The organism is Marinobacter manganoxydans MnI7-9 (assembly GCF_000235625.1).
GTDB lineage: Bacteria > Pseudomonadota > Gammaproteobacteria > Pseudomonadales > Oleiphilaceae > Marinobacter > Marinobacter manganoxydans.
The window spans coordinates 56,500-108,056 of the sequence record NZ_AGTR01000023.1 but is presented as its reverse complement, the minus strand read 5'-3'; the positions used below and the strand labels follow the sequence as shown (position 1 = coordinate 108,056).

At 57.5% G+C, this 51,557-nt stretch carries 44 protein-coding genes and 1 tRNA gene (1 of these 45 running past the window's edge); 27 read left to right on the top strand and 18 right to left on the bottom strand.

Annotated features, from left to right (window positions below; all coding sequences use genetic code 11):
* Positions 1 to 347 precede the first annotated feature (347 nt).
* Genes purT through KYE_RS06090 form a run of 4 tightly spaced genes read right to left on the bottom strand, consistent with a single transcriptional unit; the run spans position 348 to position 2,865 of the window.
* Positions 348 to 1,538 (bottom strand): formate-dependent phosphoribosylglycinamide formyltransferase, encoded by a 1,191-nt coding sequence (gene purT / locus KYE_RS06105; RefSeq protein WP_008171482.1) that lies wholly within the window; start codon positions 1,536 to 1,538, stop codon positions 348 to 350.
* An 18-nt stretch (positions 1,539 to 1,556) separates the two neighbouring features.
* Entirely contained in the window at positions 1,557 to 1,745 is a 189-nt protein-coding gene (locus KYE_RS06100) for a DUF1289 domain-containing protein (RefSeq protein WP_008171481.1), read from the bottom strand.
* Positions 1,742 to 2,275 (bottom strand): gamma carbonic anhydrase family protein, encoded by a 534-nt coding sequence (locus tag KYE_RS06095; protein WP_008171478.1) that lies wholly within the window; start codon positions 2,273 to 2,275, stop codon positions 1,742 to 1,744. Before KYE_RS06095 ends, KYE_RS06100 begins: the two co-directional genes overlap by 4 nt.
* Before the next feature lie 2 nt (positions 2,276 to 2,277).
* A complete protein-coding gene (locus KYE_RS06090; protein ID WP_008171474.1) occupies positions 2,278 to 2,865 on the bottom strand; it encodes an NUDIX hydrolase in 588 nt (195 codons plus the stop codon).
* A 97-nt stretch (positions 2,866 to 2,962) separates the two neighbouring features.
* Here KYE_RS06090 and KYE_RS06085 point away from each other — a divergent pair, with 97 nt between their 5' ends.
* Complete coding sequence (locus KYE_RS06085) at positions 2,963 to 3,514, top strand: NUDIX hydrolase (protein ID WP_008171471.1); 552 nt, start codon at positions 2,963 to 2,965, stop codon at positions 3,512 to 3,514.
* A gap of 9 nt (positions 3,515 to 3,523) precedes the next feature.
* Here the strand turns inward: KYE_RS06085 and KYE_RS06080 are convergent, their stop codons facing one another.
* Positions 3,524 to 3,835 (bottom strand): YqfO family protein, encoded by a 312-nt coding sequence (locus KYE_RS06080; protein ID WP_008171470.1) that lies wholly within the window; start codon positions 3,833 to 3,835, stop codon positions 3,524 to 3,526.
* On the opposite strand from KYE_RS06080, the gene KYE_RS21890 reads away from it, so the two are divergent.
* Positions 3,828 to 4,202: a hypothetical protein gene (locus KYE_RS21890; RefSeq protein WP_141201893.1), complete on the top strand. Its 375-nt coding sequence runs from the start codon at positions 3,828 to 3,830 to the stop codon at positions 4,200 to 4,202. The genes KYE_RS06080 and KYE_RS21890 overlap by 8 nt on opposite strands.
* 49 nt (positions 4,203 to 4,251) lie before the next feature.
* Here the strand turns inward: KYE_RS21890 and purL are convergent, their stop codons facing one another.
* A complete protein-coding gene (gene purL, locus KYE_RS06075) occupies positions 4,252 to 8,157 on the bottom strand; it encodes a phosphoribosylformylglycinamidine synthase (protein ID WP_008171469.1) in 3,906 nt (1,301 codons plus the stop codon).
* Between the two features lie 274 nt (positions 8,158 to 8,431).
* Between purL and mltF the strand changes: the two genes are divergently transcribed.
* Positions 8,432 to 9,952 carry a membrane-bound lytic murein transglycosylase MltF gene (mltF, locus tag KYE_RS06070; protein ID WP_008171468.1) on the top strand — a complete coding sequence of 507 codons (1,521 nt, stop codon included), beginning with the start codon at positions 8,432 to 8,434 and terminating at the stop codon, positions 9,950 to 9,952.
* Positions 9,953 to 9,971: 19 nt separating this feature from the next.
* Here the strand turns inward: mltF and KYE_RS06065 are convergent, their stop codons facing one another.
* Entirely contained in the window at positions 9,972 to 10,442 is a 471-nt protein-coding gene (locus KYE_RS06065) for a regulatory protein RecX (protein WP_008171467.1), read from the bottom strand.
* Positions 10,443 to 10,620: 178 nt separating this feature from the next.
* Between KYE_RS06065 and KYE_RS06060 the strand changes: the two genes are divergently transcribed.
* Complete coding sequence (locus tag KYE_RS06060; protein ID WP_008171466.1) at positions 10,621 to 13,086, top strand: DUF349 domain-containing protein; 2,466 nt, start codon at positions 10,621 to 10,623, stop codon at positions 13,084 to 13,086.
* 13 nt (positions 13,087 to 13,099) lie between these two features.
* On the opposite strand, the gene KYE_RS06055 is transcribed toward KYE_RS06060, so the two are convergent.
* A complete protein-coding gene (locus KYE_RS06055) occupies positions 13,100 to 13,363 on the bottom strand; it encodes a late competence development ComFB family protein (RefSeq protein ID WP_008171465.1) in 264 nt (87 codons plus the stop codon).
* 188 nt (positions 13,364 to 13,551) lie between these two features.
* On the opposite strand from KYE_RS06055, the gene KYE_RS06050 reads away from it, so the two are divergent.
* From KYE_RS06050 to KYE_RS06035, 4 genes are all read left to right on the top strand, one after another.
* Positions 13,552 to 14,760: an acetyl-CoA C-acetyltransferase gene (locus KYE_RS06050; protein ID WP_008171464.1), complete on the top strand. Its 1,209-nt coding sequence runs from the start codon at positions 13,552 to 13,554 to the stop codon at positions 14,758 to 14,760.
* A 29-nt stretch (positions 14,761 to 14,789) separates the two neighbouring features.
* Complete coding sequence (locus KYE_RS06045) at positions 14,790 to 16,940, top strand: 3-hydroxyacyl-CoA dehydrogenase NAD-binding domain-containing protein (protein ID WP_008171463.1); 2,151 nt, start codon at positions 14,790 to 14,792, stop codon at positions 16,938 to 16,940.
* A gap of 248 nt (positions 16,941 to 17,188) precedes the next feature.
* Positions 17,189 to 19,372 (top strand): carboxy terminal-processing peptidase, encoded by a 2,184-nt coding sequence (locus KYE_RS06040; protein WP_008171462.1) that lies wholly within the window; start codon positions 17,189 to 17,191, stop codon positions 19,370 to 19,372.
* A gap of 19 nt (positions 19,373 to 19,391) precedes the next feature.
* The gene (locus KYE_RS06035) at positions 19,392 to 20,192 is read left to right on the top strand and encodes a helix-turn-helix domain-containing protein (protein WP_039881881.1); all 801 of its coding nucleotides are present in this window, start codon (positions 19,392 to 19,394) and stop codon (positions 20,190 to 20,192) included.
* On the opposite strand, the gene mtnA is transcribed toward KYE_RS06035, so the two are convergent.
* Positions 20,181 to 21,245 (bottom strand): S-methyl-5-thioribose-1-phosphate isomerase, encoded by a 1,065-nt coding sequence (mtnA, locus tag KYE_RS06030; RefSeq protein ID WP_008171458.1) that lies wholly within the window; start codon positions 21,243 to 21,245, stop codon positions 20,181 to 20,183. The two genes, KYE_RS06035 and mtnA, sit on opposite strands and share 12 nt — an antisense overlap.
* A 112-nt stretch (positions 21,246 to 21,357) precedes the next feature.
* Here mtnA and KYE_RS06025 point away from each other — a divergent pair, with 112 nt between their 5' ends.
* The 8 genes from KYE_RS06025 to rdgC are packed head-to-tail and all read left to right on the top strand — an operon-like array spanning position 21,358 to position 27,102.
* Positions 21,358 to 22,695, top strand: coding sequence for a TRZ/ATZ family hydrolase (locus KYE_RS06025; protein WP_008171456.1), 1,338 nt, complete (start codon positions 21,358 to 21,360; stop codon positions 22,693 to 22,695).
* Positions 22,696 to 22,730: 35 nt separating this feature from the next.
* Positions 22,731 to 23,447, top strand: coding sequence for a bifunctional 2-polyprenyl-6-hydroxyphenol methylase/3-demethylubiquinol 3-O-methyltransferase UbiG (gene ubiG, locus KYE_RS06020; RefSeq protein ID WP_008171454.1), 717 nt, complete (start codon positions 22,731 to 22,733; stop codon positions 23,445 to 23,447).
* Positions 23,437 to 24,108 (top strand): phosphoglycolate phosphatase, encoded by a 672-nt coding sequence (gene gph, locus KYE_RS06015; RefSeq protein ID WP_008171452.1) that lies wholly within the window; start codon positions 23,437 to 23,439, stop codon positions 24,106 to 24,108. The genes ubiG and gph overlap by 11 nt, the downstream gene beginning before the upstream one ends.
* 57 nt (positions 24,109 to 24,165) lie before the next feature.
* Positions 24,166 to 24,915, top strand: coding sequence for a YciK family oxidoreductase (locus KYE_RS06010; protein WP_008171450.1), 750 nt, complete (start codon positions 24,166 to 24,168; stop codon positions 24,913 to 24,915).
* Positions 24,915 to 25,148 (top strand): glutaredoxin family protein, encoded by a 234-nt coding sequence (locus KYE_RS06005; RefSeq protein ID WP_008171448.1) that lies wholly within the window; start codon positions 24,915 to 24,917, stop codon positions 25,146 to 25,148. The genes KYE_RS06010 and KYE_RS06005 overlap by 1 nt, the downstream gene beginning before the upstream one ends.
* Before the next feature lie 12 nt (positions 25,149 to 25,160).
* The gene (yaaA, locus tag KYE_RS06000) at positions 25,161 to 25,931 is read left to right on the top strand and encodes a peroxide stress protein YaaA (RefSeq protein ID WP_008171447.1); all 771 of its coding nucleotides are present in this window, start codon (positions 25,161 to 25,163) and stop codon (positions 25,929 to 25,931) included.
* 24 nt (positions 25,932 to 25,955) lie between these two features.
* Positions 25,956 to 26,156, top strand: coding sequence for a DUF2788 domain-containing protein (locus tag KYE_RS05995; protein WP_008171445.1), 201 nt, complete (start codon positions 25,956 to 25,958; stop codon positions 26,154 to 26,156).
* Between the two features lie 19 nt (positions 26,157 to 26,175).
* The gene (rdgC, locus tag KYE_RS05990; protein ID WP_008171444.1) at positions 26,176 to 27,102 is read left to right on the top strand and encodes a recombination-associated protein RdgC; all 927 of its coding nucleotides are present in this window, start codon (positions 26,176 to 26,178) and stop codon (positions 27,100 to 27,102) included.
* Between the two features lie 56 nt (positions 27,103 to 27,158).
* On the opposite strand, the gene KYE_RS05985 is transcribed toward rdgC, so the two are convergent.
* Positions 27,159 to 29,903 (bottom strand): GNAT family N-acetyltransferase, encoded by a 2,745-nt coding sequence (locus tag KYE_RS05985; protein ID WP_008171442.1) that lies wholly within the window; start codon positions 29,901 to 29,903, stop codon positions 27,159 to 27,161.
* Between the two features lie 208 nt (positions 29,904 to 30,111).
* Here KYE_RS05985 and KYE_RS05980 point away from each other — a divergent pair, with 208 nt between their 5' ends.
* On the top strand, positions 30,112 to 31,038 hold the full coding sequence (locus KYE_RS05980; protein ID WP_008171440.1) for a histone deacetylase family protein: 927 nt from the start codon (positions 30,112 to 30,114) through the stop codon (positions 31,036 to 31,038).
* Between the two features lie 6 nt (positions 31,039 to 31,044).
* On the opposite strand, the gene KYE_RS05975 is transcribed toward KYE_RS05980, so the two are convergent.
* The gene (locus tag KYE_RS05975; protein WP_008171438.1) at positions 31,045 to 31,962 is read right to left on the bottom strand and encodes a flagellar protein MotY; all 918 of its coding nucleotides are present in this window, start codon (positions 31,960 to 31,962) and stop codon (positions 31,045 to 31,047) included.
* Positions 31,963 to 32,145: 183 nt separating this feature from the next.
* Here KYE_RS05975 and pyrC point away from each other — a divergent pair, with 183 nt between their 5' ends.
* Together pyrC and rnt are read left to right on the top strand one after the other, a co-directional pair.
* The gene (pyrC, locus tag KYE_RS05970) at positions 32,146 to 33,177 is read left to right on the top strand and encodes a dihydroorotase (protein ID WP_008171436.1); all 1,032 of its coding nucleotides are present in this window, start codon (positions 32,146 to 32,148) and stop codon (positions 33,175 to 33,177) included.
* A 44-nt stretch (positions 33,178 to 33,221) separates the two neighbouring features.
* On the top strand, positions 33,222 to 33,878 hold the full coding sequence (gene rnt / locus KYE_RS05965) for a ribonuclease T (protein ID WP_075267700.1): 657 nt from the start codon (positions 33,222 to 33,224) through the stop codon (positions 33,876 to 33,878).
* Positions 33,879 to 33,952: 74 nt separating this feature from the next.
* On the opposite strand, the gene KYE_RS05960 is transcribed toward rnt, so the two are convergent.
* Positions 33,953 to 36,199 carry a methyl-accepting chemotaxis protein gene (locus tag KYE_RS05960; RefSeq protein ID WP_008171433.1) on the bottom strand — a complete coding sequence of 749 codons (2,247 nt, stop codon included), beginning with the start codon at positions 36,197 to 36,199 and terminating at the stop codon, positions 33,953 to 33,955.
* A gap of 161 nt (positions 36,200 to 36,360) precedes the next feature.
* On the bottom strand, positions 36,361 to 38,346 hold the full coding sequence (locus KYE_RS05955) for an SDR family oxidoreductase (protein WP_008171430.1): 1,986 nt from the start codon (positions 38,344 to 38,346) through the stop codon (positions 36,361 to 36,363).
* Positions 38,347 to 38,731: 385 nt separating this feature from the next.
* Between KYE_RS05955 and KYE_RS05950 the strand changes: the two genes are divergently transcribed.
* Together KYE_RS05950 and KYE_RS05945 are read left to right on the top strand one after the other, a co-directional pair.
* On the top strand, positions 38,732 to 39,031 hold the full coding sequence (locus tag KYE_RS05950; RefSeq protein ID WP_008171428.1) for a hypothetical protein: 300 nt from the start codon (positions 38,732 to 38,734) through the stop codon (positions 39,029 to 39,031).
* Positions 39,032 to 39,095: 64 nt separating this feature from the next.
* Positions 39,096 to 41,918 (top strand): insulinase family protein, encoded by a 2,823-nt coding sequence (locus KYE_RS05945; RefSeq protein WP_008171425.1) that lies wholly within the window; start codon positions 39,096 to 39,098, stop codon positions 41,916 to 41,918.
* Positions 41,919 to 41,923: 5 nt separating this feature from the next.
* Here the strand turns inward: KYE_RS05945 and KYE_RS05940 are convergent, their stop codons facing one another.
* Entirely contained in the window at positions 41,924 to 42,556 is a 633-nt protein-coding gene (locus tag KYE_RS05940; protein WP_008171422.1) for a TIGR04282 family arsenosugar biosynthesis glycosyltransferase, read from the bottom strand.
* Positions 42,543 to 43,250, bottom strand: a complete 708-nt coding sequence (locus KYE_RS05935; RefSeq protein ID WP_008171420.1) for a TIGR04283 family arsenosugar biosynthesis glycosyltransferase — start codon at positions 43,248 to 43,250, stop codon at positions 42,543 to 42,545. The genes KYE_RS05940 and KYE_RS05935 overlap by 14 nt, the downstream gene beginning before the upstream one ends.
* 87 nt (positions 43,251 to 43,337) lie before the next feature.
* Here KYE_RS05935 and KYE_RS05930 point away from each other — a divergent pair.
* The 4 genes from KYE_RS05930 to KYE_RS05915 all read left to right on the top strand — a co-directional run bounded on the left by KYE_RS05930 (position 43,338) and on the right by KYE_RS05915 (position 45,539).
* Positions 43,338 to 43,414, top strand: a tRNA-Arg gene (locus tag KYE_RS05930).
* A gap of 90 nt (positions 43,415 to 43,504) precedes the next feature.
* Positions 43,505 to 44,179 carry a spermidine synthase gene (locus KYE_RS05925; protein ID WP_008171418.1) on the top strand — a complete coding sequence of 225 codons (675 nt, stop codon included), beginning with the start codon at positions 43,505 to 43,507 and terminating at the stop codon, positions 44,177 to 44,179.
* Between the two features lie 97 nt (positions 44,180 to 44,276).
* The gene (locus KYE_RS05920; protein WP_050898265.1) at positions 44,277 to 44,855 is read left to right on the top strand and encodes a DUF3365 domain-containing protein; all 579 of its coding nucleotides are present in this window, start codon (positions 44,277 to 44,279) and stop codon (positions 44,853 to 44,855) included.
* A gap of 36 nt (positions 44,856 to 44,891) precedes the next feature.
* Positions 44,892 to 45,539, top strand: a complete 648-nt coding sequence (locus KYE_RS05915) for an MBL fold metallo-hydrolase (protein ID WP_008171415.1) — start codon at positions 44,892 to 44,894, stop codon at positions 45,537 to 45,539.
* A gap of 27 nt (positions 45,540 to 45,566) precedes the next feature.
* Here the strand turns inward: KYE_RS05915 and KYE_RS05910 are convergent, their stop codons facing one another.
* The gene (locus tag KYE_RS05910) at positions 45,567 to 47,192 is read right to left on the bottom strand and encodes a methyl-accepting chemotaxis protein (RefSeq protein WP_008171413.1); all 1,626 of its coding nucleotides are present in this window, start codon (positions 47,190 to 47,192) and stop codon (positions 45,567 to 45,569) included.
* A 284-nt stretch (positions 47,193 to 47,476) separates the two neighbouring features.
* Here KYE_RS05910 and KYE_RS05905 point away from each other — a divergent pair, with 284 nt between their 5' ends.
* Positions 47,477 to 48,142, top strand: coding sequence for a hypothetical protein (locus KYE_RS05905; RefSeq protein WP_008171411.1), 666 nt, complete (start codon positions 47,477 to 47,479; stop codon positions 48,140 to 48,142).
* A 21-nt stretch (positions 48,143 to 48,163) separates the two neighbouring features.
* Here the strand turns inward: KYE_RS05905 and KYE_RS05900 are convergent, their stop codons facing one another.
* Entirely contained in the window at positions 48,164 to 48,787 is a 624-nt protein-coding gene (locus KYE_RS05900; protein ID WP_008171409.1) for an L-threonylcarbamoyladenylate synthase, read from the bottom strand.
* The gene (locus KYE_RS05895) at positions 48,784 to 49,140 is read right to left on the bottom strand and encodes a BolA family protein (RefSeq protein WP_008171407.1); all 357 of its coding nucleotides are present in this window, start codon (positions 49,138 to 49,140) and stop codon (positions 48,784 to 48,786) included. The genes KYE_RS05900 and KYE_RS05895 overlap by 4 nt, the downstream gene beginning before the upstream one ends.
* 277 nt (positions 49,141 to 49,417) lie before the next feature.
* Between KYE_RS05895 and KYE_RS05890 the strand changes: the two genes are divergently transcribed.
* Positions 49,418 to 51,557, top strand: the 5' portion of a protein-coding gene (locus KYE_RS05890; RefSeq protein WP_039881886.1) for a DNA topoisomerase 3. 44 nt of this gene lie beyond the right edge of the window; 2,140 of the gene's 2,184 nt are visible here — the first part of the coding sequence; its start codon is at positions 49,418 to 49,420; the stop codon falls past the right edge of the window.

Genomic DNA, 51,557 nt, shown 5'->3' with positions numbered 1-51,557 from the left:
CGTATTCTACATCGTAACGCCGCCTTGTCAACCGTTTATTTTTCGATGTTTTCCGTCTCCGGAAAGCGCCGAAAAATGACCCGGCTTACTGCTTGTTTCGAGGCGCGCATTCTACAGTGAATCGCTTGCCTGTCAACTGCTTTCTGAAGAATTTTGAAACTCATTTTCTTTAGCGCTTTCAAACAGTTATCTTTCGATTTCTGAGCCGCCTCAGCGGTGCTCCCCTCGAAAGAGATGCGCATTTTACAGACCTGCCTGAAGGTGTCAACGGTTCGTTCCGAATTTTTTCGGAAATCGTCATCAAACCTTCATAAGCCTGGCTGATCAGAGCCAGGCCTGGGTGAACCTCACAGTTCAACGGTAATCGAATTTGCCGAGTCGCGAGCTTTCTTGCGCGCTTCATCCACCGTTGCGCCCTTCGCCAGGGCAACGCCCATTCGACGGCGCCCCTTCAACTCGGGCTTGCCGAACAAACGCAATTGAGTATCCGGCTCGGAAAGCGCTGTCTCAAGACCGGAATACGATACGGACGCCGAATCGCCCTCAGGAAGAATCACGGCTGATGCCGAGGGACCAGTCTGCCGTATCGCGGGAATGGGCAAACCCAGAATGGCTCGGGCATGCAGAGCAAATTCGGACAGGTCCTGTGAGACCAACGTAACCAGGCCAGTATCGTGCGGACGCGGCGAAACCTCGGAGAACCAGACATTGTCTTCCTTAACAAACAGCTCCACACCGTAGATGCCATAGCCACCGAGGTTTTCGACCACAGCGCGGGCAACTTCGGCCGAACGCTCGTAGGCCAGCGGGGCCATTGGCTGTGGTTGCCAGGATTCCCGATAGTCTCCATCTTCCTGCCTGTGCCCGATGGGCTCACAAAAAGATACGCCATCACGGTGCTTGACGGTGAGCAGGGTAATCTCATAGTCAAAGTCCACAAAGCCTTCGACAATCACCCTTCCCTTACCGGCACGCCCGCCAGACTGGGCATATTCCCAGGCCGCTTCAATATCATCCTCGGTCTTGACGGTACTCTGCCCCTTGCCCGACGAGCTCATGACCGGCTTTACCACAAGTGGCAGGCCTATTTCGTTCACGGCGGCAAGGTATTCTTCCCGGGTACCCGCAAAGCGGTAGGGTGAGGTAGGCAGCCCGAGCTCTTCAGCCGCGAGCCTCCGGATTCCTTCACGGTTCATGGTGAGGTTCACCGCTCTGGCGGTGGGGATGACGCGATAGCCTTCCTCTTCGAGCTTTACCAACTCCGGCGTGGCAATCGCTTCAATCTCCGGAACAATCAGATCCGGCTTTTCCTGTTCGATAACACTGCGCAGGCTGGCGCCGTCCAGCATGTCGATGACATGGCTCCGATGCGCCACCTGCATGGCAGGCGCATCCGCATATCTGTCGACAGCGATCACTTCGACGCCATAGCGCTGAAGTTCAATGACAACTTCCTTGCCAAGCTCACCGGATCCACAAAACAAAACCCTGAAGGCATTACCTTTAAGGGGAGTACCAATTCGAACTGAGTCAGTCATGATTTACCAACACCTATGTTAGCCGTGAATCAGGGAACCTTTTTCGCGCTCCGCCACTTTCCGGAGCACCTCGCGCCGTTCGTCGTCATCCATCCTGGTCCAGAGGGTGATCTCATCCCCACTTCGATGGCAGCCCACACAGATGTCATTTTCATCAAGCGCGCAGATGCTTACGCAGGGCGATCGAACCTTGTCAGCAACACTCATTTTTTCGGCTCGCAGGGCTTGAGCTCATCGGCGTAGCGGGCAGCATTCTGAACATAGTGCTGCGCACTCATTTCCAGCATCTTCTTCTGGCTATCGTTGAGCTCCCGCTTGATCTTGCCCGGCGAACCGACAACCATGGAGCCGTCAGGCACCTCCATTCCTTCGGGAATGAGAGCATTGGCGCCAATCAGGCAGTGCTTGCCAATCTTTGCTCCGTTCAGAACCACAGCATTTATGCCAATTAAAGAGTAATCACCAATCTCGCACCCATGGAGCATTACCTTGTGACCAACCGTTACACCCTTACCCAGAGTAAGAGGCATACCCGGGTCTGTATGCAGTACCGAACCGTCCTGAACATTTGTTTCAGGCCCAATGGTGATCCACTCGTTGTCACCACGTAGAACGGCATTGAACCAGACGCTGGCCTTATCCATCAGCCGGACACGGCCTATCACCGACGCGTTCTCGGCCACAAAGTGACCCTCACCTTCCAGTTCCGGCGTTCGGTCATTCAACTGGTAAAACATTCTCAGCCTCCTTCAGGCGGTTCAAGCAGATCGATTCCGGCATCGTACACAGCGTTCAGGAAGTCAACCAGAACCACTGCCGACAGGCCCCAGATCTCGTAGCGTTCCCAACGGTAGCAGGGTACGTAAAACGTATGGTTCAGGAAATCCAGAGCATCTGTGCGCTCCCGCCTGTCTTCCAGAAAAAACGATAGAGGCACGCGGAATACACTTTCGATTTCATGGGGGTTTGGCTCCAAAGGATGATCTCCGGGAATCACACCAACGTAAGGTGTAACTAGAATTCCGTAGCGGGACATCACCTGACTGAGCGGCGCAATTAGTTGTACTTGATCCGGCGGCAATCCGATCTCTTCATGGGTTTCACGTAACGCCGTTGCTGCCAGAGACGGATCTTCCGAATCCCTTTTGCCGCCGGGATAGGCGACCTGCCCGCGATGGGTGCTCAGATTCTCGGACCTGAGAGTAAAGATCATCTCCGGGTTTTTCAGATCGTCGGTTACCGGAACCAGTATGCCTGCCTCAGGATAATCCAGGGCCAACTGGCGCGGTGCATAGCCGGCCAGGCGCTCGGCAAGTAAATCACGCAATGTTCATCTCCACGGTACATCCGGAGGTTGGATGAGACAGAGGCAGCCGGGATCGTTAAACTGACTACCAAACCAATTTAAGTATACGGGGAAAATCATGAAGTACTGCAGCACATGCGGCCATCCGGTTGAACAACGCATCCCCGAAGGCGATAACCGTCACCGCTATGTCTGTGTCAGCTGCGATACCATACATTACCAGAACCCACGCATTGTCGCCGGCACGGTGCCCGTGTGGGAGGGCCAGATACTGCTGTGTCGCCGCGCTATCGAACCTCGCTATGGTTACTGGACGCTGCCTGCGGGTTTCATGGAGAACGCCGAAACCACCATCGAGGCCGCAGAGCGGGAAACGATGGAAGAGGCGCTTGCAGAGGTTAACATTGAAGGCCTCTATTCCATCATCGACGTCCCGCACATCAATCAGGTTCACATGTTCTACCGGGCCACACTGAAAGACGGTCAGTTTGGTGCAGGTGAGGAGTCCCTCGAATCCAGACTGTTCGGCCTGGACGAGATTCCCTGGGAAGAAATCTCGTTCCCGACCGTCAAGCGAACCCTGGAACTTTTCCTGTCTGACTACAGCCGCGAATCCTTCGGGGTTCACGTGAGTGATATCCGCCACCCCATGGCGAAAGACCGCAAGTAGCGCGGGCGACTACAATTCCTCCATTCGATAGATTTCGTAAGCGGGCTCCTCGTATGGGTGGGCCTGCTTGAGTGCCGCGAGAGCATCCTTTATCAGCTCGTCGGCGCAAACCAGCTCAACCTTGTATTCATCCACCGCTTCAATCTCCCCGGCATGACCGAGAAACGGATCGCTTCCTTCAAGCGGACGAAACTGCCCTCTTCCAAGACATTGCCAGGCACAGGAATCGTAATCACCGATTCGACCGGCGCCGGCATCGAACAATGCCTGTTTGGTTTTTTCGACGTGAGTCTCCGGAGCGAAATAACACATCTTGTACATCGAAAAACCTCCTTCAGGTCGGATATTTTTTGTACAGATTAATAGCTTAGATACTTACCCACAGAATCTGTGGATAACTCTGGGGAAAGTTTTTGGGAACACGCCCTCAAACCCCGTAATCACTGCACTTCCGTTAAATTGGCGACAAAATCACCTGATTCATTTATTCTATATTTTTCAATTGGTTATGACTTTTGAGCAAAAGTTGAACCAAATTCCCGCTCTTTGTGCACAGAACAAACAGGGAGGCACCAGCAATGTGCATAAAAATACTGAGTCAAGGGGATTTTTGCCATTTTTGCCGATTTTTTCCCTTGAAAAACGCCCAAAAAAAGGGCGCAAAACAAAAAAGCCGGCTTTGGAATAAACACTCATGTTGAGCGCACCCAAAACCGGCTTGTCACTGGAACGGAAAATCAGCCGAACCAGCGTCTCGCATTTCGGAACATGCGAATCCAGGAACCATCTTCCTGCCATTCTGAGGGGCGCCAGGAATGCTGGACAGCCCTGAACACTCGCTCGGGATGCGGCATCATGATGGTGACCCTGCCATCGCGCGTCGTCACACCAGTAATACCGGCTTCGGATCCATTCGGGTTGTAGGGATAGCGTACGGTCGCCTGCCCCCGATTATCCACATAGCGCAGCGCCACCAACTCGTTCTCGGAGAGAGCTTCTGCCGAGGTGCCGCTGGCAAACTCAACCCTGCCCTCGCCGTGAGCAACGGCAATCGGCATACGGGAACCGGCCATGCCATCCATGAACGCCGACGGTGACGGCATCACCTCAGCCATAACCAGGCGCGCCTCAAACTGCTCGGACTGGTTGCGTACGAAACGTGGCCAGCCCTCACTTCCCGGAATCAGTTCGTGAAGATTGGAGAGCATCTGACAGCCATTGCACACACCCAGCGCCAGCGTGTCCTGGCGATTAAAGAACGCCGCAAACTGGTCCCTGACGCGATCGCTGAACAGAATCGACTTGGCCCAACCCTCGCCAGCGCCCAGAACGTCACCGTAGGAGAAACCGCCACAGGCAACCAGGCTGTTAAAGCCTTCCAGCGTAACCCGGCCGGAGAGCAGATCGCTCATATGCACGTCGACAGAATCGAAGCCGGCACGGTCGAATGCGGCTGCCATCTCAACCTGACCATTGACACCCTGCTCCCGCAGAACCGCAACTTTTGGACGGGCTCCCTTGTTGATATAAGGGGCAGCCACGTCGTCGTTGATGTCGTAAGAGAGTTCGGCGTGGAGACCGGGATCCTCTGCGTCAAGCAGGTTATCGAATTCTTCACGAGCGCAATCGGCGTTATCCCGGAGCGACTGAACACGGTAACTGGTCTCGGACCACAGGCGCTGGAGCTCCACCCGGGATTCATCCACCACAGTGCTACCTTCGAAGGTCAGGCGAAGGTTGTCAGTATCATTCGGGCTACCGATAACACTGATGTAATCCCCAAGACCCGCGGCAGAGAACTGCTGCAGGACAAAACCGGTGTCTTCCCTGCGTACCTGGATGACGGCACCCAGCTCTTCATTAAAAAGTTCCCGGGCAAACTGACTGCGATCCTCGGCGAGGCCATCCAGCTTGATATCAACCCCACAGTGGCCGGCGAAACACATTTCAGCAAGGGTGACGAACAGGCCGCCGTCTGAACGATCGTGATAGGCCAGGAGCTTACCGTCGCTGTTCAGACCCTGAATAACCGCAAAGAAAGCCTTGATGTCCTCCGGGTCATCCAGATCCGGTGCAACTGCACCGACCTGACGGTAAACCTGAGCCAGAGCGGAGCCCCCGAGGCGGTTCTGGCCAGCAGCAAGATCCACGAGGATCAGATCTGTCTCGCCAGCATCCTTGACCAGCTGTGGAGTCAGCGTCCTGGCAACATCAATAACCGGTGCAAAACCACTGACAATCAATGAAAGCGGTGCAGTCACGCTTTTCTGTTCGCCGCTGTCTTCTTCCCACATGGTCTTCATGGACATGGAGTCCTTGCCGACGGGGATCGTGATTCCAAGCTCCGGGCACAATTCCATGCCTACGGCGCGAACGGTCTCGTAGAGATTCTCATCTTCACCCGGGTGGCCAGCAGCGGCCATCCAGTTTGCAGAGAGCCGGATATCGGACAACTTGCCGATCGGCGCTGCCGCCATATTGGTAATCACTTCACCGACGGCCATGCGACCGGACGCGGGCGCATCGATCGTGGCGACCGGCGTGCGCTCGCCCATGGCCATTGCTTCACCGGTGCGAACATCGAAGGAGGTGGCCGTCACAGCCACATCAGCGACCGGAACCTGCCAGGGCCCAACCATCTGATCCCGAGCAACCAGGCCGGTAATGGTCCGGTCGCCAATGGTGATCAAAAAGCTCTTGGAGCCAACAGACGGCAGACGCAGAACGCGGCGAATGGCATCATCCAGATCGATTTTGGTGGAGTCGAAAATGGGCTTCGTAAACGAAGCGCGGCTGACACTCCGATGCATGCGTGGCGGTTTGCCGAACAGCACTTCCATCGGCAGATCAACCGGCTTGTCGTCGAAGTAGGAATCGCCCAGTTCCAAATGATGAGCTTCTGTCGCCTCGCCTATCACTGCATAGGGGCAGCGCTCGCGGCGGCACAGGGCGTCAAATTGCTCCAGGTTTTCCGGAGCCACTGCCATCACATACCGTTCCTGGGATTCGTTACACCAGATTTCCAGCGGAGACATTCCCGGCTCGTCACTGGGAATGTCGCGAAGCTCGAATTTACCGCCGCGACCGCCATCTTTGACAAGCTCAGGCATAGCGTTGGACAGACCACCGGCGCCCACATCATGGATGAACGCGATAGGGTTCCTGTCGCCCATCTGCCAGCAGCGGTCGATAACTTCCTGGCACCGACGCTCCATCTCGGGGTTGTCCCGCTGCACTGACGCAAAGTCCAGATTTTCGTTACTGGAGCCCGAGTCCATGGACGAAGCCGCGCCACCGCCCAGACCGATCAGCATGGAGGGCCCGCCCAACACGATGAGTTTCGCGCCCACCGGGATATTGCCCTTTTCAACATGCTCCTCACGAATGTTGCCAAGGCCACCGGCAATCATGATCGGCTTGTGGTAACCGCGGACTTCTTCGCCGGCGGCTCCGGGCACTTTTTCTTCAAAGGTCCGGAAGTAACCCGCCAGGTTGGGGCGTCCGAATTCGTTATTGAATGCCGCACCACCAATAGGCCCTTCAATCATGATGTCGAGCGGTGAAGCAATGCGTTCAGGTTTGCCGTAGTTGATTTCCCATGGCTGAGGATCATCTGGCAGATTCAGGTTGGAGACTGTGAAACCAGTCAGACCCGCCTTGGGCTTGGAACCCCGGCCAGTAGCACCTTCGTCGCGAATTTCGCCGCCGGAGCCCGTGGCGGCGCCGGCGGCAGGAGCAATCGCCGTCGGGTGGTTGTGCGTTTCCACCTTCATCAGAATATGAATGTCTTCTTCGTTATATCCGTAGACACCCGTCTCGGGATCCGGGAAGAAGCGGCCACCACGACTACCCCGAATAACCGAGGCATTGTCCTTGTAGGCGGATAGCACGCCCTCGCTGTTCATTTCAAAGGTATTCCGGATCATGGCGAACAGGGATTTTTCCTGACCCTCGCCGTCAATATCCCAGGACGCGTTGAATATCTTGTGGCGACAATGCTCGGAGTTCGCCTGGGCGAACATCATGAGTTCCACGTCAGTCGGATCCCGCTCAAGATCCGTGAAGGACTTAACCAGGTAGTCAATTTCATCTTCGGCAAGCGCCAGCCCCAGGCGCGAGTTGGCTTCCACCAGGGCATCGCGGCCACCAGCGAGAACTGGCACCCTTCCCAGGAGCCGAGGCTCTTCATGGCTGAACAACAGCTCTGCGCCGCCCATCTCATGAAATACTTTCTGGGTCATGCGGTCATGCAGCAGCGCTGCGATTTTCTCGCGTTGTTCCAGGCCAAGCTTGCGCCCCGAACGAATGTAATAGGCCGTGCCCCGCTCAATCCGATGTATCTGCCGAAGGCCACAGTTTCGGGCGATGTCCGTTGCCTTGCTGGACCAGGGCGAGAGCGTGCCGGGGCGAGGCACAACCAGGAAAAGCACGCCGTCAGGCTCTTCCACCGGCACACTCGGGCCATAGGTCAGGAGCCGGTCCAGAATAGCTTGCTCCGCGTCCGAGAGGTCTGCCTCCAGGTCAACAAAGTGCATGAACTCAGCATAAACATGCTCGATTTCAGGCACGATATCCTGAATTCGGGAATGCAATTTGCGGGAGCGGAATGGCGAGAGCGCGGGAGCGCCGCGAAGTTCAAGCATGATATCAACCTGTATCGCGCGAAACGGGGAAGTCTAGGTGCAATTTGAAAGGCCGACATGATACTCGAAAGCGGGGTCAGGATACAGCGCTTGAGGCGTTAATCCCGGGCTGTACAATTAACATTGTTTTGCACATTAATTAACCAGCTTTATTGACCAGGCCTCCGACACCAAGGATCATTGACGTGTGGAAAGGAATTCCACGCTCAGGATAGACAAGGTTGCGTGGCTTTATGCGACGCTACAACCAGATGATCCAGCCGTGACGGAGTCCATGGACTTGCCAAAGATATTTGCTGCTTTCAAAAGCGCATCCGCCGGGATTGTTTTCTTCCTCGGCACTGCCCTGATACTGACCGGATGCTCACAGCCCAGCACTCTCCAGGAAATCCGTGATGAGGGGGTGCTGCATGTGATCACCCGGACGGCGCCATCTATCTATGTGGAAAGTGAAGACGGCCGCACCGGCTATGATTACGAACTGGCAAAACTGTTCGCCGAGGAACTCGGCGTGAAGCTCCGGGTCCGCGTTGCCGATAACAACACAGAAATCTTGTCCGTTCTGGAAAAGAACTACGCCCACTTCGGGATGCTCGGGCTGTCCAGGCAACCCCATACTGCCAATCAGTATCGCACCGTAGCAACCGGCATCACCGCCCAGTCGATCCTGGTTTATAACCGCGATGTCGAGCGGCCCGAATCATTGCAAGACCTGATCGGGAAAACGGTGCACGTGGTATCCGACAGCAACCATGAGCACCGCCTCAATGAAGCCCGCCAGGAAAACGCAGAGCTTGAATGGCAGGTGCATCCCGGACTGGACGCCGCGGGCGTTCTGTCTCGCGTTGAAAGCGGCGAATTCCCCTACGCGATGGTTTCCTCGAACGAGCTCGACCTTAACCACGTATTCTACCCGATGGTGAAGGAGGCCTTTACCGTTGGAGAGCCCGGTGAACTGGCCTGGTTTTTCCCGTCAGCGCAGGATGATTCCCTGGCAAAAGCGGCCCGCCAGTTCCTGGAAAGTCTCGAGACCAACGGAACATTGGCCCAGATTTCCGAGCGCTTCTATGGCCACCTTGATCGACTGAATTACGTGGGTGCCCGAACCTTCATGCATCATGTGGAGAACCGGCTGCCCAAATACGAGTCGCTGTTTCGCGACTATGCCCGCGACTTCAACATGGACTGGCGACTGCTCGCAGCCATTGGTTACCAGGAGTCCCACTGGCGCCCCAATGCGGTATCGCCCACAGGGGTCCGTGGGCTGATGATGCTGACCAGGAACACTGCCAGCCATATCGGCATCAACAACCGCCTGGACGCCGAAGAAAGCATCCAGGGCGGCGCCAAGTATTTCCGGATCGTGCACGAAAAAATCCCGGAACGGATCCCGGAGCCAGACCGCACCTGGTTCGCCCTCGCTTCCTACAACGTGGGTTTCGGGCATCTGGAGGACGCCCGACGACTTACAGAAGGCGCGGGACGAGACCCTGACCGGTGGATGGACGTAAAGGAATTCCTGCCGTTACTGGCTGAGAAGGAATGGTATACCAAGACCCGCTTTGGCTATGCCCGGGGCCACGAACCGGTGATTTACGTTCAGAATATCCGGCGCTATTACGATGTCCTCGCCCGGCTCAACCAGCCGGGTATCCCGGCGACCGAAGCAGAGGAACAGATCGTACAGATGGAGGAAAACCGGGCGCCGGAAGGCCCATCAGGCGAGCTGCAAACGGACGGAAAGCTCAGGGCCGGCCTGCCCGCAGAACTGGGCATGATACCGCCGACCCTTTGAAGAATCCGACTTCCGCCGGCTATTCGCTACGAGCCTCGAGCGCGCGCTCCACCTGACTGGCGGAAAAGCCCCTACGATTCAGGAAACGCGCCTGCCGCACTTTTTCGTCCCAGTCCTCACTCAGATCCGCCAGGCCAAAACGTTTATCGCGGATACCGATAGCTCGCTGACACCAATCCTCCTCCGTCATCTCGGCAACACACTCCGGAGTCTTGTGAACCCCGCGCTGCTGAAGTTCGCCAAGAATCCGTAGCGGTCCGTAACCAAGGTCCATTCTTTGACGGGCGTAGACGTCAGCAAACCGATCATCGTCAAGCCAACCCTCTTTCTCGTAATCATCCAGAACAGCGTTAATAATGTCGCCCGGCAGCTTTCTTTGGCGGAGTTTCAGGCTTAACTCGAGGCGACTGTGCTCGCGCCTGGCAAGCAACCTGAGTGCCGTTGCCCGGGCCTTGTAATCCTGATCGTTGTCATTTTCCTGTTTTGCCATACAGACCCTTTCCGCACACGCATACAAAACGCTAGACTAGCCGCGAATTTTTCCTGCTGGCCAGCACCTCAGGCTGACCAGTCAAACTACCCGGTATCCCTGACCGGATGCCGACGGCCGGTGGCGGAACAACTTTGCCCGACACCGTGAACTGGTTTCAACACCCAAGGATACTCTTATGGCCGCGTTCATCCAGAAACTGTTCAAATCCCGCAAGACAACCGAGGCAACGCCAAATCAGCGGAAAGCCACCCAGCCAGAGCCTGTCGAACAGGAAGATACCCGGACTGACCGGAGGGAAGAACAGCTCAAAACACTGGAGAGCGCACCATCCCAGGATGTCCTGGCCAAGCTTGCCATTGAGGGCGTTACCGCGGATATCCGGCAGTCCGCTGCAGGCAGACTGACCGACGAAGCCAGCCTGCAGGACGTGCAGAAACAGGCCAAAGGCCGTGACAAAGGTGTCTACCAGATCGTTAAACTGGCACTGCAGCAGCGGCGCGAAGAACAGGCCCGGCTGGACAGCATCAGCCAGACCATCGCTACCCTTACCCGCCACGCGCAGGATCAGGCGAAGAGTGACGATACCAAGCTTTATGGGGCCCGGCTCGATGCCCTGCTGAAACAATGGACAGAGGTGGAAACACACGCCTCACCGGAACAGGCCCAGGCATTTCTCGAAGCGGTTCACCTGTGCAAAGAGCGCATTGCGGCCCTGCAATCTGCGGCGGAAGATGAAAAGCGCCAGCGCGAGCAGAAGCTGCAACGTCAGGAAACCCTGGATCTGCTGACCCGCACACTGGACGAGCTCAAGTCTCAACCGCCTGAAACACTGCCCTCACTGGCGTCCCTGGATGCACTCCAGAAAACCCAGGAAAACCGCTGGCTGGAAGCAACCCGGGATACGGCAGTGGAGAAGCAGGAACAGAAAGCCTACGAAAACGCCATGCTGGCACTGCGCAATTACCTGAGTTCTGTCCGTCGGATTACCCAGGAACGGGAAACCATCGTCGAACTTGGCGCACTGCTCGAGCGCGCAGACGATGCCACCGACGAGCAGCGTGCCCAGGCAAAGACACTGGTTGCCGAGATCAACTGGCCGGAAGACTATCCCATCCCGGCACTACTGGAGCCATTGCGGAAGCTGGCCGGCAAACGCAAGAAACCGGCAGAGCCCCGAGTTGACCAGGAGCAACAGAAAGCTCTGACGACTCGCCTCGAGGCCGAAATCAGGCAACTGGAGGAGGCTCTGGAGGCCAAACAGCTGAAAGAATCCAAACAGCTCTTCAAAACGGCACAACAGCACTTCCGGGATCTGGACCAGCGCCACGCAAAACCCTATCAGGCGCGCATGCAGCTGCTTACCGGGCAATTGCGTGAACTCTCGGACTGGCAGGGCTTCGCCACGGAACCCAAGCAGATTGCCCTGTGCGAGCAAATGGAATACCTGGCAGAGCAGCCAATGGATCCGGAAGCAAAGGCCGAGCGAATCAAGGAGTTGCAGAATGAGTGGCGCGATCTCGGCGGCTCTTCAGATCGCTCGCTGTGGTCCCGGTTCAAAGCTGCCTCGGACAAGGCTTACGAGCCCTGCAAGGCCTACTTCTCTGCCAAGTCCGGCCTCAAACAGGCCAATCTGGAAAAACGGTCCGCCATTTGCCAGCAGCTCGAAAGCTTCCTGGACAATGCCGACTGGTCTTCCATCGACTGGAAAGCCGCGGAACGAATCCACCAGACCGCTCGCCAGGAGTGGAAAGAGGCCTGGCCAGTGGAATTCCGCGACAATCGGGGCGTTCAAAAGCGCTTCGATGAACTGCTCAAGAGGCTGGAAGCACCCCTGGACGAGGAACGGCGCAAGAACGAAGGCCTGAAACAGACGATCGTGGACAAGGCCCAGGCCCTGGTCGAACACGAGCCGCTTCAGGAGGCCATGAACCAGGCCAAGGCCCTCCAGGGAGACTGGCAAGCCATCGGAATCACCCGCCATCGGGAAGACCGCAAACTATGGCAGGCGTTCCGAAAGGCCTGTGACCAGATCTTTGCCCGCCGTGATGCCGAGCGCTCGGAACAGCAGCAGGCATCACGGGCCGCCGACGAGACGGCGCAAGCAGGCCTGAATCAGGTTTCAGGAATATCCCCGGAAAGTGACGAACAGGCAGTCACTGCGGCCCTGGCGACGCTCAAGGATATTGATGCCGCTACGCTCTCAAAAGGCGTCAGGGAACAGGTCCAGCAAGAAAAGCAGCGGCTGAGCAAGATTCTCTCGGCTCTGAGATTGCAGGCAAAAATGGCTTCCTGGCAGTCTCTGGTGATGGCGGCCACAGCGGGCCAGTCCGGGAGTGAATCAGCGCCTCAGCACTGGGCTGCGCTGGCCGAAACGTCAGACGCCAGCGATCCGGTCGAGCTGGTGATTCGCGCAGAAATCCTTTGCGGCGTGCCCTCCCCCGAAGCCGATCAGCAGCGCCGCATGGAAATCCAGGTTCAGCGCCTTGCCAATGGCATGGGTTCCGCCGACAACAGCACGGATCAAATGCAGGATGTAGAGAAACTGCTGGCAGCCTGGTGCCTGGGTGGCACTGGCAAAAACGCGGACACGGAGCTCGCTGAGCGACTGAACAGGGCCATCGCCAATCTGAACGAGGCCTGAGGCGCCCAGCGGTCTACTCCCGCTGATGTTCCCTGACGAATTCCCTGGCTTCCTTTACGGCGGCCAGGGATTTCTGTTTCATCTCCTTGAGTTCCTCGTCCGCCAGGTAAAACATCATATCGATTGAATGCCGGTAATACCGTGTGGGCAGTCGGTTGAGAGCCACGCACATAACATCGGTCAGATAGTCCGCTGTGTCAGACTCCTCCCGCGTTGCCTCGATGGCATCCACCACCAGCCGCTCGTAGAAATTGTCGATTGCATCTCGCAGAGACATGGCTTCCGCCTCCCGAATTCGTCTGCGGTTTCTAACACCATAGAAGCTAGCCCCCTCCTTGTCATGGTTCATGAGCAATTTCGCCAATGCGATTGGCAGCCCGCGTCATTACCCCCTGCAACCGCAACCGGCTATGGTTGTGTCATCGGTAAATCAAACCCGAAAACAATATGACCAGAGGACAAGCAATGGCCACCGAGGCTTATATCTTCGATGCAGTCCGCACCCCCAGGGGGCGCGGAAAAAAAGACGGATCACTTCACAGCGTCAAACCCATCTCGCTGTTGACCACGGTGCTCCATGCGCTGCAGGAGAGGAACAGCCTGGATACCGCCCAGGTGGACGACATTGTGATGGGCTGCGTGACCGCCGTAGGTGACCAGGGTGCGGATATCGCCAAGACGGCAGCGCTGGCCGCTGACTGGGATGAAAAAGTGGCGGGCGTCACCCTGAACCGTTTCTGCGCCTCCGGATTGGAAGCCGTGAATCTGGCGGCCATGAAAGTTCGCTCTGGCTGGGAAGACATGGTGGTTGCCGGCGGTGTGGAGGCCATGTCCCGTGTGCCCATGGGCTCCGACGGCGGAGCCTGGGCCACAGATCCGGAAACCAATCTGCATACCGGTTTCATGCCCCAGGGCATCGGCGCAGACCTGATTGCCACCCTTGAGGGCTTCAGCCGTGAAGACGTTGATGGCTTTGCCGTGAAATCCCAGCAGAAAGCGGCCAATGCCTGGCAGAACGGCTACTTTGCGAAGTCCATCATTCCGATCACTGACCAGAATGGCGTGGTGATCCTTGATCGCGATGAGCATGTGCGTGGCAACACTTCCCTGGAAAGCCTTTCCGGCCTGAAACCCTCCTTCCAGATGATGGGCGAGATGGGCTTCGACGGTGTCGCCCGGGAGAAATACCACTACGTGGAGAAGATTAACCACGTTCATCATGCCGGCAACTCCTCAGGTATCGTCGACGGTGCCACCGCCATGCTCATCGGCAGTGAAGCCAAGGGCAAAGCCATGGGGCTGACGCCGCGCGCTCGCATCATCGCCACGGCCGTGACCAGCACAGACCCCACCATCATGCTCACCGGCCCCGCCCCGGCAGCGCGCAAGGCACTGGAAAAGGCGGGCATGACTGCCGATCAGATCGATCTGTTTGAAGTGAACGAGGCCTTCGCCTCTGTGGTTATGCGCTTCCAGCGGGAACTCTCGGTTCCCGGCGAAAAAGTGAACGTGAACGGCGGGGCTATCGCCATGGGCCACCCGCTGGGTGCCACCGGCGCCATGATCCTTGGCACCCTGCTGGATGAGCTGGAGCGGCGCGAGCTGCGCTACGGCCTGGCCACACTGTGCGTCGGTGGCGGCATGGGCATTGCCACCATCATTGAGCGCGTCTGAACCCGTCCACTTTTCCAGGAGAACCAATTATGAGTGCTATTCGTTACGAACTGGGTTCAGACCAGATCCTGACCCTCACCATCGATATGCCCGGCCAGTCCGCCAACACCATGAACGCTGCTTTTCGGGACGCCCTGTCGGAAACCGCCGCAAAAGTGAAGGAAGACCTGGATAACATTCGCGGCATCATCATTGCCTCCGCCAAAAAGACGTTTTTTGCCGGCGGCGACCTGAAAGAACTGCATAAGGTCACGCGCGAAGACGCCGGGACTTTCGAGGATATGGTCAACGGCCTGAAATCGCACATGCGGTTTCTGGAAACCACCGGAAAACCCGTGGTGGCAGCCATCAACGGCTCCGCCCTGGGTGGCGGCCTCGAGATTGCCCTCGCCTGTCATTACCGTGTCGCCATCAATGACGACAGCATTCAACTTGGACTGCCGGAAGTGACTCTGGGCCTGCTGCCAGGTGGCGGCGGCACCCAGCGACTGCCTCGAATGATTGGCCTGGAGGCAGCCTTCCCGTTCCTGATGGAAGGCAAAAAGGTAAATCCGAAAGCTGCGCTCAAGGCCGGCATTATCAACGAACTGGCAGATTCTGCCGACGATATGATCACGAAAGCCCGAGCGTTCATTGAGGCCAACCCGAAATGTCAGCAGCCGTGGGACCAGAAAGGCTTCAGGTTCCCGGGTGGCGCGCCCCACCATCCTGCCATGGCGCAGAAGCTGGCGATCGCTCCGGCCATGCTGAAGCAGAAGACCAAAGGCTGCTATCCGGCCCCGGAGCGCATACTTTCTGCTGCCGTTGAAGGCGCTCAGGTCGATTTCGATAACGGCAGCCTGATCGAGACCCGGTATTTTGCGGAACTGGTGATCGGCCAGGTTGCCAAGAACATGACCGGCACCTTCTGGTTCCAGTTGAACGCCATCAAGGCGGGCGGCAGCCGCCCCGAGGGCGTTGAGAAAGAAACCTTCCGCAAGGTGGGTGTTCTGGGCGCAGGCATGATGGGCGCAGGTATCGCCTATTCAACGGCGACACGGGGTATCGATGTGGTGCTGAAAGACGTCTCCGTTGAAAATGCCGAAAAAGGCAAAAGCTACTCGGAGAACCTGCTCGCCAAGAAAGTCAGTCGTGGCCGAATGACGGAAGAACAGAAGGCAGACATCCTGAGCCGCATCAAGGCCACCGATTCGTCAGACGATCTGGAAGGCTGTGACCTGGTGATCGAGGCGGTCTTCGAGGACAGTGGACTGAAGGCAAAAGTGACCCAGGAAGCGGAACCCAAACTGGTGGCAAACGGGATTTTTGCGTCCAACACCTCAACCATCCCCATTACCCAGCTCGCCGGAGCCTCTGCGAACGCCGAGAACTTCATTGGCCTGCATTTCTTCTCACCGGTCGACAAGATGCAGCTGGTAGAAATCATCGTCGGCGAAAAAACCTCGGATGAAACCCTGGCGCGCTCGTTTGACTACGTTCAGCAGATCGGAAAGATTCCCGTGGTGGTCAACGACAGTCGAGGGTTCTTTACCTCGCGGGTCTTTGGGACCTTCGTCAACGAGGGCATCTGCATGCTTGGCGAAGGTATTCATCCAGCGAGCATTGAAAACGCGGGGGTGCTGGCCGGTATGCCCGTCGGGCCACTGGCGATTTCCGACGAAGTCAGCATGACCCTGATGCAACACATCCGGGATCAGAGCAGGAAGGATACCGAAGCCGCCGGCGGAACCTGGAATCCCCACCCAGCGGAGGCCGTCACTGATGCGATGGTCAACGAACATGGCCGCAAGGGCAAGGCTGCGGGCGCGGGCTTCTACGAGTACCCTGCCAACGGCAAGAAACACCTCTGGCCGGAGCTGGAAACTCTGTTCGTGAACGCGGAGAAGGCAAGAACGGTCAAACTGCAGGAGCTGAAAGACCGGATCCTCTTCATTCAGGCCATCGAAACCGTTCGTTGTCTGGAGGAAGGCGTATTGCGAACGGTAGAGGATGCGAATATCGGCAGTATCTTTGGCATTGGCTATGCGCCGTGGACCGGTGGCGCGATTCAGTTCATCAATCAGTATGGCGTGAGAGCATTCACGGAGCGGGCATCGGCGCTCGCCGAGACCTATGGTGAACGCTTTGCACCACCCAGACTGTTGCAGGAAAAGGCGGAAACGAACACACCGTTCGCCTGATTCAGCCTCTGCACGTCTGCTGCCGGGAGGATTTACCGATTCTCCCGGCAGTTTCCCCGTGTGCAACACGCCTCAACCCCGATGATCCCTCAGTTACGAACGTGGCGTCTTCATGGACAGATTGTCACGATCCGATACGCCCTGCCTATGGCATCGGGTGTAGTGCTTGCCTACAATAAATTTAATAAGTCACGGGTAGACACTCCCTCGCAAACCGAGGGGCTACCAACACCGTCGGGTAAGCATTTATGACCATCGCGGAAAGAATTATGGCTCGTCGCTCTTCGGCCGGATCTGTTCGGTTCGGGGTGTGCAAGGCAATGACTGTAGCATTGCTGCTGTCTGCGCCACTGGGGCTTCATGCGAACGTTGAAACTCCAGACGTGTACGAGCCAGTTGCACCGACGATTGATCAGGCGCGAGCCAATATCCTGATCGCCCGTCAACTGCAGTTTACCCACTTCCGGGACCTCGGAATCAGCGATGAACTCTCCGGAGATGTGTTTGATGCCTACCTGGATTACCTCGACGGGCAGAGAATCTATCTTTCGCAGGACGACATTGCGAAGTTCGACAAAATCCGCACTCAACTCGGCTCTGCCCTGAAAACAGGTCAGCTTCAGCCCGGATTCGATATTTACAATCTGGTTCAGCAACGGATTATCGAGCGCCTCCAGTTTGCTCTGGAAACAATCGACAAGGGCATCGACACGCTGGATTTCTCGGCCAACGAAAGTATTCTGGTCGACCGCTCGAAAGCGGACTGGGAATCGAACGCCGAGGCCCTGGACGATCTCTGGGTCAAGCGCATTAAAAATGCGGTGCTGGCTCAGCGCCTGAACGGGGCAGAAGACGAAGCCATCGTTGAAACCCTGCGCCGCCGCTACGAAGGCCAGTTGAAGCGCGCGTACCAAGCCCGCAGTGAAGATGCCTTCCAGGCCTATATGAATGCGTTTACCGGCATCTGGGACCCGCACACGTCCTACTTTTCGCCGCGCACCTCAGAAAACTTCAATATCAACATGAGCCTTTCACTGGAAGGCATCGGTGCTGTGCTTCAGTCGGACAACGAATACACCAAGGTGGTGAGACTGGTACCCGGCGGGCCCGCCTCCAAGCAGGGTCAGCTTGAGCCCGCAGATCGCATTGTTTCTGTCTCACAGGAGGACGAAAAACCGGTGAATGTGATCGGTTGGCGTCTGGACGAAGTGGTGGATCTGATTCGTGGGCCGCGCAATTCGACCGTCACACTGGAAGTGATTCCGGCCAATGCCTCCGACGAGACCATTACCGAGACCATCGCCATCAAACGCGATGAAGTAAAGCTGGAAGAGCAGAGCGCCAGCAAGGACACCATACGTCTTGAACGTGGCGGCAAGGAATATACGATTGGCGTCATTACCATCCCCACGTTCTATGCGGATTTCCAGGCTATGCAGGCTGGTGACCCGAATTACAAGAGCACGACCCGCGATGTCCGCAACCTGATAACTGAGCTCGAAGCCGACGGCGTTGACGGCCTGGTGATGGATTTGCGAAACAACGGCGGTGGTGCGCTGCACGAAGCCAATGATCTGGTCGGCCTGTTTATTGACAAGGGCCCCACCGTTCAGATTCGCAACGCCAATAACGATGTGCAGGTACTCAATGACGAGGATCCTTCCGTGGCCTACGACGGGCCTCTGGTAGTACTCACCAACCGCATGAGTGCGTCAGCGTCCGAAATTTTCGCCGGTGCCATCCAGGACTATGGCCGCGGACTGGTTGTCGGCTCCCAGACCTTTGGCAAGGGCACCGTTCAGGCTGTGCGTCCCCTGAACCACGGACAACTCAAGATCACACAGTCCAAGTTCTACCGGGTATCCGGCGGCTCCACGCAACACAAAGGGGTTATCCCGGACATCGAGATTCCTTCTCGTATCGACAAGACCCGCATCGGTGAGGACGCCCTGGATCATGCCCTGCCCTGGGACCAGATCGAGGCAGTGCCGCATACACGCTACTTCGATTTCAGCGGCATTATCGATGAGCTTCGCAAGCGGCACGAAGAACGGTTCTCAACCAACCCTGAATTCAGCCTGCTGCAGCAGGAGATCGACTTCCTGACCAAACAGCGCGCCACCGACAGCGTCAGCCTCAACCTGGAAGAACGCCGCGCTGAGCACGAACAGATTGAACGCACACGGCTCACGATCGCAAATGCCCGTCGTGAACTGAAAGGCCAGACACCGTTCGAGTCGCTGGAAGACCTTGAAGACTGGCAAGACCAGCAGGCGGCGGACCTGAATTCCACCGATGAGGAGCTGGATTTCGTGATACGGGAAGGTGGACATATCATGGCCGACATGCTGGACCTTGATAACCGCATGGCATCGATCCTGGATCCCCAGCAATTTGCGGCACAGTCTCCGGCCGCCGCAGTGACACGTTGAACAGGCAGCTCCAAGTCTCATGACTGAGCAGGACGCAGGCGGACAGGATAGCCACCAGAAAGCACGGATGTTGCAAGACATGCTACTGGACGCGCTACATGCCATGCGCTCCCTGGAGGAAGTGGAAGGGTTGGAGAAACCGGCGGCTCAGGAACGAACGCCGGAAGGCCTGATCGACCGCCTGGCAAGCCTTACCGGGTCTGCGCTCCGCTTCGGGGTCAAGGCGACGGATACGTCTCTTCGGGTGGGCCGGGCACTGATCAATTCCCAGGATCAGCTGCGGGCAATGCTCACAGCAGGTCAGTCTCTCAAAGACATCCGCGAAGTGGCCGGCCTCACCGTATCTGAAATGAGCGAGGCCCTTAACCTGCGGGACAAGTCCGTCCTGGAGGCTATAGAGAACGGCACCACCACCCTGTCCTTCGAACTGATACTACGTCTGGCAGCCCTCATTGCCAGAAACGATCCCATCCCGTTCATCATGCGCACCACGCGCAACTACAATCCCGAAGTCTGGCAGATTCTGAATGACTGGGGCGTGGCGAGACTGCCCCTGCAATTTGAGCGGGAGCGGGAGTTTATCAACATCTTCCGCCGGCATGATGACGCTCGCACGCTCTCGGATGAAGGTTTCCAGAAAGTGCTGGAGTTCACCCGTCAAAGCTTTGAAATGTCCCTGCACTTTATTGAGGAGCAGGAACGGCAGGTGGCCGAACTCAGGGCCACCTACGAGGAAAAGCACCCCGACGTGAAAAGGTCACCTGACAAGCCTGCCGCCAAAAAGAAGCAGCCGGAGCGCACCCCACCGTCAACCAAATAACGCCTGCATACCGGTTATATTCGGGTTATGCACCACGCCCTTTTCAGTAACGATCGCGTCGATCAGGCTTGCCGGTGTCACGTCAAAGACCGGATTGAATACGTTGATGCCTTCCGGCGCCAACCCGATACCGCGTATCTCCCGGATCTCAATGCCGTCGCGCTCCTCAATGGCCACATCTGCCCCTGACGCCGTGGCCATGTCCACCGTGCTTGAAGGCGCGACCACCATGAAGCCCACTTTGTGATGGCGGGCCAGAACCGCCAGGCTGTAGGTGCCGATCTTGTTGACCACATCACCATTGGCAGTTATTCGATCCGCGCCGACGATCACCCAGCGTACGTCTTTCCGGGCCATGATGGCGGCAGCGGCACCATCGGCATTCAACGTGACGGGAATGCCGTCGCGTGAAAGTTCCCAGGCCGTCAACCGGCCACCCTGAAGCCAGGGGCGAGTCTCGTCGGCATAGACGTCTGCCAGCAGCTTTTCCTCATGGAGACGACGAACAACGCCCAGTGCCGTACCGTAGCCCCCGGTGGCCAATGCACCGGTATTGCAATGGGTCAGCACCGAAAACGGTGCCTCTGCTCCGATAAACTCAAGGGCATGGTCCGCCATGGCAAAGTTGGCGGCCAGGTCTTCCTCATGTATGGCCCGGGCCTCCGAGGCCAGGCGTTTTACCGCTTCGTCCAGCGAATGGCACGCATGGAAAATCCTTTCCATGCGCTGCAGCGCCCAGAACAGGTTTACTGCGGTCGGACGTGAAGCTGCAAGCTCGCGAATGGCCTGTTTGATTTCGGCCTTCCAGTCCCCGCCACCGGCATGTCTGGCAGCAAGGGCCACCCCGTAGGCTGCACTGATGCCGATTGCAGGAGCGCCCCGAACCACCATATCCCGGATACTCTGCGCTACACCGGCAGCGCCTTCCAGCGTTATCCAGTGCTCCTCTCCCGGCAGCAGGCGTTGATCCAGCAGCTCAAGACTGCTGCCGTGCCAGCGAATCGCAACGGTGCCAATGGCCCGTTCTTGGGAGGGTTTCGGGGTTGTTGTCATAGAAGACTGCTCCGGTTTTTCAGCGCTGAAAACTGCCAGTATAACGGTTATACTTCCGGGCTACATTTTCAAGGTGTGGAAGCTCCGCGCCATGCGCTGTAAGGCAGGATAAATGACGGCAGACACTATCACCGCAGCCGATATTCGCATCAACGCGCGCTGGCTGATCCCGATTGAGCCGGCAGGCACGGTACTTGAGCATTATGCAGTGATTATCCAGGGTGACCGCCTTGCCGCAGTCATTCCCCAGGAACAGGCGGACAGATCGTTCAGAACCCGGGAAACCGTTGATCTTCCGAACCACGTCGTCATGCCCGGCCTGATCAACATGCACGGCCACGCGGCCATGAGCCTGTTCAGGGGCATGGCAGACGATCTTCCGCTGATGACCTGGCTGAATGACCATATCTGGCCGGCCGAAGGTCGCTTTATCAGCGAGCAGTTCATTGCCGATGGCACCCAACTGGCCATGGCCGAGATGCTGCGTACGGGAACCACCACGTTTTCTGACATGTATTTCTTCCCGGAAATTGCGGCTCAGATGGCGCACGATACGGGCATTCGTGCGCAAGTCTGTTTTCCGCTGCTCGACTTCCCGACGCCGTGGGGTGCCGGACCCGAGGAATACCTGAGCAAGGGCGCCGACTTTATCGACAGCTGGAAAAACGATTGCTACATCATGCCGGCCATTGGCCCCCATGCACCCTACACTGTGTCCGACGGCCCGATGATTGAAGCCGTCCGGCTCTCCGAAAAGACCGGCGCAGCCATCCAGATCCACCTGCACGAAACGGCATTCGAAGTGGCCGAGGCTACTGAAAAGCTGGGTCAACGGCCGACAGCCCGGCTGGCGGATCTCGGCCTGCTCCGCCCAGAGACCCAGTGCGTCCATATGACCCAGATCGATGCCAGCGATATCAGCTTGCTTAAACAAACGGGCGCCCATGTTATCCACTGCCCGGAATCGAATCTGAAGCTGGCCAGCGGCCTTTGTCCGGTGCAGGAACTCCTCGATAGCGGGATCAACGTTGCCATAGGCACCGACGGCGCCGCCAGCAACAACGACCTCGATCTGTTCGGGGAACTTCGGACTGCCGCCATGATGGCCAAAGTAGTGGCCAATGATGCCTCGGCGCTGTCGGCGCACAAGGCCCTACAGATGGCCACCATCAACGGGGCAAGGGCTCTGGGGCGGGACCATGAACTGGGTTCTCTGGCCGAGGGCAAGCTGGCGGACATCATTGCCATTGACCTGAGCGACCCGTTTTTGCAGCCGGTCTACGACCCGGCTTCGCACCTCGTATACAGCAACCATGGTCGATCAGTAAGCCACAGCTGGATTAACGGCGTACCACAAGTACAGGATGGCCGGCTTACCCGCATTGACGTTGCCGATCTCATGCTTCGAGTTGAGGACTGGGCCGGGCGAATCCGCACAAAGGCTGACTAACTGATTTCCTATTGATTCACCAGGCAGAACCAACCATGACAAACCAGAACGTAGACCGGAACGAGATCGCCAAATTCGAGGCCCTTGCCAGCCGCTGGTGGGATCCCTCGAGCGAATTCAAGCCACTGCATGATATTAATCCCCTGCGGCTGAACTACATCGATGAGCGGGTTTCCCTGGCCGGAAAGCGCGCTCTGGATGTCGGCTGCGGTGGTGGCTTGCTGTCGGAGGGCATGGCCCAGCGAGGCGCCCACGTTACCGGTATCGACATGGGCGAGGCTCCGCTGGCCGTCGCGCGGCTGCATGGCATGGAGAGCGGCGTGAATGTGGATTATCGCCAGATCACCATCGAGGAACTGGCCGAGGACAGCGAACACGCGGGCCAGTACGACGTGGTTACCTGCCTGGAAATGCTTGAGCATGTACCGGACCCCGCATCAGTGGTGAGGTCCTGTGCCGCCATGCTGAAACCGGGCGGCCATCTGTTTGTATCAACCATCAACCGGAACCCGAAATCGTTTCTTTTTGCGATTGTTGGGGCGGAGTACGTGCTCAGGTTGCTACCCAAAGGCACCCACGAATGGAAGAAATTTATCCGGCCATCGGAAATGTCCGACCATCTTCGCCACGCAGGGCTGGAAGTCCGTGAGCTTACGGGGATGACCTATAACCCCGTCACCAAGGTATACAAGCTCGGACGGGACGTGGACGTCAACTATCTGATGCATGCCAGGGATATTCGTGAAGCCTGAAACCACGCATCGAGCCTCCACGGTCCTGTTTGATCTGGATGGAACGCTGATTGACACCGCACCGGACTTTATCCGGTGCCTTAATCAGTTACGGGAACAGCACGGGCTCCCCGCCCTTCCCCACGAGCATATCCGACGCTCGGTCTCGAATGGCGCGCGCGCCATGATCCGGGTCGGCTTCGGCCTGGAACCGGAACATCCGGAATACCTGGAAAAACACACCGCGTTCCTGGACCTCTACGAGGCCGGCGTGGCAGTGGAAACCACCCTGTTCGAAGGTATGGACGAGCTCCTCAAAGCCCTTGAGGAGCAAGGTATCCTTTGGGGCATTGTCACCAACAAGCCCGCCCGTTTTGCGGTGCCGCTCATTGAGGCCCTGAATCTGGCGGACCGATGCGCAGCCCTGGTATGCCCTGATCATGTCGCGCAGCGCAAACCTCATCCCGAGTCCCTGCTTCTGGCCTGCCAGCAAATGGGGACCGAGCCCGGTTCAGGGATTTATGTGGGCGACCACGAACGGGACATCGAGGCCGGTCGCAATGCCGGAATGAAGACCATCGCGGTCCGCTATGGCTATATCGAACAGCCGGAAGCCATTGACCTGTGGCAAGCGGATCTTATTGCAGACACCGTCACGGATCTGGCAAAGCTGTTACAATAGAGCATCAATTTTAGGATCCGGTGTTCAACCGGTAACAGCCTGACACGGAGACAGGTTATGCATGATTACCAAGCACCCGCCGATCTTCTGAAAGACCGTATCGTTATGGTGACGGGTGCCGGCAGCGGCATTGGCCGGGCTGCGGCGAAGGCCTATGCCGCCCACGGTGCGACCGTCGTACTTGTTGGCCGAACCGTCAGCAAGCTTGAGACGGTCTACGACGAAATCGAGGCCGCCGGGCACCCCAAGCCTGCCATCGTACCCATGAACTTTGAGGGCGCGGCGGTGAAGGATTACGAAGAACTGGCCATGACGCTGGAAGACAACTTCGGCCAACTGGATGGTTTGCTGCACAACGCGGCAATTCTGGGCGACCGCAGTCCCGTGGAGCTTTATGACCCGGAAACCTGGAACAAGGTCATGCACGTGAACGCAACGGCGCCGTTCCTGCTAAGCCGGGCAATGATTCCCCTGCTTCGCAAATCCGACGACGCCTCGGTGATCTTCACCTCCTCTGGTGTCGGCCGCAAAGCAAAAGCCTACTGGGGCGCCTATGCCGTCTCCAAGTTTGCCGTAGAGGGCCTGAGCCAGTTGCTGTCCGAAGAACTGGACGACGAGCGTCACAATGTCCGGGTAAACAGTCTGAACCCCGGCGCGACCCGTACCAACATGAGAGCCCACGCCTATCCGGCGGAGAATCCACAGCAAAATCCGGCACCAGAGGACCTGATGCCGATTTACCTGTATCTCATGGGCAAGGACAGCCAAGGCGTCAACGGCCAGAAACTGGACGCACAACCGAAATAATGGAACTGCTTTTTTACACAACCTCTCAGTGCCACCTGTGCGAACTGGCCGAAGCCCTGCTTGTAAGCACGCCCATGCCGGAGCCGATCCCGGTAGACGTGGTGGACATTGCCCAGTCCGAAGAACTGGTAGAGCGCTACGGTACCCGGATACCGGTGCTCCGACGCAACGATACCGGTGTGGAACTGGACTGGCCTTTTACCAGGGATGACTTACTTACATTCCTGCAATGAGGATTGCCTGACATGTTGATGGTTATTTCCCCTGCCAAAACGCTGGATTACGAGAGTCCGCTGGCGACCAGTACCTATACTCAGCCGGAATTCCTTGAGGATGCCTGCGAGCTGGTCGACCAGCTTAAAACGCTGGAGCCGCACCAGATCAGCAATCTGATGAGCATCAGCGACAAGCTTGGGCAGCTGAACGCCGAGCGCTTCCAGAACTGGCACACGCCGTTTACCCCCGAGAATGCCCGGCAGGCTGTGCTGGCTTTCAAAGGTGACGTGTACACCGGCCTGGACGCCGAGAGCTTCAGTGAACAGGACTTCGACTTTGCCCAACAGCATCTGCGCATGCTTTCCGGTCTGTATGGCGTCCTGAAACCGCTGGACCTGATGCAGCCCTACCGCCTGGAAATGGGTACCCGGTTCGAGAATAACCGTGGCAAGGATCTGTATGCCTTCTGGGGCAGCAAGATCACAGAGGAGATCAACCGGCTGCTTGCGGATGACGACGGCGTGCTGGTCAACCTCGCCTCCAACGAGTATTTCAAAAGCGTAAAGAAGAAAGACCTTGAAGGCCGGCTGATTACCCCCCAATTCAAGGACTGGAAGAATGGTCAGTACAAGATGATCAGCTTTTATGCCAAGAAAGCCCGGGGGCTGATGTGTCGGTTTGCCATTCAGAACCGCATTACCCAGGCCGACGACCTCAAGGGATTCAACCTCGAAGGCTATTACTTCAGCGAAGACCAATCCGATAAGAACAACTGGGTTTTCCTGCGGGATGAACAGTAATCCACGTTGAAATCGGAGTCAGCAATGAACGAAGCAATGTTTTCCCAGATCGCCATGCTGGTGTTTCTGACCGGCCTGATTGTCTGGATGGGTGTCATCGTCTGGGATCTGGCCAAGAAATCCCAGGCCGGCAAGTTCGGCACCATCGCACTATTTACGGTGCTGGGCGCCGGCGTTGTGGGCTTTATCGTTAAAACCGTACTCGTAGAGATCATGCAAATATGAAAGACAAGGACCAGCCCTGATGTGGTTTCGCAACGCCCGCGTATTCCGATTTACCAAACCCTTTGATATCTCTGCCGAAGAGCTGGAAGACAAGCTCCAGGCCGATGCCTTCAAGCCCTGCGGACCTCAGGAAACCAGCCGCCAGGGCTGGGTTCCGCCCCTGGGCAAGCATGGCGAACAGCTGGTTCACAGTGCCAACGGCTATCACCTGATTGCCCTGCGCAAGGAGGAAAAGATTCTTCCCGGCCCGGTGGTGAAAGAAGCGGTTGAGGAGAAGGCCGAAGCCATCGAGTTCGAGCAGGGCCGGAAGGTCCGGCGCAAAGAAAAGGACGAAATCAAGGAACAGGTAATGCTGGAGATGCTGCCCCAGGCCTTCTCCAAGAACCGCCGCTCCTTTGCCTACCTCGCCCCCCAGGACGGTGTTCTGGTGGTGGACGCGGGTTCCGCCAAGCAGGCGGAAGATCTGGCCTCGACTCTGCGCAAGAGCCTCGGATCGCTGCCGGTTCGTCCACCCGCGGTGGAACAGGCACCTGCTTTCACCTTTACCGGTTGGCTGAACGAATCCATCGACCTGCCTGGCAAGGTGGTTCTGGGCACTGAATGCGAACTCAAGGATCCGTCTGAAGATGGCGGCGTGGTTCGCTGCAAAGGCCTGGACCTGAAAGCCGATGAAATCCGCAACCATCTGGATGCGGGCATGCAGGTGACCAAGCTGTCCCTGACCTGGGACGACAACGTCTCCTTTGTGCTGGATGAAGAACTGGGCATCCGTCGCCTCAAGTTCGGCGAAACACTTCAGGATCAACTGGACGATGTCGACGTGGACGACCACGCTGCCAAGTTTGATGCGGCTTTCACGCTCATGACCCTTGAGCTGTCCCGGCTGATTCCAGGGCTCCTGGAAGCGCTCGGCGGCGAAGATCGCTCTGCGATTGTCGAAGAGTAGTGCCGTAAATCCGGGTCAGATACCCGCTTTATCTGACCCGGCCTCCCTTGCGCTCTTCAGTGGGCGCTCTTTCCCAGCCGCTCTCTCTGCCAGTCTTTTTCCGGTTCGTTCAGGACCAGCCGCAGATCCATCACTTCCTCTTCGGTATTGAACTTGATTTCAAAGCCCAGATGTTCCGCCAGCTGCAACATGGGACGATTATCCGGCAGCACATTGCCCACCATTTCCACGGTACCCCTGGCCCGACAGTAATCGATCATCTTTTGCATCAGGGCAACGCCGAGGCCTTCGCCCTTCATTTTATCGTGCACCATGACCGCGAACTCGCATTGCAGGTTATCGGCATCGGTCCAGGTGCGCACGGTTCCGAGGGTTTCCTCGCCTTCCCCGTCTTCCCTGGGCGCGTTGGCAATAAAAACCATCTCCCGGTCGTAATCGATTTGCACCATCTGGGCTACGTCTTCGCGAGAGAAATGCTTGCGATACTGGAAGAACCGGTAACGAATGGATTCCGGCGACTGCAACTCATGGAACGCCCGGTGGGCAGGCTCATCTTCCGCCAGTACCGGTCGAATGATGACCCGGCGCCCGGATTTGGGCAAAACAATCCATTCCTCCAGTTCCCGCGGGTAAGGCTGAATAATCGGCCGCCCCGGCTTGTCGGCCAGATTGATGGCAATATTGACTGCCACGGCCCCCTGCTCGTTGAACAGCAAGGGCGAGATCTCAAGCCCCTTGATTTCCGGGATGTCGATGACGATCTGTGAGAGGGTGACCAGGGTCTCGGACACCGCGCGGATATCCTCCTCCGGCTTCAGGCTGTGTTCTTTCAGCAGCTTGTACATGTAGGTACGGCGCAGAAGCTCACGGGCCAACACCATGTTCAATGGCGGCAGTGCGATCTGACGATCGGTCATCACGTTGATCTGGGCGCCAGCTGCACCGCAAACCACCAGGGGCCCAAACAATGCGTCCCGGGTAATGCCGACACTGAACTCGATCCCACCCACGTGCTGGTAGGAACGCTGAACCGCAAACCCGAGAAATCCACTTTCCGGGAAATGGCTCTTGTATTCCTCCATCAGGTAGCGGCACGAATCCATGATGGCCGCCTCGCTGTTCAGTTTCTGGACCGTACCCTTGTAACGACGCTGGGTCGGACTCAGGTCCAAAAAAGGATGGCACGCCTGCTCATGAATGATGGTGATGTCGATGGGGCGCCGCTCAACCGCAAACACCTCCAGCACCTCTTCCATATCGTCGCAGTACATGGTTTCGATGGTGCTGATCCCGTAGTCCCGCACCAGATCCCGCGCTTCCCGGTTCGACAGGTGATACCGACCTGCCCGAAGGGCCCTGTTGACCACATGACGGGTATGGGTGCGGTCTGCAAAGTGGTCGGTAAAGGATTCCGGCGTTTCCGTAAGCAGCCGCTGAACCCGCTGGTGACGAACATGTTGCATGAATGCCATCACGGCTTTTTCGGGATTGAAGAACGACGGCAGCCCGGCCCGGTAAAACTCTTCCCGAGCATCCATGACCGTACTCTGGCCGAGCCAGCAGGTGAACACATTCAGACGTGTGCCTTTGGAGGCCTGCACCACTGCGTCCGCAATCTGGAGGCTGTCCTCGGTCAGGCTCGGGGCATACATCACCAGAACGTTGGCCACTTCCGGGTCTTTGGCCAGGATCTTGATGGCCTGGCCGTAAAGTTCCGGCGAGGCATCGTAGTTAAGGTCAATGGGGTTTTTGCGGGTCCAGTAAGGTGGCAGCAGCTCGGCCAGGTTCTCAATGCTGGATTTCGACAGCTCTGCCAGTTCACCACCAAGATCCGCCAACCGGTCCACGGCCAACACCCCGGGGCCGACCCCATTGGCCATGATCGCCAGGGTTTCGCGGCGCAAGGGACGCATCCGCGTCAATGTCTCGAGCGCATCAAACATCTGGCCAAGGCCATCCACCCGGAGCACACCTGCCCTCTGAAGCATGGCGTCGTAAATCGGATCGCTGCGTTTCAGGCCATCAGGAAGGTCGTGGGGAAACCACTCCGACTCCGGTACACGCCCGGACTTCACCGCAATCACCGGCTTGGTGCGGGACGCCACCCGCACCGCCGACATGAAGCGGCGGGCATTGGGAATGTTTTCGATGTGCAGGAGAATCGCACGGGTCTGTGTATCCTGCGCCAGGTAGTCGATCAGGTCGTCGTGATCGATATCCATGCCATCGCCCAGGGTCAGGAAGTAGGAAAACCCCACACCACGGGCGAATGCCCAGTCTATGACAGAACTGGCGATGGTGCCGGACTGGCCAACGAAGGCAACCCGGCCAGGGATGGCGCCCATATGGGCGTAGGTAGCGTTCAGGCTGCGGGCGGGGACCATCAGTCCGATGGTGTTGGGGCCCAGTACCCGGATTCCGGTTTCCCGGGCCGCTTCACGAACGGAATACATCAGGGGCTGGCCGGTTTTACTGTGAGTACGAGACATGCCACCGGTCATAACGATCGCAGTGCGCACCCCGGCCTCCCCCAGCCGCTTGATGGTCTTGGCCACGGTATCCGGCGGCGTACAGATGATTGCCAGGTCCGGGGAAAATTCCATTTTCGAGACTTTCTTGACGCAGGGCACCCCGTGCACGTTGTCGTAATCGTTCTGGTTCACCACCAGTAACCGGCCGGGATAACCGCCCCCCATCAGGTTCCGCAACACCATACCGCCAAGGTTGTCTGCCCGCTCCGACGCACCGATCACCGCAATGGACGCGGGATTAAACAGGCTCTCCAGATACCGGGTGCTCAAGCTGACTCTCCTTTGTATGCGGCCGGCAGACCGTTGGGAAATAAATGTAATAAAACAGGTTACTTATGAGTGTAACTCTTATCTTAGGCCTTGATACCCCGATGTGAAATGACTATCGCCGTTATAAGACCAAAGAAACACGGCATCGTGCAGTTTTCCCTGATAAGCTTGAAGAAAATATAAGCATATCGAAGGCAGTCCGAGACGTATGACCACGGCATTCTTTTCCCACGATGACTTCATGAAACACAACATGGGGCCGGAACATCCGGAAAGCCCTGAGCGGCTGGCGGCCATCATCAGCTACCTTGCTGATACTGGCCTGGACCAGAAGCTGGACTGGGTGCGGCCGGAAGAAATCACCCGTGATCAGCTTCTGATGGTGCATCCGGAAAAATATCTCCATCAACTGGACCTGATGCAACCGACCCGCGGCCGCGTGTTTACCGACCCGGACACGGCCATGATGCCCGACACCCTTCGAGCCGCTCGTCTGGCAGCTGGTGCCAATATCCAGGCCGTGGATATGGTCATGAGCAGCCAGGTTACCAACGCGTTTGTGTGTGCCCGGCCGCCCGGGCACCATGCCGAGCGGGCGAAATCCATGGGGTTCTGTTTTTACAACAACGTTGCCCTCGCCGCGATGCGCGCCCTCACCTTTCATCATTTGGAGCGGGTCGCGATCATCGATTTCGACGTGCACCAGGGCAATGGCACCGTAGACATTGTCAGTGGCGACGAGCGTATCCTGATGTGCTCAAGCTTCCAGCATCCCTTCTACCCGCACTCCCATGTGCACCGGCAGGCCGACAACATCGTGAATATTCCGATTGAGGCAAACTGTTCGTCTGAAGAGTACCGGAAGCAGGTGGAGGCGGGATGGCTGAAGCGCCTGAATGAATTCAAACCGCAGTTGATCCTGATTTCGGCGGGTTTTGATGCCCACCGGCTGGATCCGATGGCAGAACTGAATCTGGATACGGAAGATTATCGCTGGCTAACGGAAATGATTGTGGGTGTCGCCAGTGAGCACAGCAATGACCGGATCATTTCAACCCTGGAGGGCGGGTACCATCTGCGGGCCCTGGCGGAAAGCGTCAATGCCCACCTGGAAGTACTGGATTCGGTTTACTGACGCCAATCAGCCCCTGGGTTCGCCGCCATAACCGTTAGCCTGCTGCAGTTCCCGGCGGTCACCGGCCCGTTGCAGGCGGATATTGGTGCGCCGGTTATCTGCGGGCCGGTTGGATACCGGGTACTGGTCGCCGTGAGCCCGAACGGTAATCATGTTTTCATCAATACCGCTCGCCTTGAGGTAGTCGGCCACCACATTGGCGCGATCTTCGGAAAGCGCACGGTTGTCGATCCGGCTTCCAATACTGTCACTATGACCATCCACGAAAATCCGCTCAACCGTGGAATCTGCGTTCACATAGGCCACGATGTTATCCAGTAGTTGCCTGTCGGCATCGGATAATTGCGTGCTGCCGCTGGCAAAGGGCACCCTCGAGCGCTGGATCTGATCAAAGTTTACCGGCAGTAGATTGGACGTACAGCGCTGATAACGCTGGTACTCGCCGGCGAAGTTAATGTTGGAGACCTGAACCCGCACCGGGCGGCCATCAAACCACGATTCCCTGGTTACCGTCGGGCGCATCCCGTCCAGAAGTCCATGGGCGACCACGAACGCCTGACGGGTATCCAGCGAGACCTGACGGCGATCATCCGAGACATTGACCGTTCCCAGGGGCTTCGGCGCCACACCCGGACGCCAGGCCGGTGCCTCGACCACAAGGCTGCCGCGCCCTGGTCGCATCAATGCGGAATCAGACTCCAGGAAAAAGCTGAGACTTTCACCGGCGCGATGATTGAACACCGCCCGACCGTAGCCGGGAACTTCGTGCACCAGCCGGCATTCAAATACCGACTCGGCGAGATACCACTGGCTGTTCTCGATTCCGGCGCCATAGCTGGCAGCCTGCGCGGTTGCCGGCAGAAGCACCACGGGCAACGTGGCAACCAGCAGAGTATTCAGGAGTTGTCCGGGGCGAAATCCCATAGAGCTAGCCATCAGTGTCCGGAGTTAGCAGAGTCAGACTGTTTAACGGCCTGAGCCGGAAGTTCTTTAGCCACCAACCGGAAAACAATCACCCGCGCCTTCTGGTATAATTCGCCAAATTTTTTCGGCTCCCAGAGAACCGGGCACAAGCTCGCCCCGCCAAAGGTATTTCGGACAAACGCCATGACAGACAAGCTCACGCTCACACGCCCCGACGACTGGCACCTTCACGTACGGGACGGCGACATTCTCAACGACGTGGTACCGGCTACGGCCGCCTGCTTCGCTCGCGCCATCATCATGCCCAACCTGGTACCGCCGGTGACAACCGCAGCCGATGCCACAGCCTACCGGGAGCGCATTCTGGCGGCTGCCAATGGCACCGAGTTCGAGCCGTTGATGACGCTGTATCTGACCGAGAGCATGACGGCGCAGACCATCCGGGATGCCAGGGCTGCCGGCGTTGTGGCTGCCAAGCTTTACCCGGCCGGGGCAACGACCAATTCCGACTCGGGGGTGAAGGATATCCGTAACATCTATCCGGTTCTGGAGGCCATGGCCGATTGTGGCATGCTGCTGCTGGTACACGGAGAGGTAACCGATGCCGATATCGATATTTTCGACCGGGAAAAGGTATTTCTGGAGCGTGTCCTGGCACCCACTCTCGAGGCTTTCCCGAACCTGAAGGTTGTACTGGAACATATCACCACGGCCGATTCCGCAGAGTTTGTCCGGCAGCACACCGGTGACAACCTCGGTGCGACTCTGACGCCCCAGCACCTGATGTATAACCGCAACCACATGCTGGTAGGCGGCATTCGACCGCATCTCTATTGCCTGCCAATCCTAAAGCGTAACCGCCATCAACAGGCGCTCAGGGACGCGGTGGCCAGCGGCGACAAACGCTTTTTCCTGGGCACGGATTCCGCCCCTCATTCGAAGGATCGCAAAGAGGCAGCCTGCGGTTGCGCTGGCTGTTACTCGGCTTACGGCGCAATCGGCCTGTATGCGGACATTTTCGAAGAGCTTGGCATCCTGGATAAACTTGAAGCATTCGCCAGTTTCAACGGGCCGGATTTCTATGGCCTACCGCGGAATACCGATACCATCACCCTGATTCGTGACCCCTGGACCATGCCGGCAGAGCTGCCGCTGGCTGACGGAACCATCGTGCCCCTCAAGGCTGGTGAAACCGTTCACTGGAAACTGGCGTAAACCTGACTTATTCCTTCTCACACACGGCCAAGACCGGAGCTTGAGTGACTGACGAAAACAAACCACCGCATCCCATGTCCCGCCGCTTTCGCGGGTTTCTGCCTGTTGTAGTCGACGTGGAAACCGCTGGCTTCAATCCCGAGCGGGACGCCCTGCTGGAAGTGGCGGCAGTGATACTGACCATGGACGACGATGGCTGGGTGCGGCGCGCTGAAACCCACGTTCAGCAGATCGATCCTTTCGAAGGCGCGAATCTGGAGCAGTCCGCGCTTGATTTCACGGGTATTGATCCGTGGAATCCGGAGCGAGAAGCGGTACCCGAGCGGGAAGGACTCAGCGAGATCTTCAGCCCCATTCGCAAGGCGGTGAAGAACCACGATTGCAAGCGAGCCGTCCTGGTGGGCCACAATGCCACCTTTGACCATAACTTCATCTTTGCAGCCGCGCTGCGGGCCGACATCCGTCGTAACCCGTTCCATCCTTTCTCAACCTTCGATACCGCCACGCTGGCCGGCCTGGCCTATGGCCACACGGTTCTGGCCCAGGCCTGCAAACTCGCGGGCATTCCGTTCAGCAACAAGGAAGCCCATTCCGCCGCCTATGACGCGGAAAAAACCGCAGACCTGTTCTGTGGCATTGTGAATCGCTGGAAAGAACTGGGCGGCTTTCCGCCTCCGGTGATCCCCGAAGAGACCGAATAACCGCCATAAAAAAACCCGCCGCAGCGGGTTTTTTTCTGTGTGCCAGGCCTAAGTGTTGAAGGCACGCCTCATACTCAGCTGACTTTAAAGCGGGACAGAGAATCCCTGAGCTGATGAGACAACTCCGCCAAGTCACCACTGGCTTCGGAGATCTGGACCATGGCCTGTTTGGTCTCCAAGGACTTTTCAGCAATTGTGGATACGTTGCGCGTTACTTCTTCGGCCGTGGCTGATTGCTCTTCGGAAGCCGTAGCAATCTGCTCCGCCATACCGGACATCCGGGCAACCTCTTCCACTGCCTCGCGAAGCTGCAATACTACGGTTCCTGCCCGCTCAGAAATGCCTCTGGCCTGGGTGCTGCAACGGGTAACGACCTTTGAAGCACGCTCCGACGAATTGACCAGAGTTTCGATGGAACTACTGATCTCCTCGGTCGCCTTCTGGCTGTTCTGGGCCAAGCTGCGCACCTCATCCGCGACCACCGCGAAGCCCCTGCCCTGTTCACCGGCCCGGGCCGCTTCAATAGCGGCATTCAGAGCCAGCAAGTTAGTCTGGTCGGCGATGGACTTTATCGAATCCAGAACCCTGGTGATGGATTCCATATTCTTTCGCAAGTCCTCTATGCCGGCTTCTGCTTCCTCCAGTTCCCTGGCCATAGCACGGGTGTCCTCAGCGGAGGATTCCACCTCGGTGGCGCTGCGGCTGACCGCCTCATCAGTGCGCCGGGCGGCGGCTGCCGATTCCGAGGTATTCTGGGACACCTCGCTGATGGCAGAGGACATTTCTTCAATGGCCGACGCCACCTGCTCAGTCTGCTCTGCCTGCTGATTCACACTGTCCAGGGTCTGCGAGGTGGTACCGGACAACTGTTCAGATGCACTGGCCTGGCGCTGGGACGCTTCTTCAACCTTGAAGATCACTTCTTTCAGGTCTGACACCATCTTGAGCATGGAGCCGTATACGCCCGTGGCATTGTCACTGTCGGACGAATCAATGACCAGGTTACCTGCAGCTACCTGTTCCGCCAGTGCCTGCAATTCGGACGGGTCTTTGCCGAGGGGTTTCATGATCCGCACTGCGGTCCAGACCGCCACGGCCGCCACAGCCAGGAGCACAATAGCAATGGCTATCGCCGCCAGCGTCCACATTTCACGCACCGGCGCCAAGGCCTCGTCTTCGCTAATCTCCGCCACCAGCGCCCAGTTCAGCCCGCCTACGGTAACTGGCCTGTGGGCGGAAAACACTGGCTCGCCACGGTAGGACGTAACCACGCCTTCACCGGAATTTCCGGCCAGGGCCTCATCCACCGATGTCGAACTAATGCGTCCATTCTCCGGGTCGGCAAAGGAAGCGACAACACTGCGGTTTTCCGGATCCAGGTAGGAGTCTGACCGCATCAGGTTATCCGGCCCCACCAGATAGGCATCCCCGGTTTCGCCCATGCCATCTCGTTCCATCATGATGTTGTTCAGGCTGTCGATGGGGAACTGGAAGGCCAGCACGGCCAGCCGCTCATCTTTTTCGGAATATATGGGGGTTGCCACAAATCCGGCGGGCGCACCGTAGGACGGTACATACCGAGTAAAATCAACAAAAGTCGGAGCAGTATCCTGTCCGTCAGACATCGCCTGACGATAAGCTGCCGCCAGGCCAGAATCCGCGTAAGGACCGTCTTTCAGGGAGGTAGCAAAATCCACCTCTTTGGCTACGGAATAGATAACATGGCCTGTATCGGCATCAATCAGATAAATATCGTAGTAGCCGAACGCCTCCTGAAACTCCTTGAACGAGGTGTGCCACTGTTTGTGAAGCGTGTTATAAAACTGCGCGATATGGACGTCAGCCGATACCAATTCGTCTTTCTGCCCCACAGGATTCGGGTTGTCCACGATGTAACCCATCTGCAGAGCCAGGCTGTTTTTGCTGAGGGATGCAACGAAGTCCGAGGCTGAACGTCCGTTAGCACCACCATTTTGCTGCAAGGGTGGCAAAAAATTCTGCTGATAATAAGCCTCGACGTTTTCTCGTAAGGTCGACTGCTCCTCTTGTACCAGTTTTTCATAATTCTGGAATGCCAAACCAAACCCCTGGGCCGCCGTTCGGGTCCCGCGATTATTGGCCATGGCTTTCAGCTGCCGGGCAATAGTGCTGAGATAATCTTCAACACTATGCTGCTTATTGGTAGCCGCAATAGAGAGTCGTTGCAACGCCTGTTCCGTCAGGCTCTGTCGGGCAATTTCGGCGTTAAAAAATGAGATGGCAATGACGGGAAGCAGGCCAACCAGCAGCAAAGTCAGCAAAAGACGTTTCTTGAGAGTCATCAATAGCCCTTCTTTTATATTGTTCTTATGTTAACCATCGGCTATCGGCTGGTTTTCTTTAGCCCAGAACACTTTATAAAAGAGGCGAATCTCTTTTAACCCATTAATATGGGGGGGGGGGGGAAATAACTCCCCCTCCCACTCGATTCGGGGCAACTGCGTTACCAGTAGATGCCCCGCATGATGGCGGCGAAAGCCACCTGCTCGCTGGACACCTTCGGCTTCTCCCCGGAACGGCTACCAGCGGCGGCCGGTGAATCCGGGAACATCCGGTAACCGGTGTTCATGACGATCTCGGCCATCTTGGGCGCCAGGGCATGAAGCACCTGGGCAAAGATACCCAAACGGGTAGCGATTCGCTTCGGCCGGTAGACGATGGCATCAGCAACCATGGTCGCAGCCTCGTCCGGCGTTAGCGTGGGGACAGAATCGTAGATCTTGGTTGGCGCAATCATCGGCGTTTTCACCAGCGGCATGTTAATGGTGGTGAACGTGACATTGCGATCCGACCATTCCGAAGCGGCGCAGCGGCTGAAGGCATCCAGCGCGGATTTGGAAGCCACGTAAGCCGAGAACCTGGGAGCGTTGGTCAACACACCGATGGACGAGATGTTGACCACGTGACCGCGGCGATTCTCAAGCATCTTGGGCGCAAAGCCCATGATCAGACGAACGGAACCAAAGTAGTTCAGTTGCATGGTGCGCTCGAAATCGTGGAAGCGGTCGAACGACAGATCCAGTGAACGGCGAATCGAGCGCCCGGCGTTGTTAACCAGCACGTCGACCTGGCCATGGTTATCCAACACGGTCTTCACGAACTCGTCGCAGGCATCCATGTCGGAAAAATCGCAGGGATAGGCGTGTACGCTTGCGCCCCGGGACTCCAGCTCTGCGGCCACTTCCTTCAGGCGCTCGAGTTTGCGGGCACCGATCACGAGGATCGCGCCGGCGTCTGCCAGTTTCTGGGCAGTTGCAAGACCAATACCGGACGTAGCACCGGTCACCACACAGACGCGACCTTCAACCGTGCCCTTGAGCGTGCGGTCCTTGAACAGGTCCGGATCCAGATTGCGCTCCCAGTAATCCCAGATCACCGGCGCGTAGTCCGGCAGGCGGGGCACTTCAATGCCGGTGCCTTTCAGAACGCGCTCGGTTTCGCGGGCGTCAAAACGGGTCGGGTAATTGATGAACGACATCACGGATGGCGGAATGCCCATGTCATCAAGAATGGCCGACGTCAGACGCTTCACCGGTGGCAGGTTCTTCAAGCTCTGGCGAATGAATGGCGGAATAAAGCCGAACATGCGGGAATCGATCCGCATCCCCATCCGGGGTGCGTGACCAGCCTCGCTGAAAATGTTGAGAATTTCGCCAACCTTGTACGGATCGGTATCCACCAGGTGGAAGCACTTGCCGTCTTCACCCTCGAGGTGAGCAATGTGATCCATGGCGTTAACCACGAAATCCACCGGCACAATGTTCAGACGCCCACCCTCGACACCAATGGTCGGAACCCACTGGGGCAGCGCGTGGCGGATTTTCTGAATCATTTTGAAGAAATAGTAGGGGCCATCCACCTTGTCCATTTCACCGGTAGCGGTATGCCCAATCACCATGCCCGGGCGGTAGATGCGGAAGGGAACCTTGCATTCCTCACGAACGACCTTTTCAGATTCGTGCTTGGTCCGCAGATACGGATGATCCAGCTTCTCGGCTTCCTCGAACATGTCTTCGCGGAAGATTCCCTTGAACAGACCGGCAGCCGCAATGGAAGAAACGTGATGGAAGTGCTTGGCGCCCATCGCTTCCGCAGCATTCACCGCAGCGCGGGTGCCCTCGATATTGGTCGCCTGCTGGGCTTCTTCATCTGCGCCCATATCGTACACGGCGGCGAGGTGAAAGAAGTGGTCGATTTTCCCTTTCAGGGCTTTCATCGTCTTGGCGTCGATGCCCAAATTCTTGCTGGTCAGGTCGCCTATGACGGCCTTCACCTGGGTTTCATCCGCGCCCCAGCGCTCACGCAATTTGTCCAGCTTGTCCTGGGATTGTTCACGCACCAGTACGTGGACAGTGCCACCACGTGCCAGAAGCTTCTCCACCAGGAAACGGCCAATAAATCCGGTGCCACCCGTCAGGAAATAATTCATCAATCTTCCACCCTGCCTGTTGCTCTGTTGTTGTCTATCCATGCCGGCACCCATACGACTAAAGTCTTAGAGTTTTCCGGAAACGCCGGCATTGTACTTAATTGCAACCTTCATGTATCGAACTTTTTTAGAGCTTTTACTCTGTAAGCCTTTGTTTTGTATAGAGCTATTACTCTAAATTTCTGACCCGACAAGCGGGACATGCCTGTCCGGTTCGTCGACACAATGTTTTTGAGACTAGCACAGGAATTGCCCCGTGCATGCTCAATTTCCGGATTACCACAATGCAATGAAAGCGCCCGCCAGCAATGACATAATCGGGAACTTATCGCGCCTTTTGGCATCTCTTGTTTTCACAGGAACACCGACCTCCGGAACCCCTACTATGCAGAAAGACAATCCCAACGCGGAACGCTACATTTCGATTGCCCGGGCCTGCCTGAAGGCCATCAACGACACAGCCGATAACGCTGGTTCACGGGAAGAGAAAATTCAGGCGGTCTACGAGGCCATCGACAAGGCCTTCCAGGCCGAGTTCGCAGATTATCGCCAGTCCGTCGCCATCATGGCCACGGTTCTCGAGCGTATTGCCTCGGGCCAGCTGGACAGTGAGAAAGCCGCCGACCTGGCACGTAAAACACTTGACCAGCAGCCTGAAAGCACCCGCAACGCGCTGATGCACTGATTCGCAAACGTCTTCTCCGGATCCCAGAGGGCCTATGAACACACGTACCGTCAGGAAGAACTCCATGCAGAACCCGATCTCACGCCTGTTTTCCCTGCTCATACTTTTGCTGTTCAGCACCCTTGCTCTTGCAGCGCAGATTCCGGAGAAGAGCCCCAATGACGACAACCAATACCGGTTTATCGAACTGGACAACGGCCTGAAGGTCATTCTGGTGTCTGATGAGGATGCAGACAAAGCAGCGGCCTCAATGAACGTTGCTGTTGGTAGCGGAGATGATCCGGCGGAGCGCGAAGGCCTCTCCCACTTCCTCGAGCACATGCTGTTCCTTGGGACCGAGAAATACCCCGATCCTGGCGAGTACCAGCAGTTCATTAAGAGCCACGGTGGCCAGCACAACGCCTTCACCGCGTTCCAGGACACGAACTACTTCTTCGATGTTCAGGCCGAATTTCTGGAACCGGCACTGGATCGGTTCGCCCAGCAATTTTCCGCGCCCTTATTTACCGCAGAACTGGTGGATCGTGAGCGCAACGCTGTGCACTCGGAGTTCAGCGCCAAACAGAAAGACGATGGTCGACGCTTCTATTCCGTCAAGAAGGCCGTTAGCAATCCGGATCACGCCTTCAGTCACTTTGCCGTCGGAAACCTGAGCACCCTTGAGAATACGGAAGCAAATCCCCTTCGGCCGGACCTGATCGAGTTCTGGAAGCAGCATTACTCCTCGAACATCATGAGCCTGGCGGTTTACGGGCCCCAAACCCTGGACGAGCTGGAATCCATGGTGCGAGGGCGGTTCGATGCCATTGAAAACCGCAACCTTGAGACCAAGCGTCACGTCGCCAGCCTGTACCGCTCAGATGAGCTGCCAGCCAAGGTCACAGCAGAAGCACTGAAGGACGTTCGAAGCCTGTCGCTCACGTTCCCTATTCCGTCCCAGGAAGCGAACTACCGCACCAAACCCGCCAGCTACGTGGCCAACCTGCTCGGCCACGAGGGCCCGGGCAGCCTGTTCGATGTTCTGAAACGGGCCGGTCTGGCGGAAAGCCTCTCCGCAGGCCTGGGCATGGATACCGGCGAGAACGCCACCCTCGAAATCAGCATTTCCCTGACACCGGAAGGACTGGCTCGCCATGAGGACATCCTGCCGCTGGTATTCGATTACATCGAGAAGATTCGACAGAAAGGCATCAGCGAGCGGCGTTTCCTGGAAATGCAGAACCTGGCTCGCATCGATTTTCGATTCCGCGAACAGGGTAACCCCCTGCACGAAGCCATGCGCCTTTCTCGTTACCTCCAGGACTATCCCGCCGAAGACGTTTTGCGGGCGCCCTGGCTGGTTGAGCGCTTCGCGCCGGAACAGTACCGCGACATTCTGGACAGGCTGACGCCGGACAACCTCCTTGCTTTCGTTCTGGCACCGGAGCCTGAACTTGAAAATCCGAACCGAACCGACTGGTACGAAGCGGCGTGGGCCCGGGAACCACTCGACCCGGCAACACTGAGGACCCAGAGCCTGCCAGAACTCGCTGCCCAGCTGCGCCTGCCACCGGAGAATCCATTTGTGCCGGAAGATCTTGCGATGGTGCCCGGAAAAACCATGGCGCAGCCGACACAACTGGCAACCATCGAGGGAATGGATGTCTGGTTTGCCCGGGATACCCGGTTTGATACCCCGAAAGCCAACGTGTTTGTGGGCCTTCGTACGCCTGCCACCCGAGCGTCGGCACGCAGCTACGTGCTCACTCAGCTGCTGGTGGACGCTATCAATGCCAATCTGAACGCCTGGGCTTACTCCGCCAGTCTTGCGGGCCTGGATTACAGCGTCTATCCGCATCTCAGGGGTATCACGGTCCGGGTCGGCGGTTACAACGACAAACTCCATACCCTGATGAACCGGATTCTGCTCCAGGTGGCTGCACCGGAACTGACCGAACAACGTTTCGAGATCGCCCGGCAGCAGCTGATTGACGGCCTGCAGAACAAGGCCAAGGATCGCCCCGTCGAACAGACCTCTGAGTTTATCCAGACGTCCCTCATCGAAGGCGCCTGGCCCACCGACGCCAAGCTGAGAGCCGCCCGGGAAGTTAGCTTCGAGGAACTGCAGTCCTTCTCTGAAGCCCTGCTGTCACAGGTTGACCCGGTTATGATGGCGCACGGAAACCTTACCGAGGCCTCGACTCTTAACCTCGCGCGGCAAATTGACGCCATTGTTCTGGGCAACAGCGAGCTGGTCCGGGTAGCACGAAGCCAGGTGCGCCAGCTGCCAGATAATGAAACCCTCGTCTCCATCGACGTGGACCATCCGGACACGGGCTATACCCTCTACATGCAGGGAGACAACACCAGCTTTGAGGAACGGGCCCGATTCCGGCTGCTGGCCCAGATTATCAGCAGCCCGTTCTACGAAGAGATCCGAACCACCCGCCAGATGGGCTACATCGTTTACGCAACGCCTTTTGAAATGCTTGAAACACCGGCCCTGGGGTTTGTTGTGCAGTCACCTTCCGCTTCCCCGGCAGAGATTGACCAGGCGGTTCAGGAATTCTCCAACAGCTTTGAGGAAACCCTCTCCGCTTTGACAGCGGAACGCCTTGATCGGGAGAAACAGGCCGTTATCAGCAAGCTACTCGAGCGGGACCGGCAACTCGGCGAGATTTCCAGCCGCTACTGGCGTGAGATTGATCGGGGCATGGACACGTTTGATTCCCGCCAGCAGTTGGCCAACGCGATCAAGCAGGTCGGAAAACCACAATTGCTGGAAACCTTCAAAAAGGCCGTCCTGGAGCGCAAGCAGGCATTAGAAGTGGTTACAGGTGGGAATGGCCTGGAGGCAAACCGGGCGCTTGGCAGGCTCACCGAGCTGCCGCCGGTGCCCGCCAGCTAGAGTACTCAAAGAGTGCGCAGAAAGCGCGCCCAGTCTTCGGGCTCGTCGACATCCCAGCGGGGCTCCAGCAAACAATAGCTGAGCCCCGATGCTTTAAGGCGCTCACAGGTCTGGGTCAGAACCTCCGGCGTGCCCCAGGCAATGTCATCCAACATTCCCTCAGCCACTCGGGAGGCTCCAATCAGGACATAGCCGCCATCGTCTGAGGGCCCAAGCACAACGTCGTAGTCTTTCAGGAGCGCGACGGCGTTACGGGCGTAATCCGGATCGACCGAGGGGCAATCACTGCCCACCACCAATGCCCGGTCATAATCCTGAAGAGACAGACTCAACGCTCGATACATCCGTTGGCCCAGTGTGCTCCCCTCCTGAACGCCTTGCATCAGGCCGGCGGCATCAAGCTCTTCAATGATAGAGGCCGCCTCGCCGGGCCGGTCATCCACCGGTCTATCCCACCAGAATTCCACCGGATAGCCGGTCGCACACAGGTTATCCAGCACAGCCAGCGTGAGCCGAACATGGGCTTCGAGAGCCCCGACCGCACCCAACTCGGGCATCAACCGGGTTTTAACCCGTCCGGCTTCCGGCCATTTGGCAAACTGGAGAAAAACCGCCGCAGGCGGATTACTTTGAGGCATTGCGCACATCCGATCGGTAAATTTGGGCCAGGGACTCCGGCGATTCACCACGCCAATACCGCCAGCGCAGCTGCCACATCAGAAAAATCGTTCGCCAGGCACCGTATTTCTGCCAACGGCGGCTATCGGTAACGACTGGCTCTTTTATACAGAAAGGATGGGACACCAGGCAAAGACGGCGTGAGAATTCGACATCTTCCATGAGCGGCATCGGGTGAAAACCATCCAGGGCGTCGAAAACGTCCCGCCGTACGAAAATTGCCTGATCACCGGTGCAGATGCCTGACAGGCGCGAGCGCTGGTTCATGAACCAGGCAATAACCCGGAAAAGCAGCCGCTCACCACTCAGCCGCACATCGAACCGCCCCCAGGCGCGACGGGAATGGACGAAACTTGCGAGATGCTCCAGAGCTTCTTCCGGCAGGCGCGTATCTGCGTGCAGAAACAACTGTAGATCGCCCTTTGCAACTGCCGCGCCGGCGTTCATCTGAAGCGCCCGGCCCTTCTCTGACACAACCACCCTGTCGCAAAGTGGCCGGGCCAGCTCAACGGTTCGATCGGTACTGCCACCATCAACGACAACCACCTCATGCCCCCGGTTACGGATCGGTTGCAGGGCGCGCAGGGTGTCGGTTACACCTGCCGCTTCCATCCACACGGGAACAATCACGCTTAGCGAGAAAGGATCTGGCAAAACACACTCCGTGGCATTCTCTGAAACCGGACCGAACCTTGAGCCTCAGGTCTTAGCCCGCTATCATACCGCCCTTCTCGCGATAATGCCCCCGTAGCTCATCTGGATAGAGCGTCCCCCTCCTAAGGGGAAGGTAGCAGGTTCGAGTCCTGCCGGGGGTACCACCTCTCTTAACCCCGATTCTCGGTCCGTGATATTCAACCTGGCTCCAGGCGAGCTAAACTGCCCCTCCTTACCGACATCAGGACTTCTCAATGGCCCGCTTTACCGAAATCGGAACCGCAATGATCCCCGGCAAGGGAACCCGATTACGTCTTTTGCAACGCAATGATGAATTTTCCATCAAAATTGCCGGCACCACCGGAGAATTGATGAACAGCCGGATCCACGGCTCGGAGGATGCTCTTGCCACCCTGGCGTGCGAACGGATTGCCGATCAGCCTGCTCCCCGGGTTCTTATCGGCGGCCTGGGCATGGGGTTCACGCTGGCAGCAGCGCTGGCCGCTCTGGGCGACGATGCGCAGGTGACGGTAGCCGAGCTGGTTCCCGAAGTAGAAGCCTGGAATCGAGGGCCACTGGGCTCTGCGGCGGGCAACCCGCTGAGCGACCCGAGAGCCCGGGTTCACATTGGTGATGTGGCCGAATTACTCAGAAACAGCGACGGCGAATGGGATGCCATTCTTCTCGATGTCGACAACGGTCCGGAAGGACTGACCCGCAAAGAAAACAACTGGATCTACTCACCGGATGGCATTGCGGCCGCCCAGAAAGCCCTGCGACCTGATGGCATCCTTGCCTACTGGTCTGCCGGCCAGGAGCATTCCTTCACAGAGAGGCTGCGGCGGGCAGGATTTTCTGTTGAGCCCGTTACAGTGAGGGCCTTGCGACCCGGCAAGGGTGCCCGCCACGTTATCTGGCTGGCGTGGTAATCATTCATCGACTCTACCGGAATCTGTCCTGGCTCAATTTGGGATTATTCCTTTGTTATATACTTATTCCAAAGCCAAGAAGCCCGGGAGAGATTCAATGACCAAACCGACCATCACAACAGCCTTGCTATGCTCCTTGCTTTCCATGCCACTTCTCGCGCAACCCCAAGCAGATAGCCCGGAAGCAATGGTTGCCGAAGCACGTTCCCTGGTGAAAAGCTTCGGCGGCTCACTGAAGCAGGCGCTCCAGGCGGCCATCAAAGAAGGCGGCCTCACAAACGGTATTGGTGTTTGCAAGACTGTGGCACCGGAAATCGCCAGCAACAACAGCAGCGGCGGCTGGGTCATCAGTCGGACCAGTCTGAAAGTCCGGAACCCGGAAAACACCCCGACCGACTGGCAGGAGATCCAACTGCTGGCCATGGACAGACAGCCGGTAAAGAACGGAAAACCGGTGGAGGTCTGGCAGGTCTCCGAAGCGTCCGGACAGCCGGCGTTCCAATATATGAGCGCCATCCCGACACAGAAACTTTGCCTTGGCTGTCATGGTAAGTCCATCGCCCCGGAGGTGAAGGCAAAACTGGCTGAACTCTATCCTGAAGACAAGGCGACCGGCTTCTCCGAGGGCGATTTGCGGGGCGCGTTCGTTGTTACGCGGGAAGTTCCAGTAAACTGATGGCACTAGCCATTTCTTCAGCGATTGAGAACAGGTATGTCACTGAACTACAGAATCATTCCGGTCACGCCTTTCCAGCAGAACTGCTCACTGATCTGGTGCGAAAAGACGCGCCGGGCAGCCGTAGTCGATCCGGGCGGGGATCTGGAGAAGATTCGCGCCGCTGTGGCTGAGGAAGGCGTGACGGTCGAGAAAATTCTGCTTACCCATGCCCACATTGACCATGCCGGCGGAACTGCGGAGCTGTCCAAAGAGCTGGGTATTCCCATTGAGGGGCCGCAGAAGGAAGACAATTTCTGGATTGTTGGCCTGCCCCAGCAGGCGCAGATGTTCGGGTTTCCGGCCCCGGAAGTTTTCACCCCGGATCGCTGGCTGGAAGATGGGCAGCAGGTCACGGTGGGCAACCAGACTCTGGAGGTCCTTCACTGCCCCGGCCACACACCGGGGCATGTGGTTTTTTATCATAAGGAATCCGGTCTGGCGCTTGTGGGTGACGTGCTGTTCCATGGCTCCATCGGACGCACGGATTTTCCAAAGGGCGACCACGCAACACTGATTCGCTCTATCAGGGAACAGCTGTTCCCGCTCGGCGACGAGGTTGCGTTCATTCCCGGACACGGTCCGATGTCCACCTTTGGCCGGGAGCGAGCCACCAACCCCTTTGTTTCCGACCATCGGGGCTGAGCCTGTCGCCAGACCCGCGCCGTCCTTCTAAGGGCGGCCTTCCTGATTCAGCCGGAACTGTTCGATGGTTTTCCTGAGATTCTCGGCCATGGCCAGAAGGTCTCCGGCAATTCTCGCTGTCTCCTTGGCATCCCCGGAGGTCTGCTCTGCCGAGCGACTGATTTCAATCACGTTGTGATTAATGGATTCGGAGACATCGCTCTGCTCGTTGGCAGCGCTCTCCATTTCCTGATTGAGGTTGGTGATCTCCCGCACAGCAGAGGCAATGGTTTGCAGTTCAGACTCTACTGTCAGAATGGCTGAAACCTGATGCTCTGCCATCTCAGAGGCATGGCGCATGGTGGCCACACAATCGACAACCTCTCCCTTCAGTCCGTTGATGGTGTTCCGGATTTCCTCCGTTGAATCCTGGGTTCTCGACGCCAGCGCACGCACCTCATCGGCCACCACAGAAAAACCGCGCCCCTGCTCTCCGGCACGGGCCGCCTCGATGGCGGCATTGAGCGCCAGCAGGTTGGTCTGGTCAGCGATATTGGAGATTACCTCCAGCATATCCGACATCTGGCTGGTACGTTGATCCAGCTGCTCAATGCGTTTTGCGCCACTCTGGACCTCGGTGTTCAATGCCTCGATGCTTTTTACTGCATTCCGGGCAAGGCTCTCACCCTTGCTCGCTGATTCCGCAGTATCTGCGGATTTTCGGGTGGTATGAATGGCATTTTCCCGGACCTGAACCGCAGATGCGGCCATCTCGGTAGTGGCGCTGGCCACCTGATCTGTGTTGTCACGCTGGGCAAGCACTTCCCTCTCTGTCGTGTCAGCCTTCCCCGCAATGCTTCTGGCCGCCTGCTCAACCTGTTCGGCGTTGTCCATGACGGTATTCATGCTCTCCCGTATCTTCGCCATCATCCGGTTGAACGCCCGGGACACGGAACCGATCTCGTCGTTGCGGGTAACCTCAAGCTCAATGGTCAGGTCAGAATTTCTGGAGATCTCGCCCATGCGGTCGTGGAGTCGCCGCAAACGGGAAAACACCAGTCGACTCAAAGCGGCGGCGGTCAGGAAAAACACCGCAGCAAAGATGGCTACCTGAATACCGCCACTGGTCAGCAGTTGCTGCTGCAAACGGGCATCGCTGTCAGCCATGGAATAGTCCACCCGAATGGCTCCAAGAACGTCTCCCTCACTGGCCTGATGACAGCCAAGACAGTTGACGCCCTGATAGTTCTCCATCGCGATCACGGGCTCGATCAGTGTGTAGACTCGCCCGTCCTCATTGCTGGAATAGGACTCCACCCGCTCACCGGCAAGCGCTTTCTTGTCCAAAGGTTCCCGCTTCTGTTCCGACGCGTTGCCGTTGCCGAAGATCCGGTTCAAATGGTCACTGCGAATCACCCGCACGTCCAGCACGTCTTCAGACGCCATCACCTTTTTCCGAAGCACATCCCGGTTACCGATGGTGCCGGTGACCATCATGGTATTCAGCCCATCGAAATAGGATTTTGCCAGTCCATCCACGTATTTGTGGCTGAACTCTTCAAGATGATCACGCTGTGAGTCTGCACTGTAGATTACGGTAAACACGAGCACCAGGGAGAAGGCAGCCGCCAAAGCGGCAAGTAAGAGAAAGCGGATGGAATACTGTTTTTTCATGGTAACCCGACACAGAGACCGCGCGGCATGCGGCCAGGACGTTGTTTTGACGTTTCGTGATGACAACTAACTGTCGCCAAACTTTATAGATATGCGTCAATTATTTCCTGACCCAGATCAGATCCGGGAAAAGTCGTTTACACATGAAGGAAGGAGGGAGCCCTCAGCCCGGGACTTCATCGAGTTGGCCTGAAAGCTGCAGAGCATGATGACAAGCATTCGTGATTCCCAACGCTGACTGTTCGGAAACCGCACTCCGGTTGACCGAAGGAGGAAACCCATCCATGTCCCTACTGACATCTCTGATCCGGGCGAGCACCCAGTTCCAGCAGGCCATGGAAAGGCGCCAGACGCCTTCAACAGGGCCGGAAGCCGCGCCCGGCAAAGCACAGGCAAAGGCCATGGAAACCGAGCCGACACCTGGCGATGACCGTTTTACACCCTCGGAGAACAACCAGTCTGACCTCTCACGGCTGAAAGCCCGCCGACTGGCCATGACCGACTACAAACAAACTGTGGGGCAGGATCTTGCCTTCGTTCGAGAAACACTGCGGCACAAACTTGCCGAATACAACCTGCACCCGGCAACCGCATTGAACGTGAGCAAAACGGAGAATGGCAGCGTTGCGGTGGAAGGGAAAATCGCAGACAACACTCGCATCCAGATTGAAAAAGACCTGAACGTAAACAAAAACTTCAAGGAAGCGTTCAATCGCCTCAGCGTTAACGAGCCAACGCTGCATTTCATGGACAATGCGCTCAAACTGAATCAGGCGTACGGGGTGAATAACCCGCTATTGGACACACTGATCAGCGAGAACCAGCAATTTAACGGCCTGCAGGACCTCGTGCACCGTTACGACACCATGCGCCGCTCAGTGAGTGCCGAGCAAATCGAAGCTGCAGGGAATAGCCGGGCGTACGCCTTTAATCTGAACGCCCGGGCATAAAGGAAAGACGGATCAGGAGAATCAGACCTCGAAAGGCGCCGGATCCCCCTTACCAACACGGGTAACCACCGGAGCCTCGCCGGTAAAGTCCACGACCGTGGTCGCTTCCATACCGCAGAATCCCCCGTCGATAATCAGATCCAGCTCATGCTCCAGGGTTTCCCGGATTTCATAAGGGTCTGTCATCGGATCGGTTTCGCCCGGCAGAATCAGAGTGCTACTCATGATGGGCTCACCAAGCTCGCCCAACAGCTCCTGAACAATGGCATTGTCCGGCACACGGACGCCTACTGACCGGCGTTTGGGATGAAGCAGCCGCCGGGGCACTTCACTGGTGGCATCCAGAATGAAAGTGTAGGGCCCGGGCGTGAAATTCTTCAGCAACCGGTACTGGGTGTTGTCCACCTTGGCATAGACCCCGATGTCCGAAAGATCCCGGCACACCAAGGTGAAGTTGTGCTTGTCATCCAGACGGCGAATCCGCTTGATCCGATCCGCCGCCTGCTTGTCACCCAGGTGACAGCCAATGGCATAGGCTGAATCCGTGGGATACACGATCACCCCGCCACGACGCAGAATATCCACCGCCTGATTGATCAGACGCTTCTGTGGCGTCTCCGGATGAATCTGGAAAAACTGACTCATGAACCCTCTCCCTGTGCGGTCCGCGTCGCCATCGCCGGATCTTTCTTCGACCCGCCCATACAATTCGGAGATTCCGGCGCCGACTGCCCCGTCGCCTCCCATTCTTCCGGTGAGTATAGATGCAACGCCAGCGCATGAACCGGCCCCGCCAGTTCCTCGGCAAGCACCTTGTAAATCGCCTGATGCCGCCGCACCCTCATCTGCCCCTCAAATTCCGGCGACACCAGGGTCACCTTGAAATGAGTTTCAGAATTAGGAGGCACACTGTGCTTGTGGCTCTCGTTCTCCACCTGAAGCACACGCGCATCGAAGGCGTCGTTCAGCTTGGTTTCAATTGCATTCTGGATCTTCATGTTTCGAGACTCCTACAGCTCAACCCTGATGGAAGAGGGCGAATGGCGAACGGTCAGAAGCGGGTGTGGAGATGGCTTTCCCAAAAGTGTGTGTTGCCAAGGATGGCAGCACCAAGCCCCCATGGATGGGTTCACGGCGTCTTTTGGGAAAGCCATCTTCACAGCCGCCTCCACCAACACCCTCAGTCTACTACACATACAGGACACACCCGAGAGCCTTGACACCATAAAGCCAAAGCGCCACATTCCCATCCCGATTCCAAAACACCCAAACCCCATGCACCTGTACATCGCCGAAAAACCAAGTCTCGGCCGCGCCATCGCCGCTGCCCTCCCTGGCCCTCACCAGAAAGGCCAGGGCTGGATACGCTGTGGCACTGGCGAAAATGCTGCCACCGTTAGCTGGTGCATCGGCCACCTGCTGGAACCGGCAGAACCTGCACGCTATAACCCCGCTTGGAAGAAATGGCGCCAGGAAGACCTGCCGATGTTTCCCGACAAATGGGAGGTCATGCCCAAGGACAGTGTTCAGCAACAATTAAAGGTGCTGGAATCGCTGATTCGCCAGGCCAAGACCATTATTCATGCTGGCGACCCGGATCGGGAAGGCCAGCTGCTGGTGGACGAAGTTATCCGCTATTTCGGTGCCAGCGCCCCGGTTCAACGGATACTGATCAACGATTTGACGCCAGCGGCCGTGGCCCGGGCGATCCAGAGCCCCAGGGACAACCGGGAATTCCGTCGGTTATCCCATTCCGCCCTGGCCAGACAACGCGCCGACTGGCTCTATGGCATCAACCTGACCCGATTTTATACCCTCAGTTATCAGCGGCAGGGTGAACAGGGGGTCTATTCCGTTGGCCGGGTACAGACTCCGGTACTTGGCCTTGTGGTTGAACGTGACAATACCATCGAACACTTCCAGCCCAAGCCCTATTACCGCATTGAAGCAAGGTTCAGGGCTCAGGAGGAAGAAGCCGACCAGCAAACCTTCACCGCCCGCTGGCAGCCCAACGAGCAGTTCCAGGATTACCTGGATGAAGAGAACCGCCTGCTCAACCGGGAAGTCGCTGAACAGATTGCCGACAGCGTTCGAAACCGACCCGGCACCATCACCGAGTCCCGCTTTCGGGATCGGTCGGAAGCGCCACCGCTGCCGTTTTCCCTGTCGGCCCTGCAAATTGAAGCAGGCCGGCTATTCCGCATGGGTGCCAAAGACGTCCTGGATACCGCCCAGAATCTTTACGAGCGCCACCAGCTCATCACCTACCCGCGATCAGATTGCCGGTTTTTACCGGAAGGCCACTACAGCCAGCGGGAGCAGGTGATAAGAGCCATTGCCCGAGTGGCACCGGATCTGGAGCAAGCCTGCAACGGCGCAGACCTTGGCCGCAGGACTTCCGCGTGGAACGACAAACAGGTCGACGCCCACCACGCTATTATCCCAACCAGCCGCCCGACGCCGAACGGCAAACTCAGTGACGCGGAAGAAAAAATCTACGGACTGATCAGCCGGTACTATCTGATGCAGTTCGCGCCCGATGCCGTGCACAGGGAGGGTAAGCTAACGGTACGAGTGTCAGAGCACGAATTCCGCGCGACGGAAACGGCCATCCTGGTGCCCGGCTGGAAAACGCTGGAACTGAAACTGCGAGAAGCTCGCAAGGAACCGGAGAAGGCACCGCTTCCCAGACTGGAAAAAGGCGAACCGGTATTCTGCGACGATAGCAACCTCAGCGAGCGCAAAACCCAGCCGCCCCAGCATTTCACCGACGCGACCCTGCTCTCGGCAATGACCAACATTGCCCGATTTGTAACCGATACCGAACTTCGCAAAACCCTACGCGAGACCGATGGCCTGGGCACCGAAGCAACCCGGGCTGCGATCATCGATACCTTGTTCAAGCGCGATTACCTGTACCGCGACAGTCGGCATATCCGCGCCTCCGACAAAGCCAAGGCGTTGATCAGTGCTTTGCCCGAATCGGTCAGCAAGCCGGATCGCACGGCCGTCTGGGAAGCCAACCTGGAGAGCATTCGCCGTGGCGAGGGCGACCCCAGAAAGTTTCTGGATACCCTCAAAGAGGAGATCCGCGGCTTTCTGGCCAGGCCCCAGGGCCGCCCGACCGTCGACTCGGAGAGCATCGGCACAACCTCGCCAGAGGCACAGCCCCACTGCCCCAAATGTCGCGCCCCGATGCTGGAGCGAGAGGGCAAATTCGGCCGCTTTTTTGCCTGCACCCGCTACCCGGATTGCCGGGGCACCCGACCGCTGGAAGAAGCCACGCCTCAGGATGGCACTGGCCAGAAACCCATTCCATGCCCCCACTGTTTCTCGCCCCTGGTGCGACGAAAAGGGAAAAAAGGCTGGTTCTGGGGCTGCAGTAATTTCCCCGGCTGCCGACAAACACTGGACG

Coding starts and splice junctions, on each gene's coding strand:
- purT (WP_008171482.1), bottom strand. CDS start 1,538: ATGACTGACTCAGTTCGAATTGGTACTCCCCTTAAAGGTAATGCCTTC.
- KYE_RS06100 (WP_008171481.1), bottom strand. CDS start 1,745: ATGAGTGTTGCTGACAAGGTTCGATCGCCCTGCGTAAGCATCTGCGCG.
- KYE_RS06095 (WP_008171478.1), bottom strand. CDS start 2,275: ATGTTTTACCAGTTGAATGACCGAACGCCGGAACTGGAAGGTGAGGGT.
- KYE_RS06085 (WP_008171471.1), top strand. CDS start 2,963: ATGAAGTACTGCAGCACATGCGGCCATCCGGTTGAACAACGCATCCCC.
- KYE_RS06080 (WP_008171470.1), bottom strand. CDS start 3,835: ATGTACAAGATGTGTTATTTCGCTCCGGAGACTCACGTCGAAAAAACC.
- purL (WP_008171469.1), bottom strand. CDS start 8,157: ATGCTTGAACTTCGCGGCGCTCCCGCGCTCTCGCCATTCCGCTCCCGC.
- mltF (WP_008171468.1), top strand. CDS start 8,432: ATGGACTTGCCAAAGATATTTGCTGCTTTCAAAAGCGCATCCGCCGGG.
- KYE_RS06065 (WP_008171467.1), bottom strand. CDS start 10,442: ATGGCAAAACAGGAAAATGACAACGATCAGGATTACAAGGCCCGGGCA.
- KYE_RS06060 (WP_008171466.1), top strand. CDS start 10,621: ATGGCCGCGTTCATCCAGAAACTGTTCAAATCCCGCAAGACAACCGAG.
- KYE_RS06055 (WP_008171465.1), bottom strand. CDS start 13,363: ATGTCTCTGCGAGATGCAATCGACAATTTCTACGAGCGGCTGGTGGTG.
- KYE_RS06050 (WP_008171464.1), top strand. CDS start 13,552: ATGGCCACCGAGGCTTATATCTTCGATGCAGTCCGCACCCCCAGGGGG.
- KYE_RS06045 (WP_008171463.1), top strand. CDS start 14,790: ATGAGTGCTATTCGTTACGAACTGGGTTCAGACCAGATCCTGACCCTC.
- KYE_RS06040 (WP_008171462.1), top strand. CDS start 17,189: ATGACCATCGCGGAAAGAATTATGGCTCGTCGCTCTTCGGCCGGATCT.
- KYE_RS06035 (WP_039881881.1), top strand. CDS start 19,392: ATGACTGAGCAGGACGCAGGCGGACAGGATAGCCACCAGAAAGCACGG.
- mtnA (WP_008171458.1), bottom strand. CDS start 21,245: ATGACAACAACCCCGAAACCCTCCCAAGAACGGGCCATTGGCACCGTT.
- KYE_RS06025 (WP_008171456.1), top strand. CDS start 21,358: ATGACGGCAGACACTATCACCGCAGCCGATATTCGCATCAACGCGCGC.
- ubiG (WP_008171454.1), top strand. CDS start 22,731: ATGACAAACCAGAACGTAGACCGGAACGAGATCGCCAAATTCGAGGCC.
- KYE_RS06010 (WP_008171450.1), top strand. CDS start 24,166: ATGCATGATTACCAAGCACCCGCCGATCTTCTGAAAGACCGTATCGTT.
- KYE_RS06005 (WP_008171448.1), top strand. CDS start 24,915: ATGGAACTGCTTTTTTACACAACCTCTCAGTGCCACCTGTGCGAACTG.
- yaaA (WP_008171447.1), top strand. CDS start 25,161: ATGTTGATGGTTATTTCCCCTGCCAAAACGCTGGATTACGAGAGTCCG.
- KYE_RS05995 (WP_008171445.1), top strand. CDS start 25,956: ATGAACGAAGCAATGTTTTCCCAGATCGCCATGCTGGTGTTTCTGACC.
- rdgC (WP_008171444.1), top strand. CDS start 26,176: ATGTGGTTTCGCAACGCCCGCGTATTCCGATTTACCAAACCCTTTGAT.
- KYE_RS05980 (WP_008171440.1), top strand. CDS start 30,112: ATGACCACGGCATTCTTTTCCCACGATGACTTCATGAAACACAACATG.
- KYE_RS05975 (WP_008171438.1), bottom strand. CDS start 31,962: ATGGGATTTCGCCCCGGACAACTCCTGAATACTCTGCTGGTTGCCACG.
- pyrC (WP_008171436.1), top strand. CDS start 32,146: ATGACAGACAAGCTCACGCTCACACGCCCCGACGACTGGCACCTTCAC.
- KYE_RS05960 (WP_008171433.1), bottom strand. CDS start 36,199: ATGACTCTCAAGAAACGTCTTTTGCTGACTTTGCTGCTGGTTGGCCTG.
- KYE_RS05955 (WP_008171430.1), bottom strand. CDS start 38,346: ATGAATTATTTCCTGACGGGTGGCACCGGATTTATTGGCCGTTTCCTG.
- KYE_RS05950 (WP_008171428.1), top strand. CDS start 38,732: ATGCAGAAAGACAATCCCAACGCGGAACGCTACATTTCGATTGCCCGG.
- KYE_RS05945 (WP_008171425.1), top strand. CDS start 39,096: ATGCAGAACCCGATCTCACGCCTGTTTTCCCTGCTCATACTTTTGCTG.
- KYE_RS05940 (WP_008171422.1), bottom strand. CDS start 42,556: ATGCCTCAAAGTAATCCGCCTGCGGCGGTTTTTCTCCAGTTTGCCAAA.
- KYE_RS05925 (WP_008171418.1), top strand. CDS start 43,505: ATGGCCCGCTTTACCGAAATCGGAACCGCAATGATCCCCGGCAAGGGA.
- KYE_RS05920 (WP_050898265.1), top strand. CDS start 44,277: ATGACCAAACCGACCATCACAACAGCCTTGCTATGCTCCTTGCTTTCC.
- KYE_RS05915 (WP_008171415.1), top strand. CDS start 44,892: ATGTCACTGAACTACAGAATCATTCCGGTCACGCCTTTCCAGCAGAAC.
- KYE_RS05910 (WP_008171413.1), bottom strand. CDS start 47,192: ATGAAAAAACAGTATTCCATCCGCTTTCTCTTACTTGCCGCTTTGGCG.
- KYE_RS05905 (WP_008171411.1), top strand. CDS start 47,477: ATGTCCCTACTGACATCTCTGATCCGGGCGAGCACCCAGTTCCAGCAG.
- KYE_RS05900 (WP_008171409.1), bottom strand. CDS start 48,787: ATGAGTCAGTTTTTCCAGATTCATCCGGAGACGCCACAGAAGCGTCTG.
- KYE_RS05895 (WP_008171407.1), bottom strand. CDS start 49,140: ATGAAGATCCAGAATGCAATTGAAACCAAGCTGAACGACGCCTTCGAT.